At 62.2% G+C, this 53860-nt stretch carries 59 protein-coding genes and 2 pseudogenes (1 of these 61 only partly in view); 28 read left to right on the forward strand and 33 right to left on the reverse strand.

Annotated features, from left to right (window positions below; all coding sequences use genetic code 11):
- From EFD55_RS25820 to EFD55_RS25835, 4 genes are all read right to left on the reverse strand, one after another.
- Positions 1-715 carry the 5' end (the start) of a hypothetical protein gene (locus tag EFD55_RS25820; protein ID WP_312860848.1) on the reverse strand. It extends 1307 nt beyond the left edge of the window, so 715 of the gene's 2022 nt are visible here — the first part of the coding sequence; it begins with the start codon at positions 713-715; its stop codon lies off the left edge, out of view.
- Positions 716-1037: 322 nt separating this feature from the next.
- A complete protein-coding gene (locus EFD55_RS25825; RefSeq protein WP_125848779.1) occupies positions 1038-1469 on the reverse strand; it encodes a hypothetical protein in 432 nt (143 codons plus the stop codon).
- Positions 1470-1474: 5 nt separating this feature from the next.
- On the reverse strand, positions 1475-1879 hold the full coding sequence (locus tag EFD55_RS25830) for a Bbp16 family capsid cement protein (protein ID WP_125848781.1): 405 nt from the start codon (positions 1877-1879) through the stop codon (positions 1475-1477).
- A 77-nt stretch (positions 1880-1956) separates the two neighbouring features.
- Positions 1957-2439, reverse strand: coding sequence for a major capsid protein (locus EFD55_RS25835; protein ID WP_245438550.1), 483 nt, complete (start codon positions 2437-2439; stop codon positions 1957-1959).
- Here EFD55_RS25835 and EFD55_RS25840 point away from each other — a divergent pair.
- Both EFD55_RS25840 and EFD55_RS25845 read left to right on the forward strand, forming a co-directional pair.
- On the forward strand, positions 2438-2725 hold the full coding sequence (locus tag EFD55_RS25840; RefSeq protein WP_245438551.1) for an acyltransferase family protein: 288 nt from the start codon (positions 2438-2440) through the stop codon (positions 2723-2725). The genes EFD55_RS25835 and EFD55_RS25840 overlap by 2 nt on opposite strands.
- A gap of 143 nt (positions 2726-2868) precedes the next feature.
- A complete protein-coding gene (locus EFD55_RS25845) occupies positions 2869-3420 on the forward strand; it encodes a BA14K family protein (RefSeq protein ID WP_125848783.1) in 552 nt (183 codons plus the stop codon).
- Positions 3421-3472: 52 nt separating this feature from the next.
- On the opposite strand, the gene EFD55_RS25850 is transcribed toward EFD55_RS25845, so the two are convergent.
- The 4 genes from EFD55_RS25850 to EFD55_RS25865 form a co-directional block, all read right to left on the reverse strand.
- A complete protein-coding gene (locus tag EFD55_RS25850; RefSeq protein ID WP_125848892.1) occupies positions 3473-4411 on the reverse strand; it encodes a sialate O-acetylesterase in 939 nt (312 codons plus the stop codon).
- Between the two features lie 404 nt (positions 4412-4815).
- Positions 4816-5691 carry a DUF3313 domain-containing protein gene (locus tag EFD55_RS25855; protein WP_125848785.1) on the reverse strand — a complete coding sequence of 292 codons (876 nt, stop codon included), beginning with the start codon at positions 5689-5691 and terminating at the stop codon, positions 4816-4818.
- Positions 5692-5795: 104 nt separating this feature from the next.
- Entirely contained in the window at positions 5796-7145 is a 1350-nt protein-coding gene (locus EFD55_RS25860; protein WP_125848787.1) for a sensor histidine kinase, read from the reverse strand.
- Complete coding sequence (locus EFD55_RS25865; protein WP_125848789.1) at positions 7142-7813, reverse strand: response regulator transcription factor; 672 nt, start codon at positions 7811-7813, stop codon at positions 7142-7144. The genes EFD55_RS25860 and EFD55_RS25865 overlap by 4 nt, the downstream gene beginning before the upstream one ends.
- A 740-nt stretch (positions 7814-8553) precedes the next feature.
- Here EFD55_RS25865 and EFD55_RS25875 point away from each other — a divergent pair.
- Positions 8554-10260 carry an adenylate/guanylate cyclase domain-containing protein gene (locus EFD55_RS25875; RefSeq protein WP_125848793.1) on the forward strand — a complete coding sequence of 569 codons (1707 nt, stop codon included), beginning with the start codon at positions 8554-8556 and terminating at the stop codon, positions 10258-10260.
- A gap of 36 nt (positions 10261-10296) precedes the next feature.
- On the opposite strand, the gene EFD55_RS25880 is transcribed toward EFD55_RS25875, so the two are convergent.
- Both EFD55_RS25880 and EFD55_RS25885 read right to left on the reverse strand, forming a co-directional pair.
- Positions 10297-10947 (reverse strand): pyridoxamine 5'-phosphate oxidase family protein, encoded by a 651-nt coding sequence (locus EFD55_RS25880; protein ID WP_125848795.1) that lies wholly within the window; start codon positions 10945-10947, stop codon positions 10297-10299.
- 137 nt (positions 10948-11084) lie between these two features.
- Positions 11085-11606, reverse strand: coding sequence for a winged helix-turn-helix transcriptional regulator (locus EFD55_RS25885; RefSeq protein ID WP_125848797.1), 522 nt, complete (start codon positions 11604-11606; stop codon positions 11085-11087).
- Positions 11607-11695: 89 nt separating this feature from the next.
- Between EFD55_RS25885 and EFD55_RS25890 the strand changes: the two genes are divergently transcribed.
- Positions 11696-12337 carry a dihydrofolate reductase family protein gene (locus EFD55_RS25890; protein ID WP_125848799.1) on the forward strand — a complete coding sequence of 214 codons (642 nt, stop codon included), beginning with the start codon at positions 11696-11698 and terminating at the stop codon, positions 12335-12337.
- 223 nt (positions 12338-12560) lie between these two features.
- Entirely contained in the window at positions 12561-12764 is a 204-nt protein-coding gene (locus EFD55_RS25895) for a hypothetical protein (RefSeq protein WP_125848801.1), read from the forward strand.
- A gap of 203 nt (positions 12765-12967) precedes the next feature.
- Here EFD55_RS25895 and EFD55_RS25900 read toward each other — a convergent pair whose 3' ends face one another.
- A complete protein-coding gene (locus tag EFD55_RS25900) occupies positions 12968-13612 on the reverse strand; it encodes a TetR/AcrR family transcriptional regulator (RefSeq protein ID WP_125848804.1) in 645 nt (214 codons plus the stop codon).
- Positions 13613-13705: 93 nt separating this feature from the next.
- On the opposite strand from EFD55_RS25900, the gene EFD55_RS25905 reads away from it, so the two are divergent.
- Positions 13706-14359 (forward strand): O-methyltransferase, encoded by a 654-nt coding sequence (locus tag EFD55_RS25905; RefSeq protein ID WP_125848806.1) that lies wholly within the window; start codon positions 13706-13708, stop codon positions 14357-14359.
- Between the two features lie 65 nt (positions 14360-14424).
- On the opposite strand, the gene EFD55_RS25910 is transcribed toward EFD55_RS25905, so the two are convergent.
- Positions 14425-15297: a bifunctional helix-turn-helix transcriptional regulator/GNAT family N-acetyltransferase gene (locus tag EFD55_RS25910; RefSeq protein WP_125848808.1), complete on the reverse strand. Its 873-nt coding sequence runs from the start codon at positions 15295-15297 to the stop codon at positions 14425-14427.
- 174 nt (positions 15298-15471) lie between these two features.
- Here EFD55_RS25910 and EFD55_RS25915 point away from each other — a divergent pair, with 174 nt between their 5' ends.
- Positions 15472-16314: a hypothetical protein gene (locus tag EFD55_RS25915; protein WP_125848810.1), complete on the forward strand. Its 843-nt coding sequence runs from the start codon at positions 15472-15474 to the stop codon at positions 16312-16314.
- Positions 16315-16880: 566 nt separating this feature from the next.
- Here the strand turns inward: EFD55_RS25915 and EFD55_RS25920 are convergent.
- Positions 16881-17258: a winged helix-turn-helix transcriptional regulator gene (locus EFD55_RS25920; protein WP_183736850.1), complete on the reverse strand. Its 378-nt coding sequence runs from the start codon at positions 17256-17258 to the stop codon at positions 16881-16883.
- A 133-nt stretch (positions 17259-17391) separates the two neighbouring features.
- Between EFD55_RS25920 and EFD55_RS25925 the strand changes: the two genes are divergently transcribed.
- Positions 17392-18231, forward strand: a complete 840-nt coding sequence (locus EFD55_RS25925) for an SDR family oxidoreductase (RefSeq protein ID WP_125848812.1) — start codon at positions 17392-17394, stop codon at positions 18229-18231.
- Between the two features lie 129 nt (positions 18232-18360).
- Here the strand turns inward: EFD55_RS25925 and EFD55_RS25930 are convergent, their stop codons facing one another.
- Complete coding sequence (locus EFD55_RS25930) at positions 18361-18900, reverse strand: hypothetical protein (protein ID WP_125848814.1); 540 nt, start codon at positions 18898-18900, stop codon at positions 18361-18363.
- A gap of 341 nt (positions 18901-19241) precedes the next feature.
- Between EFD55_RS25930 and EFD55_RS25935 the strand changes: the two genes are divergently transcribed.
- On the forward strand, positions 19242-20702 hold the full coding sequence (locus EFD55_RS25935) for a DUF1963 domain-containing protein (RefSeq protein WP_245438552.1): 1461 nt from the start codon (positions 19242-19244) through the stop codon (positions 20700-20702).
- A 61-nt stretch (positions 20703-20763) separates the two neighbouring features.
- Here EFD55_RS25935 and EFD55_RS25940 read toward each other — a convergent pair whose 3' ends face one another.
- Together EFD55_RS25940 and EFD55_RS25945 are read right to left on the reverse strand one after the other, a co-directional pair.
- Positions 20764-21030: a hypothetical protein gene (locus EFD55_RS25940; protein WP_125848816.1), complete on the reverse strand. Its 267-nt coding sequence runs from the start codon at positions 21028-21030 to the stop codon at positions 20764-20766.
- Positions 21031-21166: 136 nt separating this feature from the next.
- Entirely contained in the window at positions 21167-21634 is a 468-nt protein-coding gene (locus EFD55_RS25945) for an Lrp/AsnC family transcriptional regulator (RefSeq protein ID WP_125848819.1), read from the reverse strand.
- A 124-nt stretch (positions 21635-21758) separates the two neighbouring features.
- Between EFD55_RS25945 and EFD55_RS25950 the strand changes: the two genes are divergently transcribed.
- The 3 genes and pseudogenes from EFD55_RS25950 to EFD55_RS34350 form a co-directional block, all read left to right on the forward strand.
- Positions 21759-22973 carry an argininosuccinate synthase gene (locus EFD55_RS25950; RefSeq protein WP_125848821.1) on the forward strand — a complete coding sequence of 405 codons (1215 nt, stop codon included), beginning with the start codon at positions 21759-21761 and terminating at the stop codon, positions 22971-22973.
- Positions 22974-23354: 381 nt separating this feature from the next.
- A complete protein-coding gene (locus tag EFD55_RS33310) occupies positions 23355-23528 on the forward strand; it encodes a hypothetical protein (protein WP_164737596.1) in 174 nt (57 codons plus the stop codon).
- A 27-nt stretch (positions 23529-23555) separates the two neighbouring features.
- Positions 23556-23775: pseudogene (locus tag EFD55_RS34350) on the forward strand (hypothetical protein); the annotation flags it as partial.
- 147 nt (positions 23776-23922) lie between these two features.
- On the opposite strand, the gene EFD55_RS25960 reads toward EFD55_RS34350, so the two are convergent.
- Both EFD55_RS25960 and EFD55_RS25965 read right to left on the reverse strand, forming a co-directional pair.
- On the reverse strand, positions 23923-25296 hold the full coding sequence (locus tag EFD55_RS25960; RefSeq protein ID WP_125848823.1) for a TIGR02594 family protein: 1374 nt from the start codon (positions 25294-25296) through the stop codon (positions 23923-23925).
- 118 nt (positions 25297-25414) lie between these two features.
- Positions 25415-25999 carry a TetR/AcrR family transcriptional regulator gene (locus EFD55_RS25965; protein WP_125848900.1) on the reverse strand — a complete coding sequence of 195 codons (585 nt, stop codon included), beginning with the start codon at positions 25997-25999 and terminating at the stop codon, positions 25415-25417.
- A 116-nt stretch (positions 26000-26115) separates the two neighbouring features.
- On the opposite strand from EFD55_RS25965, the gene EFD55_RS25970 reads away from it, so the two are divergent.
- Complete coding sequence (locus EFD55_RS25970; RefSeq protein ID WP_125848825.1) at positions 26116-26949, forward strand: class I SAM-dependent methyltransferase; 834 nt, start codon at positions 26116-26118, stop codon at positions 26947-26949.
- A gap of 51 nt (positions 26950-27000) precedes the next feature.
- Here the strand turns inward: EFD55_RS25970 and EFD55_RS25975 are convergent, their stop codons facing one another.
- Positions 27001-27384 (reverse strand): VOC family protein, encoded by a 384-nt coding sequence (locus EFD55_RS25975; RefSeq protein WP_125848827.1) that lies wholly within the window; start codon positions 27382-27384, stop codon positions 27001-27003.
- A 337-nt stretch (positions 27385-27721) separates the two neighbouring features.
- Here EFD55_RS25975 and EFD55_RS25980 point away from each other — a divergent pair, with 337 nt between their 5' ends.
- Entirely contained in the window at positions 27722-28495 is a 774-nt protein-coding gene (locus EFD55_RS25980) for a phosphodiester glycosidase family protein (RefSeq protein WP_183736854.1), read from the forward strand.
- 20 nt (positions 28496-28515) lie between these two features.
- Here the strand turns inward: EFD55_RS25980 and EFD55_RS25985 are convergent, their stop codons facing one another.
- On the reverse strand, positions 28516-28866 hold the full coding sequence (locus EFD55_RS25985; RefSeq protein WP_125848831.1) for a DUF2200 domain-containing protein: 351 nt from the start codon (positions 28864-28866) through the stop codon (positions 28516-28518).
- A gap of 207 nt (positions 28867-29073) precedes the next feature.
- Between EFD55_RS25985 and EFD55_RS25990 the strand changes: the two genes are divergently transcribed.
- Together EFD55_RS25990 and EFD55_RS25995 are read left to right on the forward strand one after the other, a co-directional pair.
- Positions 29074-29913 carry an SDR family NAD(P)-dependent oxidoreductase gene (locus EFD55_RS25990; RefSeq protein ID WP_125848833.1) on the forward strand — a complete coding sequence of 280 codons (840 nt, stop codon included), beginning with the start codon at positions 29074-29076 and terminating at the stop codon, positions 29911-29913.
- Between the two features lie 236 nt (positions 29914-30149).
- Positions 30150-30707 carry a DUF2087 domain-containing protein gene (locus tag EFD55_RS25995; protein WP_125848835.1) on the forward strand — a complete coding sequence of 186 codons (558 nt, stop codon included), beginning with the start codon at positions 30150-30152 and terminating at the stop codon, positions 30705-30707.
- 465 nt (positions 30708-31172) lie between these two features.
- Here EFD55_RS25995 and EFD55_RS26005 read toward each other — a convergent pair whose 3' ends face one another.
- The gene (locus EFD55_RS26005) at positions 31173-31373 is read right to left on the reverse strand and encodes a hypothetical protein (protein ID WP_125848837.1); all 201 of its coding nucleotides are present in this window, start codon (positions 31371-31373) and stop codon (positions 31173-31175) included.
- Positions 31374-31428: 55 nt separating this feature from the next.
- Between EFD55_RS26005 and EFD55_RS26010 the strand changes: the two genes are divergently transcribed.
- Positions 31429-32922, forward strand: coding sequence for an FAD-dependent monooxygenase (locus tag EFD55_RS26010; RefSeq protein ID WP_125848838.1), 1494 nt, complete (start codon positions 31429-31431; stop codon positions 32920-32922).
- A gap of 55 nt (positions 32923-32977) precedes the next feature.
- Here the strand turns inward: EFD55_RS26010 and EFD55_RS26015 are convergent, their stop codons facing one another.
- Entirely contained in the window at positions 32978-33397 is a 420-nt protein-coding gene (locus EFD55_RS26015; protein ID WP_245438554.1) for a hypothetical protein, read from the reverse strand.
- A 196-nt stretch (positions 33398-33593) separates the two neighbouring features.
- Here EFD55_RS26015 and EFD55_RS26020 point away from each other — a divergent pair, with 196 nt between their 5' ends.
- The 4 genes from EFD55_RS26020 to EFD55_RS26035 are packed head-to-tail and all read left to right on the forward strand — an operon-like array spanning position 33594 to position 37075.
- Positions 33594-34595: an ABC transporter ATP-binding protein gene (locus tag EFD55_RS26020; RefSeq protein WP_125848839.1), complete on the forward strand. Its 1002-nt coding sequence runs from the start codon at positions 33594-33596 to the stop codon at positions 34593-34595.
- A 43-nt stretch (positions 34596-34638) separates the two neighbouring features.
- Positions 34639-35439 carry an ABC transporter permease gene (locus EFD55_RS26025; protein ID WP_125848841.1) on the forward strand — a complete coding sequence of 267 codons (801 nt, stop codon included), beginning with the start codon at positions 34639-34641 and terminating at the stop codon, positions 35437-35439.
- Positions 35440-35442: 3 nt separating this feature from the next.
- Positions 35443-36246 (forward strand): ABC transporter permease, encoded by an 804-nt coding sequence (locus tag EFD55_RS26030; protein ID WP_125848843.1) that lies wholly within the window; start codon positions 35443-35445, stop codon positions 36244-36246.
- Between the two features lie 19 nt (positions 36247-36265).
- Positions 36266-37075, forward strand: coding sequence for a DUF1963 domain-containing protein (locus EFD55_RS26035; RefSeq protein WP_125848845.1), 810 nt, complete (start codon positions 36266-36268; stop codon positions 37073-37075).
- Between the two features lie 87 nt (positions 37076-37162).
- Here EFD55_RS26035 and EFD55_RS26040 read toward each other — a convergent pair whose 3' ends face one another.
- Positions 37163-37567: a VOC family protein gene (locus EFD55_RS26040; RefSeq protein WP_125848847.1), complete on the reverse strand. Its 405-nt coding sequence runs from the start codon at positions 37565-37567 to the stop codon at positions 37163-37165.
- 108 nt (positions 37568-37675) lie between these two features.
- Here EFD55_RS26040 and EFD55_RS26045 point away from each other — a divergent pair, with 108 nt between their 5' ends.
- Positions 37676-38158 (forward strand): MarR family winged helix-turn-helix transcriptional regulator, encoded by a 483-nt coding sequence (locus EFD55_RS26045; protein ID WP_205909819.1) that lies wholly within the window; start codon positions 37676-37678, stop codon positions 38156-38158.
- 648 nt (positions 38159-38806) lie between these two features.
- Here EFD55_RS26045 and EFD55_RS26050 read toward each other — a convergent pair.
- Positions 38807-39340: a DUF805 domain-containing protein gene (locus EFD55_RS26050; RefSeq protein ID WP_125848849.1), complete on the reverse strand. Its 534-nt coding sequence runs from the start codon at positions 39338-39340 to the stop codon at positions 38807-38809.
- Between the two features lie 119 nt (positions 39341-39459).
- Here EFD55_RS26050 and EFD55_RS26055 point away from each other — a divergent pair, with 119 nt between their 5' ends.
- A complete protein-coding gene (locus tag EFD55_RS26055; RefSeq protein WP_125848851.1) occupies positions 39460-40311 on the forward strand; it encodes a hypothetical protein in 852 nt (283 codons plus the stop codon).
- Positions 40312-40395: 84 nt separating this feature from the next.
- On the opposite strand, the gene EFD55_RS26060 is transcribed toward EFD55_RS26055, so the two are convergent.
- From EFD55_RS26060 to EFD55_RS26070, 3 genes are all read right to left on the reverse strand, one after another.
- The gene (locus EFD55_RS26060; protein WP_125848853.1) at positions 40396-41046 is read right to left on the reverse strand and encodes a glutathione S-transferase family protein; all 651 of its coding nucleotides are present in this window, start codon (positions 41044-41046) and stop codon (positions 40396-40398) included.
- Positions 41047-41171: 125 nt separating this feature from the next.
- Entirely contained in the window at positions 41172-41528 is a 357-nt protein-coding gene (locus EFD55_RS26065) for a DUF6896 domain-containing protein (RefSeq protein WP_245438555.1), read from the reverse strand.
- A gap of 187 nt (positions 41529-41715) precedes the next feature.
- Complete coding sequence (locus EFD55_RS26070) at positions 41716-42354, reverse strand: demethoxyubiquinone hydroxylase family protein (protein ID WP_125848855.1); 639 nt, start codon at positions 42352-42354, stop codon at positions 41716-41718.
- A 298-nt stretch (positions 42355-42652) separates the two neighbouring features.
- Here EFD55_RS26070 and EFD55_RS26075 point away from each other — a divergent pair, with 298 nt between their 5' ends.
- A complete protein-coding gene (locus EFD55_RS26075; protein WP_125848857.1) occupies positions 42653-43357 on the forward strand; it encodes a hypothetical protein in 705 nt (234 codons plus the stop codon).
- Between the two features lie 434 nt (positions 43358-43791).
- Here EFD55_RS26075 and EFD55_RS26085 read toward each other — a convergent pair whose 3' ends face one another.
- The 3 genes from EFD55_RS26085 to EFD55_RS26095 form a co-directional block, all read right to left on the reverse strand.
- Positions 43792-45798 carry an ABC transporter ATP-binding protein/permease gene (locus EFD55_RS26085; protein WP_125848859.1) on the reverse strand — a complete coding sequence of 669 codons (2007 nt, stop codon included), beginning with the start codon at positions 45796-45798 and terminating at the stop codon, positions 43792-43794.
- A 371-nt stretch (positions 45799-46169) separates the two neighbouring features.
- Entirely contained in the window at positions 46170-47318 is a 1149-nt protein-coding gene (locus tag EFD55_RS26090; protein ID WP_125848861.1) for an alpha-hydroxy acid oxidase, read from the reverse strand.
- 77 nt (positions 47319-47395) lie between these two features.
- Positions 47396-48349, reverse strand: a complete 954-nt coding sequence (locus EFD55_RS26095) for an acyl-CoA desaturase (protein WP_125848863.1) — start codon at positions 48347-48349, stop codon at positions 47396-47398.
- A 169-nt stretch (positions 48350-48518) separates the two neighbouring features.
- Between EFD55_RS26095 and EFD55_RS26100 the strand changes: the two genes are divergently transcribed.
- Positions 48519-48875 carry a metalloregulator ArsR/SmtB family transcription factor gene (locus EFD55_RS26100; protein ID WP_125848865.1) on the forward strand — a complete coding sequence of 119 codons (357 nt, stop codon included), beginning with the start codon at positions 48519-48521 and terminating at the stop codon, positions 48873-48875.
- A 274-nt stretch (positions 48876-49149) separates the two neighbouring features.
- Here the strand turns inward: EFD55_RS26100 and EFD55_RS26105 are convergent, their stop codons facing one another.
- On the reverse strand, positions 49150-50157 hold the full coding sequence (locus EFD55_RS26105) for a carbon-nitrogen hydrolase family protein (protein ID WP_125848867.1): 1008 nt from the start codon (positions 50155-50157) through the stop codon (positions 49150-49152).
- Between the two features lie 642 nt (positions 50158-50799).
- On the opposite strand from EFD55_RS26105, the gene EFD55_RS26110 reads away from it, so the two are divergent.
- From EFD55_RS26110 to dapB, 3 genes are all read left to right on the forward strand, one after another.
- Positions 50800-51015 (forward strand): hypothetical protein, encoded by a 216-nt coding sequence (locus EFD55_RS26110; RefSeq protein ID WP_125848869.1) that lies wholly within the window; start codon positions 50800-50802, stop codon positions 51013-51015.
- Between the two features lie 20 nt (positions 51016-51035).
- Positions 51036-51398, forward strand: a complete 363-nt coding sequence (locus tag EFD55_RS26115; RefSeq protein WP_245438557.1) for a hypothetical protein — start codon at positions 51036-51038, stop codon at positions 51396-51398.
- 118 nt (positions 51399-51516) lie between these two features.
- Positions 51517-52311 carry a 4-hydroxy-tetrahydrodipicolinate reductase gene (gene dapB / locus EFD55_RS26120; protein WP_125848871.1) on the forward strand — a complete coding sequence of 265 codons (795 nt, stop codon included), beginning with the start codon at positions 51517-51519 and terminating at the stop codon, positions 52309-52311.
- 35 nt (positions 52312-52346) lie between these two features.
- Here dapB and EFD55_RS26125 read toward each other — a convergent pair whose 3' ends face one another.
- Together EFD55_RS26125 and EFD55_RS26130 are read right to left on the reverse strand one after the other, a co-directional pair.
- Positions 52347-53276, reverse strand: coding sequence for an ornithine cyclodeaminase family protein (locus tag EFD55_RS26125; RefSeq protein WP_183736848.1), 930 nt, complete (start codon positions 53274-53276; stop codon positions 52347-52349).
- A 383-nt stretch (positions 53277-53659) separates the two neighbouring features.
- Positions 53660-53860, reverse strand: a pseudogene (locus tag EFD55_RS26130) (IS110 family transposase); the annotation flags it as partial.

Raw genomic sequence — 53860 nt, forward strand, 5'->3', positions numbered from 1 at the left:
CGCGATGCTTCTGGATGCGGTAGACCGGCAACTGCATCTGCCCGGCATCGGTGTGGTAGAACAGCCAGATCTCGATCTCAGTCTCGGCGGCCACGGCATCGGCAAGCGTCAACGGATCGCTCCAGGTGCCCTGCGATTGATCGGGGATCGTAACGCCTGCCGTCCCGGCAAAGCTGCAGGGATGGAACACGCCGCCGATTCGGATCAAAAGCCCGTCGATGACGGTCGCATTGCCGGCATAGACGGTTTCCTGCGGACTGTTGCCGCCCTCGGTCGAGGCAAAACCGGAGAAATGAAAGCGGAAGGTATTTGTCCGGTAGGAGGGCGACGAGACGACGATCTTCGAGCAGACATAGTTGGTCCCAGCCGCCGCCGTGACCAGCGCGCCTGAGGGCATGCGGTTGCGCGTCGCAAAGAACATGTAGCGATCGGGATCGGCGGGCGCGGCGCCGCTGCCGCTGACCGGCACCACGGGCATTCCGTTATAGAGCGTGCGGTCGTCCCGGATGATCACCGCGCCGACCACGACCTGCTCGTTATAGATCACTTCGCTGCCCGAAAGCACGCTGACGCCGAGAACGCGCCGGCCGCCGGTAAACAGCACGCCGCTCTCGGCTTCACGAATGCCCACCACGCGCTGCCCATTGTGCAGCACCGTCCCGTCCGGAACGATATGCACGCCGATCACACGCTGCTCATTGAAAATCTCAGCCATAAGGATGCTTCTTCCAGGGAAAGTGGGGGAAGAGAGGGCGATATACCCTCCCCGGTTTATCACTTACTCGACGTCATCCTCGGGCTTGTCCGGAGGATTTGCTGCGCATCGATGCGTGGAGCAACCCCACGACTGCCTGTTCGTGACGATGGCTGCCCCTCATCCGGCTGCCGCCACCTTCTCCCCGCACGCGGGGAGAAGGGAATATGCCGCACCCGCTTGCCCAAAACTCGACGTCGCGTTTGCCACGTCCCCTCGCCCCGTTTACGGGGAGAGGGTGAGGGTGAGGGGCAGGCACCAGGCGACGCCCCTCCCCATCAACCTACGGTGCGGCCGGAGCAACCCAATCAGGCGGCTGCACGCCGAGCGCCTCCTGCAGGCCATTCCCCGACACGCGCGTCGGCGCGTTGTCGCCCGAGCCGGCCTCAGCCGCGCGCCGCTCGATCTCGGCGGCGATCACCAGATACGCCTCGCGGACATTCGGAGCCGGCTCGCCGGAGATCGCCTTGGCGAGCGCCTTGCGTTCGGCCGCCGTCAGGTTCTGCCAGTCATCGGGAATCTCGGCAGCACCATCCGTCTCGCCGGTTTTCGGCCTGACGATCCTGGCAACGCCTGCGCCCCCACGGGAAAGGCTAGCCCATTTCGGCCGCCTCTCCTCGTCGTTCCAGAGGGCATCGGGCACAACGAAGGAAGCGCCGATCTCGCGCAGCTCGCCGTCGAAATAGCCCCTTTCGTTTGCGGTCACCGTCACCATGGCGGCTACTCCGTTGCCGCGACCACGCCGGCGGTGATCTTGCCTGATGTCGGCGCCGTTCCCGTCACGTCGTAAAAGAGACGGAAGAAGCGCTCGTCGGCGTCGCGCGGCACGCTGTCGATGTTGATCTTCTTGCCGAGCGCAAGGTCGGCAAGAACAAGCAAGCCCGTCGTGCCGATCTGCTTCGGCGAGGCGAAGGCCTCGTTGTCGTCGACCTGCACCTTGATCTCGAGCGAGGTCAGGTTGTTGAACGCCTCGACCACCTGGATCGAAAGCGGGATCTTCTTGCCCTTGCCGATGTTGCGCACCGTGCCGGTGGCGATCGGGCCGAGGTTGATCACATTGGTGCTGGCCGCATCCGCGGTGATGGCCTGCGCATCGGAAAGCAGGCTCTGCTTGTCGAAAATCATCTGAGATGCCTCTCGGGTCTGGATGTCTTGGGAGATTTGCCCGCCGCAATTGGCGACGGGCTCTAGCCGATCAGCCGTCAGGGCGCAGCCGGTACCGCAGCCTCGGTATTCAGGATCGCGTCGGTCTCACGGATCGGAATGCCGCGATAGGCGCGGACTTCCTTGCCCTCGACGGTCATGTGCGTGAGGCCGGTATAGTTCGGGTTGGCCGCCAGCAGGCTTCGGTCGCTCGACTGCACGTCGAGGATTTCGAGCACGTCGCGGTTCATGTAGATCGCGATGCGGCTCGCAACGCCGTCGCGCCGGCGAGACTGCAGGCGGTAATAGGCCTTGCGCATCAGCGCCCAGAGATCCACGCTGCCGGCGAGCATGTTCGACACGTCGATATTGGCGATGCGGGCATTGTAGCGCCAGTCCTTCACGAACATGCCGACATGCCAGCACCAGTAGTCTTCCTTGCGGAAATAGGGCTGGCCGCTCTCGTCGAGCACGCGCTGCTCGCCCTTGTCCTCGTGGCTGACACCCGCCTTGGTGCCAGCCCTGCTCTTGCCATTGACCATGATCGTCGCCCTCGCCTCGAAAGGACAGCTTCTCGCGATCCTGGCAAACCCGCTCATCAGCGGCCTCGGCCGGATCAGTTACGGCGCCTATCTCTACCATCTGCCGATCTGGACGGTTTTCCTCAGCCTCAGCACGCGCCTCGGCGTCCTGGACGTTTCGCGCGGCCCTCTGACAATGCTCCTCGTCGGAGCCTCATCCGTGCTCGCCGCTTTCGTGTCTTGGGTGGTCGTGGAGCGTCCGGTCATGGCCTGGTCGAAAAGGCTGACCAGCCGGGTTCCTGCGTAGATCCCATCCCGCCGCAAACGGGCTCACCGGGAACATTCTCACAACGTCCGTTAGCCGATACTGACGTTCCCATTCCAAAATGAAACCAAATCCCTTCCGCTGCGTTACCTCCTCGATACATCCGTTTACCCAAGGTGAGTGAAATGAACAGATTCGCCATCATAGCCCTGTCGATCGCGACGGCCTTCTCCGGAATGCCGGCTTCGGCAGGCCCTGCCTTCGTGCCGAGTCCGGCACAGCAGGCCGAGCAGCCGGCGCTTGGAGGCAGCGATGCCCGGATCATCACGGTCGGCTGCAATAACTTCACCAACTGCCCGGGCCAGTTCGGCAACAATGATGACGACTGGTACCGCAGGCGCCATCACTACCGCGACCGCGACAACTACGGCAACCGCGACTACTACGGCAACCGCGACCGCAGCTACTACCGGAACCGCGACTACTACCGGGATGACCGCTATGGCTGGGATCGCCGCTATGGCAGGCGATATCACCACTATGACAATAGCGGCGCCATCATCGGCGGCCTGGCGGCCGGCGCCATCATCGGTGGCCTCATCGCCTCGCAGCCGCGAGCCTATGGCTCCACCGGCTACAGCACGCATGCCGAATATTGCTACTCCCGCTACCGGTCTTATCGCGCTTACGACAATACCTATCAGCCGAATTACGGTCCTCGCCGCCAGTGCCGGTAATATCCAGTCAGCCGACACCGGCAGCCAGCCCCGCATGAAGATGCGGGGCTTTTTATCGCGAGGTTTGCAGGCGGTGATCGCTGCGCAGAAGGTTCAGCCAGGCCCGCGACATTTTCTCCGCGCCTGTGCCGCCGATATGGCAATCGTCATAGCGGTCCTCTCCATCGAGTAACGCGTCGGAATTGACGCCCTCTCGGATACCGTGGCCGCTTTTTGACAGGGCCAGTTGCGCCCGTACTATCGCATTGTCTGGAATATGCTCCTTGAAGCCGCCGTTGCTCGGTTCGAGGCATTTCGATGCGATCGAAATGTAAACGGGTGCTTCGACGCCGTGCTGACGCAATGTGTCAACCATCGACATGAAATGTTCCTGATAGGCCTGCGCAGTGGTGCCGAGAACGAGGTCCTTCTCTCCTTGCACCCAGAGGACGCTCGTTATCCGATAACCGGAATCCTGAAGCTGTTTCACGGTATCGACCAGCACAGGATTGAGGTCACCGCCTTTCGCCCATCGTGCGACCTCAGATCCGGAATATGCGAGAGGTGCGAGGATGACGCTGTCATTTTGTCCCGATGCGATCAAATTGTTCGCAAGAAGCGTCCAGTACTCTCCCTTGGTATCGGTCGATCCAAGAAGTGGCGAAGCGGCGATGAAGCACCGTTTGTCAAAGGCGTTTACAACGCGAGCGCCATAATTTGACCTGTGCCGCTGTCCACCGTCGTTGGCCGCGTTCGATTGGCCAAGAATGAGTAAGACAGCAGTCCGGTCAGTTTGCGTCGGGCAGGTCACAAGCGTTTTTGATTCATCCCCGATGAGTCGTTCCTTGTCGTCGAAAGCATAACGGCTTGGAGCCGCCGCCTTCTCCGCGCCAACCATTGTCCTCAGCTCGGAAAGTTGTGGCCAAGGAAAGATCTCATGTCTCGCGCTCATGCCGCCGAGAAAGTAGATGGCGATCAAGGCGGCAAGGCCGACTGCCATTGTTTTGCGCATGCCGTTGACTTTCAAACGTCATCCGACGACATGGAGCCTACTCGGACCGATCAAGGCCGCTTCAGCCATGAAGGTCCCCTTGCACCGCCACATCTGCTTGCTTCGGGCATGATCTTTAAAATAGAATTCGTCGCGAAGATCGAGCCCAATCCACGACTGTTTCGCGTGGAATCGCCGGAAACTGCTCTAACTATAGACCGAACCAGTGATTTCAATAATCCGTTCGGATGAGAGATCGTGCCTGCTGTGCAGCGTGCAGTTCCATGGAGAAGACTCCCGTTAGGGCTATACCCCAGGCTGCCCGACACCCTGAAATATCCGGCCGTAAAAGACGAACGGAGCAAGGCTTGCCGTCCCTGCTCCGCCCATCCCGTCAGCCCCGGGGGTACGGGCTGAGCGCTCGATTAATAAGCCGCGGCTGCCGGCTTCGGCTTCTTCTCGGTCCATTGCGGCGGCGCGCCGTATTTGGCGGCGACCGCGCCGACCAGCCCGGGCTCGCGGCCGAAGGCGTCGCAGGCGGCGTATTTCGGTTTTCCCCCGAGCCAGGATTTCATCCGCTGGCCGGAGGGAAGCGAAAGGTCGAGGCCCTTCGGCTCCTGGCGGGCGATCAGCATCCGGGAAAATTCGCCGCTGAATTTCGATGCCAGGCTATAGGCGTCGCCCACCTCGGAAACGCGCGGCTTGTTCTGCAGCGAGTTTGCGCCCCGCGCCCAGACCATCGCCGCCCGCTGCACGCCCGCGCCGTCGATCGCCTCGGCTTCCACCGCCAGTCCGCCGAGGCCGACCGGCAGGCGCGGCACGCCGACGGGAAGCGCGAAGCCGGAGCCGACGCTCACCACCGTGGAAACGCCTGCCATCGCCTTGTTGGTCGGCACGATGTCGGTGATGACGGAGCGGATCGTCAGGTCCGCCGGCTCGCCTGGCGCCACCATCCGGTATTTGTCGCTGAGCGAAATGCAGAGCGCCCGGTCGAGCGCGTTCGACACCATCGTCCGGTCATCCGGCGATTTGATGCGGGTGGCGGCGCTGAAGGCGAAGGTCGTCGGCGTGATGGCAGCCGTCTTCGCCGGCGCGAGGCCGACCCCGTCGACATAGACGCGCGATTTCTGGAGCTTCCCCTTGGGCGCGCCGAGATTGGCGTAGGAAGATAGCGTCCCGCCCTCCTTCAGCGGCACCGTGCTGCAGCCGGCGCCGGCCGCGGCAAGCGCCAGCGGCAGGGCGAGAGAAAGGGCGCTCGTTGCCCGTCTTGAAATGGATGAAGAAAATGGATTGCTGCGCACTCTGTCTGGCCTCCGTCGCCGTTGATCTCAAGTGAAGTTGGCGGCCAAGAATTGCCGCAGCATTGCAGCCCCTCCGACGGCATGAGCCGCCGGAGGGGCTTGATCTATCCGAGCCGGATCGTCACCTCGGTGCCGGCAGCACCGCTCTCGATGCTGACCTCGCCGCCATGGTTCAATGCGATCTGCTTGACGAGGCTGAGGCCGAGGCCCGCCCCGCTGCTCCTCGGGGTGATGCGGTAGAAGGGTTCAAATACCTGCTCGCGGTGTTCGGCCGGAATGCCCGGCCCTTCGTCGGCGACGCTGATCTGCCCGCCGCCGGAAGCAGAGACGGAAACGGTGATCATGCCGCTGCCGCCGCCATGGTCGATAGCGTTGCGCACGAGATTGCTGACGGCCCGCGGCAGGGCCGACGGGCTTCCCTTGCGTTTCAAGCTCTCGACCTCGCTCTGAAACGAGATCTGGTAGCCGGCGCCGATCGCGAGCGGCGCAAGATCGGCGACCACGCCTTGGGCGATCCCGACGAGATCGACGGCTTCGTTGAGATCGGCCGCCTGGTCGTTGCGCTCGAAATCGAGCAGTTGCTCGGCCGTCTCGGCCAGACGCGCGACGCCGTCGAGCAATCGCCTGCGCTCCTGCCCCTCGGCTGTTCCATCGATCCGGGTCTGCATGATCGCGATCGGCGTCCTCAGTTCGTGCGCCGCATCGATCAGGAAGTGTTGCCGCTTGCGGTGCTCGTTCTCAAGCCGGTCGAGCGCCTCATTGAAGGCAATCACCAGCGGAGCGACCTCCCTAGGAATCCCGTCCAGCGGCAGGCGCGCATCGTAGCGGCGCGGTTCGATCTCAGACGCCTTGCGGGCAACCTCGCTGACGCTGGCAAGGCCCCGCCTGACGATCCGGGGAACGGCAAGAAAAACCGCAGGCAGGGCGACGGCAAACAGCGGGACGTAGATCGGATAAACCGCGCCCATCAGGGTCAGAACGGGCCAGCCCTTATCGGCGACGCCGCCGAACAGCACCCTGAGCTCACCGATCGGCGTCTCCACGCTTTCGACCGAGGCGATCTCATCCGTGCCGGCCGATCCCCTGATATCGGCCCCTTCGAACAAATGGGTCAGATGCACAAGTTCGCTATAGGCCGCGGGGATGGTTCCGTAGGACACGGAAGAACCGTTCGTCACGGCCGCAACATACCAAAGCCCGTCATACTCCTGCTTGAGCGCATCGAGCTCCGGCGTATCTTTGATTTCGAGCCGCCCTTCGGCATCGAGCGCAACGGCCCGCGCCAGCACGTCGGTGATGTGGTCCTCCAGCGCGACGTTCGGCGAGAGGATCGTGGCACCGTAGAAGCAGAGCCCGATGGTGACAGCCGTCACCACGCCGATAAAGACGAGGCTGAGCTGCCAGCTGAGCCGCCACCAGAGCGACGGATTGGCCTTGCTTCCCCTGCCCCTCATTCTTCCCTCATCAGATATCCGACGCCGCGGATATTGTGGATCGAAACCTCCGCACCCGCTTCGGTCAGCCGCTTGCGCAGCCGCGATATATGCGCATCGAGCGCGTTCGACTGGATTTCCTCTTCGTAATTGTAGACCGCCGCCTCCAGCGTCGAACGCAGCACTGTCTTCTCCTTGCGCTTGGCGAGAGCGGCAAGCACCAGAAGCTCGCGCCGGGGCAGATCGAGCGTGGTATCGCCGACGGTGACGCTCAGATGCAGGGGATCGATCACCAACCGCCCGGCGGTGATCTTGAGCTCGGAAAGATGGGGCGGCCGGCGCAGCACGGCGCGCAACCGCGCCATCAGCTCCTCGACCAGGAATGGCTTGCCGAGATAGTCGTCGGCGCCGAGATCGAGGCCCTCCACCCGCTCCTTCGGCTCGTTCCGCGCCGTCAGCACGATGATCGGCGTATCCCTTCCCGTCCGCCGCAGCTCGGGAATGAAGCGCAACCCCTCGCCATCGGGCAGGCGCCGGTCGAGCAGGATCGCATCGTAAAGGTTCTGCCGCGTCAGCTCCACCGCATCGCCAAGATGCATCGTGTGATCGGTCACGATCCCATGCTTGCCGAGCGCCGCAGACAGCGCCTCGGCCAACTCCCTCTCATCCTCTATCAGCAGAATCCGCATCGCCCACCCAACCTTTGCGCCCCGGTTTCGGCCGCAAGGGTTGCAGCAACATTGCGGAGGTTGAAAGGCAGCCGGTCATGCTGCCGTAATTGTTGCAGCCGAGGATCGGGCATCGCAATTCAGGACATCAAGATGCGCCATCTCAAATCCATCCTCCGCATCCTCGAAACCTACCTCCTCCCCGCCTTCATCCTCGCCAGCCTGCTGGCAGGGCCGCTGGTTATATTGTTCGTGAGGTAGAGTTGCCCGCGACCAACAGGCCCGACCGGACGTTTTCCGTTGATTCAGACGATAAAAGAAGCGTCCTGCCGTGCGGCCCCCTCATCCGCCCTACGGGCACCTTCTCCCCGCTGGGGAGAAGACGGAGATTGCCGCTTCGGCATGGTTCCATGAGGTGGAGTGCCCTTGCACAAGCCTGTTCATCTGGCACCGAGCGAACGCCTTGCGCCCTCTTCTCCCCGGCGGGGGAAGGTGCCCGTAGGGCGGATGAGGGGGCCACACGGCACACCTTTCATTGTCATCCCCAGCTTACACTCTACACAGAGGCAAGCCGCTGCTTGAGTGGTTCGGGCGCGTACCCCGCTTCCATGATGCTAATCGCTTGAGATCACCTTCTCCAACGGAGGAAGGATAACGGCTCGATGGAGGTGGAGATCGCCCGGACGTTACCTCTTACGATTTGTTGACTCATCCGCGGTTGAACAATAACTTGCTAATTTAGTCGTTAGGCTTGTCCTCACATGACGGATCAATCTTTTCAGCGTCGCCTTGCCGCCATCGTCGTTGCCGATGTGGTGGGATATTCACGCTTGATGGAGGCTGATGAAGTCGCAACGCTGGCGAACCTCAGGGAACTCCGTTCTGGCACTATCGAGCCGGCTGTGATGCGCCACAACGGCCGCATCTTCAAGGTCGTGGGCGACGGCTTCCTGATCGAATTCGGTAGCGCGGTGGAAGCGGTCGCAGCAGCGTTGGAAATGCAACGGGCCACCACTGCCGTTGAGGCTTCCGGAGACCGGCACCTACTTTTGCGTGTAGGCGTCAATCTGGGAGATGTCATTGACGACGGTTCAGACGTCCTCGGCGACGGCGTCAATGTCGCGGCGCGCTTGGAGACGCAGGCCGCGCCGGGAGGTATCTGCATTTCAGCCAGCGTTCACGGCGAGATCGTCGGCAAGATTAGCGACCGGTTCTTTGATGCAGGCGAACGCTACCTGAAGAACCTGACTCGCCCAGTCCATGTGTGGCATTGGCCGGATGCGCTGCAGAGCATATTACCGCTGCCCGAAATTCCCTCGATCGCTGTATTGCCGTTCACGAATATGAGTGGGGATGAAGCGGACGCGCCTTTCGTCGACGGCTTGACTGAAGACCTGATCACCGACCTTTCCCGTACGGCTGGCCTGTTCGTCATCGCGCGCAATTCCGTGTACGGCTACAAGGGCAAGCCGGTCAACGTACGGCTGGTCGCCCAGGAACTCGGCGTCCGCTACGTCCTGGAGGGGAGCGCCAGGCGCGCAATGGGCCGTGTCCGCATCAATGCCCAATTGGTCGACGCGCTTGGCGGCCAGCACCTGTGGGCCGAGAGGTTTGACAGGACGATGGAAGATGTTTTCGAATTACAGGATGAAGTTAACGCCAAGATTGTTGAAGCCCTCGTCGGCCGGCTGACCATCCCGACGCCGCGCAATCGGCCGAAGAACTTTGAGGCGTACGACCTGTGTGTGCGCGCCCGCCTCCTGACGGAAGAGTCGCCGCAAACTGAGCGTGAGGCCTATATGCTGCTCCAACGCGCGGTCAAGCTCGAGCCAACATATGCCGAGGCGCTCGGTCTGCTCGCCTATAACCGTTGGCTTGCCTGGACTCATTTCGGCGAGCCCGAAGATCCCAACCGTCGGATGGCGGTCACATCAGCGCAGAAGGCTGTCGATCTCGATCCCAACGATGCCGGCTGCCGTTACGTTCTGGGGACCATTTTGGCTTATGAGCGGCGATGGGAGGAATCGGAGGCGGCCTTCGCCAAGGCCCTGGAGCTGGACCCCAACCACGCCGACACCTGGGCCGCCATGTCGGACGTATCAGTGCTGGACGGCAGGGTTGCCGACGGACTGGCGCAGATCGAAAAAGCTCTGCGGCTCAATCCCTATCCAGCGTGCTGGTATCTTTGCCATCTTGGGCAGGCGCAATACGCCGCGCGTGACTATGAGGCGGCAAGCGCTACACTCCGCAGGGAAGACACGTATCGTACCAACTCACGCAAATTCCTGGCTGCGACGCTTGCGCAGTTGGGCCACCGGGAGGAGGCGCGGCGGGAAGCAGAATTGTTCCTGATCGCCCACCCTCATTTCACGATCGGCCATTGGCTCAGCTCCCAGCCGCTGCGCGATGCATCTGTACGAGACCACTTTGTCGACGGTTTCCGAAAGGCCGGCCTGCCGGAGATGTGACAGCGGGTGGGGACAATCCCCGCCGCTCTCCAGCGACTAGTAAAGCGTCCTCTTGTACTCATCCTCCAAGTCTTCATCTATTTTGCGCATCTCGTTTCCGTCGCTCGGCGCCCCCGTCGTTTCATCGAGAATAATCTTCAGAAGGGATGGCATCGTGGTGCGATCCTGGAAATGATCCGGGCTCCACAAGTGAGAGCGCCGAAACGCCTTGGCGCAGTGCATGAAGACCTCGCTCACTTCGACCACGATGGCGAGTTTGGGAGCGCGATCGTTGACGCTCATGCTCGCCAGAAGGTCGGCGTCCTTCACCAGAGTGGCGCGACCGTTCACCCGCAATGTGTCGTCAAATCCCGGAATGATGAACAACAGCCCAACCGTAGGATTTGCGAGAATATTGACCAACGTGTCGAGACGGTTGTTGCCGGGCCGGTCGGGTATCACAAGCGTGCGCTCGTCGAGGATTTTGACGAAGCCGGCAGGGTCGCCGCGGGGGCTGACATCTGCTTTTCCATTCAGATCCTGCGTGCCGATGCACAGGAATGGAGAGCGCCTTATGAAATCCTGGGCATGCTTGCCGAGGCTGTCCTGACACTTTTGAAGGGCGAGCGCGTGTGTCGCATCGAACAGACTTCGAAGAGATTGTTCGTCTCTGATGACGAATTCCGGATTAAGCTTGAACCCGTTCATTCTATTGCCTCGCGAAGTTCGCTTGATCAGACCCGTCTGATTGTTCCGCAATTTGATGTACGTACCTCAAATTTAATACAGTAAATTCCGGCTGCAATCAAGCCAGCCTGCCGCTTGTCTTTGAAATCAGCGCAGCATCACGACGCCTTCGCCGCCGATCTCGCGCGCACTTCGAGAAACGCCGCCGTCAGCTTCGCCAGCACCGGCGAGGTTACAGTCCCGTTCGCTCCGCCGATCGGATCGACGATGTGGATCTGCCGGAGATCCTGCATGAATTCGTCCCAGAGCGGCTGACCGCCCTCCTCCAGCAACTGGGCGCGAATGCTCAGATCCTCTGTCACCGGCAGGTGACGCCGCCCCCAGGCGCCGATCATGGCAAAGAGCGGAACGAGCTGAATTGCCGGCTCCGTCAGGCTGTAGATCGCCTTCTGGCTGTGGCTTGGATCGTCCCGTTTGCTGATGAAGCGGAGCTTGAGCAGCCGCTTCAGCCGGGCAGCCAGGATATTGGAGGCGATCCCCTCCTGCGAATGGGTCAGGAGTTCGCGGAAATGGCGGCGGTTGCCGAACATGATGTCGCGGATGATAATCAGGCTCCATCGGTCGCCCAGCACTTCCATCGTCAGGTTGATCGGGCAGCCCGACCGCAATTCTATATCCACGAAGCATCTCCAGTAAAAACCAGTTGCATTATAGGATCGCTTATGCGAGAAGACAACTAGTTTCATTTCACAATCAGATGGAGGAATTCATGTCGAAAGTACGCGTCGCAGGGTTTTCCGTTTCCGTGGATGGTTTCGGCGCCGGGCCGGAACAAAGCCTCAACGATCCCTTGGGAAAGCGGGGGCCTGATATGTTCCAATGGTTCTTCCACACCCGCACCTTCCGCGCCATGACGGGCAAGGACGACGGCTCCTCAGGCATCGACGAAGACTATGCGTCGCGCGCCATGGCCAATTTCGGCGCCTTCATCCTCGGCCGCAACATGTTCGGCCCGATCCGCGGCGAGTGGCCGGATGATGCCTGGAAAGGCTGGTGGGGTCCGAACCCGCCTTACCACACGCCGACCTATATCCTGACGCATCACCCGCGCGAGCCGATCGTCATGGAAGGCGGCACCACCTTCTACTTCATTACCGGCGGCATTCATGAGGCGCTCGAAAAGGCCAAGGCTGCGGCCGGCGCCAAGGACGTCAAGATCGGCGGCGGGGTGTCGACCGTGCGCCAATATCTCCAGGCCGGCCTGATCGACGAGTTGCACTTCGCCGTCTCCCCCGTCGTCCTCGGCCAGGGCGAAGCGATGTTTTCAGGCATCGACCTGCCCGCACTGGGCTTCCGCGTCACCGAACATGTCGCAAGCGAACACGCCACGCATATCGTGCTGGCGAAATAGGCCCTCTCGGCACATCCCGCGGTGCACTTGCGGCCTCGATGGCCGCAAGTGCCGGCAGTCGCATCGCCGCTGCAAGCGCCCTCGGAGCATCATCAAATCGTATTAAAATAGCTCTGGATTTGCGGCGCGAGGAGCGTAATGTAGCCGTCATCGGCCCATGGGATCATCGGCGAGACCGCTTGAGAGATCATACGTCTTCTGCCGCTTTCATGGAGGGCGCCAAATGCTGCTGTCACTCATCTCCCTCGACGACTGCGAGATATCGATCGTCACCGATGCCGTTCGGCAATGGTGCAGCGAGAGGAAACTCGACATCGACAGCCCCGAAGGCCGCCGCGCCGTCACCATCGCCGTCGACCTCGTCCAGATGAACACCCCTCACGAGACGTTTTTCGCCGAGCTGTCAGTGCAGATGGCCCGCGACTGATATCTGCCCACTTGATGGATGCAAGGAGCAGCGTCGGAGCGCGTGCTTCGAGGCTCCGCCCTCCCGGGCTGCGCACCTCAGCATGAGGGGCATGGGAGAATGCCGCACCAAGTCCCAGAGCGCACCAAGCCCCAGAGAGAGCCTCATCCTGAGGTGCCCCGAAGGGGCCTCGAAGGACGAGGCGGGCGCACCACCGGGAGATGTCACGCTCCCTGCCCGCCAGCCCCAAGCGCTTCCAGGTAGGCGCAAAACATATCGGCCATGGCATCCGCATAGGCTTCGATCTCGCCAAGGCTTCGCTCAGTCTCCGAAAACTGCTTTCCCACATTGCCGAGCGTCGTCGAGATCAGGTCGCCGGCGAGCGCCCGTGTCGCCTCCGGCGCGCAAGGCAGCGCTTCCAGCATGAACAGCTCGACGATGCGGTCTCCCGATGCCCGCGCCGCCAACGCCTCCGGCGCATCGCGATAAAGCGGCGCGGCATCATGGAGCGCCACGCGCATTGCCGCCTCCTCGCATTCCGAGCGCAGGAATGCGTGGACCAGGCTGCGCAGCCGCGCGAGCGGCGGCTTTTGCGCATCGGCAAGAATGCCGCCGAGCATGTCGGTCGTCTGCCGCCACTCGTCGCTCTGCAGCCGGAAGAGGATCGCCGCCTTGTTGGGGAAATACTGGTAGAGCGATCCGATGCTGACGCCCGCCCTTTCAGCCACCCGCGCCGTGGTGAAGCGCTGTGCGCCTTCCCGCGCCAAAACCTGAGCAGCGGCATCCAGGATCGCCGCCACGAGCTCGCTCGAGCGGGCCTGCTTGGGCTGTTTTCGTGAGGAAATCCGGGCTCTTGGAGGATCGGTCATGGCAAAGCTCCGCAATGCGAATAGCAGATGCGACGAATTACTCGTATTTTCAACTCCAGGCAAGAACCTGCCGATTTCAAGGAGATGACCCCAATGACGACATTGACCACCGCCCCGCTGGCGCCACTGCTCGACCGCCTGTTTGAAGAAGCCGCGGCGGCCCCAGGCCCTTCGACATCTGGCTTGTCGAGCGAGGAGCGGATGCGCCTGATCGGCAGCAAGACCGGATATCTCGAGCTCTACGGGCGCCTGAAGGACCTCTGGCTGCCCGTCTCCAGGGAGGCCGGCGCGCTACTCTACATGCTGGCGCGCAGCAGCCGCGCGCGGGTGATCGTCGAATTCGGCACATCCTTCGGCATCTCGACCCTCCATCTCGCCGCCGCCTTGCGCGACAATGGCGGCGGCCGGCTGATCACCAGCGAGTTCGAGCCATCGAAGCTCGCCCGCGCCCGCGCCAACCTGACGGCCGGCGGCCTCATCGATCTCGTGGAGATCCGCGAAGGCGATGCCCTCCAGACCCTGAGCACGGATCTGCCTGAGACAATCGACCTCTTGTTCCTGGACGGAGCCAAAGCGCTCTATCGCGACATCCTGGAACTGGTGGAAGACCGGCTGAGCCCAGGCGCGCTCATCATCGCCGATAACGCCGACGTCAGCCCTGAATACCTCGCCCGCGTGCGCCAGCCGGCGTCCGGCTATCTGTCGACGCCATTTGCAGAGGATATCGAGCTGTCGATGCGCATGTGATGGCGCCATCACTCAGAGAGAAAGCGCGCCGCATGAATCAAATCATGCGGCGCTGGAGCCACTGCTCAAAGGCGCTTTTCGAAAAACGTGTCCGGATAGGGATCGTCGTTGAAACGGTCGATCTCGTTCCAGCCGCTGCCGCGATAAAGCTGCTGCGCCTCAGGCAGCGCGCTGTTCGTATCCAGACGCAGGAGCTTAACGGAGAGCCCGCGGGCGATCTCCTCGGCCTCGGTCATCAGGCGTTTCGCCAGGCCGAGCCCTCGCGCCGACGGGGCAACCCAGAGCCTCTTGATCTCCGCGATCTCGCCGCCGCCCTTCAGCCCGACACAGCCGATCGGCAGACCGTCCGACATCGCCACCAGGAAGACGCCGCGCGGACGGATCATATCCCCGGCATCGGGATCGCGCGAAAGCGATACGTTGAACCCCTTCTCGAAGCGGCGCGCGAGTTCGGCATAATATTCGCCGAGGCAATAAAGCGCATCTTCATGCCGGGGGTCTTTCTCCTCGATCACGATCTGATCGCGCCGAAGCGAGGCGGCGACAATATCCATGGCGCGCAGGAGCTCTTCCGGATGGCGATGGCGCTTGAGAAACCCTTCCGCCTGCGCATTGGAAAGCGCTTCATAGGCCTCGAATTCGCCACGGCCGGCCTCCGTCAACCCGGCAACGCGCCGCCGCCCATCCCCGGCATTCGCAACCGTCTCGATCAACCCTTCCTCCTCCAGGCTGCGCAGCAGACGGCTCATCAGGCCCGAGTCCAGACCAAGATAATCCCGGATCGCCCCAACATCCGACTGCCCCTTGCCGATCGCATTAAGAACACGAGCCGCCCCCAACGGACGGCCGCGCCCGAGGAAAGACGTATCGAGCGCACCGACCTCGGTGGTGACGGCACGGTTGAAACGGCGGACGCGAGAGACGGGATCGAAAATCATATTATCTGACTTAGGTCAGGTAATTGATGCTGTCAATTCACGACGGCGAGAAGCCAGGCCAGGCGTGCTGAGAGAGTGAGAGAGCCTCATCCTGAAGTGCCCCGAAGGGGCCTCGAAGGACGAGGCGGGCGCGTCGCCCGCATCTTGCGCATCCCCATTCCCTCACCTAAGGCAATGCCACATCCCCTACCGCAAGGCCACCCGGTGCTCCGCTTCGCTTTTCCCCTTCTGATCGTCGTCATCCTGACGCTGCTCACCCAGATCGGCGGCATCGCCTATCTCCTCGCTCTCGCCGCCGCGCGCGCCATTGGCGCACGGCGATTTCCCGCCAAGCTCGCGCTCTTCCTGCTGTGTTATGCCGGCGCGACATTCGCCGCCGGCCTCGCCGCGCCGATGTTCGGCCGGGTTCCCCTCTCCTGCCTGTCAGGCACGGGAGATCATCTCGTGGTCCGCTCCCCGATCTACTGCGCGCTCAACCGCAACTATGTCACACCTGGCATGCGCGATCTGGCACAGGCGCTCGCCACCCATATGGACCAGGAATTCCCCGGAACCGTCACCGTGGCGCTGGACGCGAATTTCCCCTTCATGAACGGCTTTCCGCTCCTGCCGCATCTGTCGCATGCCGACGGCAGGAAGCTCGATTTCGCCTATTATTACCAGGATGCCGACGGCAATTTCCTCAATGGCGTCACCCGCTCCCCGATCGGCTATTTCGCCTTCGAAGAACCCGCCCCCGGCGACGAACTGCCCTGCGCAGGCCGCAGCGACTGGCTCACCACCCGCTGGGATTTCGATGCACTCCAGCCTCTCTTTCCGGCCTATGGACTCGAGAAACAGCGTATGTCGGCCATGATCGCCTGGCTGACGACGGAAGGCGTAACCCGCTTCCACCTTGAGAAGATCTTCATCGAGCCGCATCTGAAAAACGCGCTCGGGATTACCGACACCCACGTCCGCTTCCAAGGCTGCCGCGCCGCCCGCCACGACGACCATATCCATATCCAGGTCGAGTGAGTTTTCGCTCGGCTTGGCAATGCCGACAGTCCGTTGCGTCCGATGCAAAGACGCAGTCTGACGGGTCAGATTCTTCGCCAGGAAGCAGTCTTGCTGCGAATGCGCCCAAGCAGAGCCAATAGGCTGAGACCTGTCCACATCAGACTGAAGCCGAGAAGAAAAAGGATCAGAGGATAGAACAGCAACGGTTCATCGGCAGCCGTGATCATTGATGTTTTACCAGGCAGCTCGCCCTGAACCAGACACACCATATGGTAGCTCAGCAGGACGGGCCCAAACAGCGTGAAACCGACAAAGAGCGACCAGGAGCGAAACCGATTTATCATGCGAAAGATGATCTCTCAAATCGACGGTGCTGGTCCAGCGCTGTCATAACAACTGCCCTCGTTATCAGCAGTATGCCACCTGTTTACGTGCAATCGATAAATGGAATCCGCACAACTCGATCGAATAACCGCTTCGGCCCGATGGCGAAAAGCGGTAGCTTCCGAACTCCCATATTTTTCAGAGAACAGGCCGTTGCCTCGCCCGCGTGTCATAGTCTTCCAAGGCAGCACACGACACCCTCACCCCGGATGCGCCTCATCATAAGCGCGCTGCGCCACAAAGATCGCGTCCATGTTCTTCTCCGCCCAATGGGCAAGGGCAGAAACCGTATCCGTCAGGGTGGATCCGAGCGGCGTCAGAGCGTATTCCACGGTCACCGGCACGGTCGGGAAGATCGTGCGCGAGATCAGCCCGTTGCGCTCCAGCTTCCGTAGCGTCTGAGCAAGAACTTTCTGCGATATGCCCTTGATATCGCGGCGGATATGGTTGAAACGCACCGGCCCGTCTTGCAGCCGGTCGAGAATGAGCACCGCCCATTTGTCCGCAAGCCGGTCCAGCACCAGCCGCGTCGGGCAGCGGTCCTCATAGACGTCATAGGCCTGTTGCATCGGCGTCATCTGCTCTCCCCTTTCCCGGGTCCGGTTTCCCTGACGAAACCATGTTACGAAAAAGTGCTCTCTTTTCCAATCCTGAATTACCTGTATCTATCCGATCGGAAGATAGTTTCCAATAGATACCAAGGAGATTGGCATGAGCAACAAGATTCTGGTCCTCGGCGCGACGGGCACCGTCGGCAGGCACGTGGTGGATGGGCTTCTGGCGAAGGGCGAGACCGTCCGGGCGGCGTCGCGCTCCGGCAAGCCGATCGCGGGTGCCGAAGGCGTCGTCTTCGAATATGGCCGGCCGGAAACCTACGGCCCGGCCTTCGAAGGCGTCGACCGCGCCCATGTGCTGCTGGCCTCCGGCTATGTCGATGCCAAGGGCCTGCTGCTACCCATCATCGAAGCGGCCGCCGAGCGCAAGGCGAAGGTCATCTTCCAGAGCGTCTTCGGCGTCGATGCCGACGATTCCATTCCCTATCGCCAGGTGGAGATCGCGCTGGAAAAGTCAGGCACGCCTTACGTCATCCTGCGCCCGAACTGGTTCGCCGATAATTTTCACAACTTCTGGAAAGCCGGCATCGAGCATGGCCAGATCGCGGTTCCCGCCGCCGACGGCAAATCGAGCTTCATCGACGCCCGCGATATTGCGGCAAGTTCCGTCGCCGCGCTCACCTCCTCGGCCTTCGACGGCAAGGCGTTCAACCTGACCGGCCCGCAAGCCCTGTCCTATGAGGAAGCCGCAGCAATCCTCTCCGAGGCAACAGGCAAGCCGATCGCCTATGACGCCATATCAGACGAGGCCTTCATCGGCATCCTCACCGGCGCCGGTGTGCCGGCCGATTACGCAAGCTTCCTCGCCTCGATCTTCTACCCTGTCCGCCAAGGCTGGACCGCCGTCGTCACCAACGATGTCGAGACGCTGACCGGCAAGGCTCCGCGTTCACTGAAGACCTATGCGGCCGATTATGCCGCGGCGCTGAAGGCGTAATCGCCAGAACAAGCAGCAGACGGCGCATCTGCGCCGTCTACACGGCGGCATGCATCCGCAGTGGGGAGATAAACCGATCCGAACTACGGCAAGCGGTAAAGACGGAAGTGGCGCGACGGCCGCCTTTCGTTACATCTCATTCGCCACAAAATGCAGATCTTCCGTCTTCTTCTGCGTCGTTGATGCCGGACACAAGACCAGCGGTCCCATTTTTCCGGCCTCTTCGATACCCTCTCTGAACTGAATGCCAGCTGCCGTGGCCCATTGCTCAGGAGTCGGCTCCGGCTCGCGCGCAATGCTTTCGATGATCGCAACGGTGTCGTCATGCTTGATCAAGTACGTCGTAACCAGATTGCCTGAGCCGACCGGGGAGGACATGGAGAGGCGATCCGGTCCGATAGCCGTTATTGTAATGTTCTTCAAAAGAGTTTTGTATTTCGTTCCGTCAAAGAGGATGTAGTTACCGTCGCGCACCGCGAAATAAGGGCCCTCGCAGAAAGATCCCAAGAAATGAAGCTCGCTGGCCTCAAACTTGTCTGCGATCGTGCTTTCATCTGCATTTGAACAGGCAGTCAGGCCCGCCGTGGACAATAGTATCAGCGCAAGAAAATGCCGCGAGCGCTTTCGCAGCCTCCTTACTTCAAGCGTTCTTTCGGCAGTCTCGTTCATTGGGAACTCGCACGGAAACACAACTTCGCCCTGAATAACGCGCGGCGGACTACAACCCATTAATGACTTAAGTCAATTTCAACCGGATTCCCTGATTTCCAGACGGGCGCTCACCCTACCTGATCCGAACGACCGCTCTCGGCCATGATCCGGTCTCGAAACGCCTTGACCTTGCGCTGCTGGATCGCCCGAAGCGTCCTTGTGCCGCACCCGATGGTGGCCAAAGGAGCAAACGACTTTACGATTTTTTGGTGTACCCGCGAGATAGTGCGGAGCCCTCAGGCGGAGCTGATTCCGAGGGTCAGCACCGCCAGCTATTTGTAGACCTGGAAGAACACGAGATGATCAATCAGACGCCGTCGCCCGTCACCCTGGAGGAAGCGACCGCGCTGATGCGCCCTCACCGCTCCAAAAGCATTAGATTGGATCGGATCTGGCCGCCGGATCAAACCACGCGGCTCCTGTCACAGATAGGAGGAAAACCTAACCTTCCTCCGACCCTGGATTGGCCCACGATTGATTTCGAGGATGGCGCAACGGCATCGTTGGATTTCCTGGCGCAAATCAATCTCGAGGAGCTCCCGAGGATCGAGGCGCGCGACGCGCTTCCAAAGTCCGGCATGCTGTATTTCTTCGCATTGTCGCAATCAAATGAACCGCTCCAATCCTACGATTCAGTCGCCTGGCGCGTCCTCTATTATCCCGGCAATGCCGCGGATTTACCCGGCCGCGCGGCTCCGGAAGACGCCGGCTGGATGATCGACAACCTGGGTTACAGTCAAACACCGGCAAGCCAATATCGAAATCCGGACGCCCCCACAGGCGAGCTTTTTCCGAAATGCACCATTCGCTTCACCGTCATTGACGTGTGGGACATGCCGCAATTTTCAGGCCCGGATGATCCTCGACTTCGACCTTTCGAGGATGCTCTTGTCGAGGAGCCAGCTGAGCCCGAACGCTCACATGGCATTGCCGATGTCATTCGAGATTTATGGAAAGAGATAAATCCGTTCGAACCAAAAACAGAGAAGGTTCCGGAGACTGTACGAAGCCGAGCTCCACAAAACAGAGCGGATATCGAACTGTCCGACGTCAACGAGCTGGCACACGAGTGCCTCTCGATGTTGCGCGCCGAGGAGCAGGAAAACTGGTATCGATCCAGAGTCAAGTTGAAGCCGGAGAGCTTGCCGTACCATGTAGAAGACGCCGTCATGCTCTTGAACGAAGCGAGAAACGGTTGGTTCGAGAATATATTGCCAATCGAAACCGTTCTCGCCAGCCACGGCAAATATTCCGACGCTTTGCTGCAACCTTACAACGACTGGAAGGCAAAAGCGGTCGCTCTCACTCAAGACCTCATTGCCATGGGCAGACAAACCAGGCTTTCACCTGAAGTTCGAAGAGAAGTCCTGGATATCTTGGAGCAGAATCGCCTGCTCGAAAAGGAAGCGGGAGCCTGGGGTTCGCACCCTGATGTCGAATCTGCCTTACGCGCATCTTTGACGACCCTGCTTTCCGATTTTCCTGGCATCGCCGAAAAGGAACCGGAACTGCTCGCCGCCGGCGACCCTGCCAATGAGCTTAGGCTGAGGGGATACTTGTCACACCGAATGTTCGGGAGTGGCGACGGCATACAATCCGACATCGAAGATGATGACGTTCTGCTGCTGCAGCTCTGCAGCGATTGTGATGGCCCGCGCTTCATGTGGTGGGACCTCGGGCTCATACAATTCCGCATAAAGCGGGAAGCACTTCAAGCCGGCCGGTTTGATCTGGCCGTGGCTGAGATCGAAGGCCACTGAGAGCAACGCCGCCAATCGGCCATTGCCCGTCGCTCAAATCGACGGATGTCAAGGGCCGCCCCTAAGGTGTGATCTTGAGTCGCGCTTTGGCCGGTCCGGCGTTCACCTTGTCACCAGCGAGAGCCCGGAAAAACCGCCAGCCCCAGCCTGCCAGTCTGCATAGAGCGCGAGATATGAAGATGATGGCCAGGATAAGCAAGAGCGCGCCCGTCACCAGAAGGGCGAATTCCCCGTCGATTTCCCACGCCCCTTCAAAAACAGCTTCCACCAACGAATTGAAACCATCATGGCCCCCCCGATTGCCCGCCTTCGGGTCTTGATCACCCATGTCGCTCCCTCGCTCCATCTGGTGGATACGTAGGAATGCCGCGAAAACGTTGCAACTGCCCATGGAGCGTTAGCGAAGAGCAACAGAAGTTGGGCGCATACTCCATCGGCATGCTACGCCTCGGCCGAACACCCACCTATCGCAACGGCAGCTCGTAGCTGCGCTTCAGCGTCTCCATCGGCACGTCGGTCTTGACGCTGAGCACGCTCGGAATGCGGGTCAGGTGGTCGGCCTGGAAGCGCCAGTAGCTGTGCAGGTCGGCGGTGACGATCCGAAGCACGGCGTCGCATTCGCCCGTCGTCAGGTAGCATTCCATCACCTCGGGAAATCGCCTGACGGCCTCGCCGAAGCGCAGCGTCACCTCGGCATCCTGCGTCTTGAACCACACGCGGGCGAAGACCGTCAGTCCCGCTCCGACCTTGGCCGGATCCAACACCGCGACGTAGCGATCGATGATCCCGGCCTCCTCGAGCAGCCGTATGCGGCGCAGGCACGGCGAAGGCGAGAGCCCTACCTCCTTCGCCAGCTCGACGTTGGAAATGCGCCCGTCGCGCTGAAGGACCCGCAGGATATGGCGATCGATCGCATCCAGAGTGGCAAGCATTTTATAGCTCCCTTGAGCATAGCATTGGCATGATATGCCAAACTTTCGCAATTTCCCGGACGCTTCGCAAGCTCATTGCGCCAGATTTGACCTATCGTTCCATGCATCTGTTGGGAGATATCAGATGGCAAGAAAGATAGGAAAACTCGTCCTCGCTTATTCGGGAGGGCTGGATACGTCGATCATCCTCAAATGGCTGCAGGAGACTTATGGCTGCGAGATCGTCACCTTCACCGCCGATCTCGGCCAGGGTGAAGAGCTCGAGCCGGCGCGGGCGAAAGCGGCCTTGCTCGGTGTCAGGGACATCCGCGTCGTCGATCTGCGCGAGGAGTTCGTCCGCGATTTCGTCTTTCCGATGCTGCGGGCCAACGCGCTTTATGAGGGGCAGTATCTTCTCGGCAGTTCCATCGCCCGGCCGCTGATATCAAAACATCTCGTCGCCATCGCCCGGGAAGTCGGCGCTGATGCCGTCGCCCATGGCTCGACCGGCAAGGGCAACGACCAGGTCCGGTTCGAACTCGCCGTCAATGCGCTGGCCCCGTCGCTCGCGGTCATCGCCCCTTGGCGCCAGTGGAACATCCGCTCCCGCACCGAGCTTCTGGACTATGCGGAAAAACATCGAATTCCGGTGCCGAGCGACAAGCGCGGCGAAGCGCCGTTTTCGATCGACGCCAATCTGCTGCACACCTCGACCGAGGGCAAGATCCTCGAAAATCCGGCGGAGATCGCGCCGGATTACATCTATCAGCGCACCGTCGACCCCGTGGACGCGCCCGATGCCCCCGAAACCGTCACCATCGGCTTCGAAAGCGGCGACCCGGTTTCCGTCAACGGCAGGCCCATGACGCCGGCCGCCGTGCTGACCGAGCTCAACCGGCTTGGCGGCCGCCATGGCGTCGGCCGGCTCGATCTCGTCGAAAACCGTTTCATCGGCATGAAATCGCGCGGCGTCTATGAAACGCCGGGAGGCACGATCCTGCTTGCGGCCCATCGCGGCATTGAATCCATCACGCTCGATCGCGCCGCCGCCCACCTGAAGGACGAGATCATGCCCCGCTACGCCGAGCTGATCTATAACGGCTTCTGGTTCGCGCCCGAGCGGGAGATGCTGCAGGCCCTGATCGACCACAGCCAGGCCTTCGTCACCGGCGAGGTGACAGTCAGGCTCTACAAGGGAAGCGCCTCGGTCATCGCCCGCACCTCCCCCGCGTCCCTCTACTCCGCCGACCTCGTCACCTTCGAGGAAAGCGCCATCGCCTACGACCACCACCACGCCGAAGGCTTCATCCGCCTGAACGGCCTGCGGCTCCGCAGCTGGGCAGCCCGCAACGGAAATTGACTACCTCCCCTGACGCACCGCGCCTCCAGCCTCATCCCGAGGTGCCCCGAAGGGGCCTCGAAGGACGAGGCGGGTGCGCCAGCGATTAATGCCTGCAGGGGGCAGCGTTGGAGCGCGTGCTTCGAGGCTCCGCCCTCTCGGGCTGCGCACCTCAGCATGAGGGATGCTGGAGAATACCGCGCCCACCAATAGCGGGCGTCAGAGAATGCCCCGTGCCAAGGCTCAGAGAATCTTCCCCTCCACCATTTAAAACGATTTTAAAAATACCGACCCATAAATTAATCGATTTTAATTTTATCGTTAAAATTTTCTTGTTGCAGCGCAGCAGAAACTAGATTTTAATTTTTCACAGATGCTCAGTTGTTTCGTTGGAGGACTCGCATGACTGTGACATTTCCGCTTACCGAGAAGCGCGACGCGGAAGCATTGCTCAAGCATTTGACGCTGCACAAACTTACCTTCCCGGGAAACTGCGCCGTCTCGCTCAAGCCTGAGGTTGCCCTCGTCTCCTCCCCTCACACGACAGCGCTCGGCGCCGCCCGCACCGCCTGGTAGGGATTGAATGTCCCGGGCTTTCTCGGGATGTTTCGCCTTCGCTTGCGCTCGGCTCATTCGCGGCTTTTGCCGCTCACCCCCTCATCCGACCCTTCGGGCCACCTTCTCCCCGCTGGGGAGAAGAGGGAGCGAGACGCTTGCCTTCGTTTCCACAAGAGGGGCTTTCAAGAAGGGCGAGATGTAGCCACGATTCCGCTTCTCCCCAGCGGGGAGAAGATGCCGGCAGGCAGATGAGGGGGTGAGCGGCAACAAGCCGCGAATGAGCTGAGCGCAAGCGAGGTCAAAAATCCGGCCCCGTCGCCCTCATCCGACACTCCGGGAGACCCAACAGCCGGTCGCGGCAGCCCGTCACGCAGGGGCTGCCGCGACCGGCGCCTTGCCCGGCAGATCCGCTTTAGCCCCTGCGGATGCCGAGAAGCCGGTAGCGCGTGCTGCCGAGATTTCCGTCCTTGGGATAGGTCTGGTAGCAGACGCGGTTGCTCTGGTTGCCGCCGAGGATCTTCACCGTCGGTCCGCCCTCGTCGGCGACGAGGAAGCCCACATGCCCGTCCGAGCCGTTCATCGGGCCGCGGGCGAAGACGGCGATATCGCCTTCCCTCGCGTTTTCGGTCACATCGTCGCCCCAGTCCTTCCAGCTTCGGGCATCCTGCCGGTCGGTGCCGATCATGCCCGCCTGCTCGACGCAGAAATTGACGAAGGAAGAACACCAGGCGACGCTGTCGTCGGTTCCCGACCAGTGATTGGTGGATTTGTGATACATGACGATGCGCGGATTGTTGCCGCTGCCGGAAACCTCGGCGATGCCCCGTTCCAGTTCCGCCCTGGCGACGTCGTAAGGCGTCCTGCCGATCGCCTCCTCGATCGGGAAGCCGCCAGCCATCACCTTCAGGAAGCTCGCATGCATATAGCCGTCGGCCGTGCCGTCGCCGTCGAGATCGACCTTTGCCCAGTCGCCGTTGCGCTCCAGAATGGTCGCCGGCGTGCCGAGCGGCAGCGCCCTTTCCACCGCGAAGCTCTCGCCCGGCCCCCGGCGCAGGTTGAGCCCGCCGGTGGCGCTGACCTCGGCGAGTTCCGAATGCCTCTCGATCGCAGCCGCGAGCCCCCTCGAGGCGCCGAGCGCGATGGCGCCTTCGTGATCGGCGCGGAACTGACCGAAATCCTTCCATCTGCCGCCGACGATGTTGCCGTCATAGCTAACGCCTTGAAAGGCGAGCGGCGGGACCACCTGGTAGAGCGCCCATTGGTCGGTGTTGAGCATGTCCCTGGTACCAGACCAGCCGGTCGCCGCCGCCAGCCAGATGAAGTCGACGAAACCCGGGTCGCGAACCGCCCTGCCCACCGCGCCGGAACCATAGACGCCGACACGATACTTGCCTCTCAGCGCGCTTGAAACCGCCCCGAAATAAGCTTTGATCGAGGCAAGATCCGCCGCCTTGTAGTAATCGTGATCGACGGCGAAGTAGATCGCCGAACTCTCCGGCTGCCCATAGGTCTCGGCAAGAGCAAGAGCGCGGTCGCTGTCCCGCGCGCCGGACTCGGCATCGAGATCACCGATATTGCCGCCGGCGCCGCCCCGCTGCTGAAAAACCACCGCCAGTGAGAGCCCCGCCTCCAGAATATCGTCATATTCGGCCTTCTCGATCCGCTTTTGCGGCAATCGGGTCGAATTGCTGTGGTTGTAGTAACGGATGACCGTTTCGACGCCGGCCGCTTTCAGCGCATTGGCGCAATGGCCGAGTTCCCATGGGCTGTCGATGACCTTATGCATGGCTGGCCCCTCAAATTATTCAGCAATACATCAACACCAAAGTAAAAATTACCATCTACACTTTAAAGCTGCAATAATCACTATTGAGTAACCTGTCATTGTTTCCGTCCTCGCCACGTCATTTCGCGGCCGGCAGCCCCAGGCCGGCAAGCTTCAGCACCTCCTCGGCCTTCGCATCGGGATCGACGCCCGGTTCGATCTGGCCGTCGATCATCAGCAAGGCGAGGCCATGCGTCAGCGACCAGAGAAAGAGCGCGGCATTCGCCACCGCCTCCGGCGCCAGCCGCCTTTCCAGATCGTCCTTCATCTGGCGGTAGACCCGCATCCGCGAGGCGCCGATCGCCTCATTCCCCTTGGCATAGGCTTGGAAACCCTCCCCGAACATCAGCCGGTAGAGGCCGGGATTGGCGCGTGCGAAGGCCACATAGGCGATGCCGCCGGCGAGCAGATGTCGCCGGGGGCCGGCGAGTGCGGCGTCGATCCTTTCGCTAAGCTCGGCAAATCCCTGCTCGGCAAGGGCTGCCGCGAGCGCGTCCAGACTGCTGAAATAGTGATAGGCCGCCGGCGCCGAGACGCCGGCCCGCCGGCCGATCTCCCGCAGGCTGAGCGCCTCCGGCCCGCCCTCCTCCAGCAGCGCCCGCGCGACGGAGAGCAGCGTCGGGCGCAGATTGCCGTGATGATAGCGTCCCCTGTCTGTCGTCATGTCTGTCGTCATGCCTCGATCCAATCTTTACACTGTAAAAATCATGGTCTAGTCTGCCCGCGATGACAAGGGGCGCTGACGACAAGGTTCATAACGAAGCTTTACAGGAGACCGTCATGCAGGCATCCGAACCCAGCCGCACAGCAATGGCCGCCGCCGCCCACAGGGCGGCACATCAGAGCGTCGATGGCGGCGCCATCTTTTCCGATCCCTACGCCCGCCGCATCCTCGGCGAGGAGGCGGCTGCCGAAGCCGACCGGAAAGCGCAGGATCCCGCCACGCGCTCCTTCCGCCTCGTGATGGCGGCCAGAAGCCGATATGCCGAGGATTGCCTGGCGCGCTCGCTGGCAAGGGGTGTCGCCCAGGCCGTCATCCTCGGCGCCGGGCTCGACACTTTTGCGCTGCGCAATCCCCACCCCGGCCTGACGGTCTTCGAAGTCGACCATCCCGCCACGCAAGGCTGGAAGCAGATGAGGCTGCGCGAGGAAGGGCTGAAGCACAGCCTGCCGATCTTCGTTCCCGTCGATTTCGAGCGCGAGGATCTTAAGACACGCCTCGTCGCTTCCGGCTTCAAGCCCGAAGCGCCGGCCTTCTTCATCTGGCTCGGCGTCGTGCCCTATCTCCGGGAGGCCTCTGTCTTTGCGCTGCTTGGTTTCGTCGCCGACCTGCCGGGCGCCTCTATCGTCTTCGACTATGGCGAACCGCTGGAAAACTATCCGCCCGAACGCCGCGCCCGCGCCGCCGAAATGGGAGCGCGCACGGCCGCTGCTGGCGAGCCCTGGCTGACGCGCTTCGATCCGGCCGAGCTTGCCGGGCGCCTGCGCGCCCTCGGCTTCACCTCCCTGGAGGATCTCGGCCCCACCGAAATGGCCAAACGCTTCTTCGGCCTGCCCCAGAACGCACCGGACCGGGGCGCGGGTCCGCATGTCATCTGCGCCGGAAACTTCTGATTCCCGGCTGGCCGACATGGCGCGGTCGTTAGCCATCGGGAGAGGAGCGGCTCACCCGTTATAAACAATCGCAATCTTGTTCCCGGCCGGGTCGCGCATATAGGCAGAGTACCAATCCGGCCCGTATTGCGGGCGCGGGTCGGGGCCGCCCTCATCCGTTCCGCCGTTGGCGATCGCGGCTTCGTAGAAAGCATGCACCGCGGCACTAGATTTGGCCATGAAACCGATCATCGCACCGTTGCCGGCGCTTGCCGCCTCGCCGTTGAACGGCTCGCAGACCCAGAGAACGAAACCCTCGCCCTTGCCCCCTTCGGAATAGGCGCGCCAGCCGGGAAACTCCTTGTATTTGCTCCAGCCGATCGTTGCCAGCACCACATCGTAAAAGGCGCTCGATCGATCCAGATCGAGCGCACCGACGGTTGCGTAAACACTCATGATCTTTTCTCTCCCAGTTGCGGAACACGAGAGAATTCATAGCTTATGATCATGAACATAACAAGAACATCAACGGGACTTTACGGAGGGTAAATTCCCCTCCCCAACCCCTCCCCACAAGGGGGGGCTAAATCGTAGTACCGCCTCGCAACCAACGGGCCAACCGCATGCTCGGCGCTGGAACCTGAATGCGGTGAGAGCCGCGGGGTTAGTCCCTCCCCCTTGTGGGGAGGGGTTGGGGAGGGGTCTGAAACCTTTCCCCCCGCAATCCGGTCATTGCCCCTGCCCCGCCGACCGCATATTGCAGTCTCACCGATCCGAGAGAAAGCGCATGCCGATCACACCCCTCAAACACGTCCTCCTCGCCGCCGCTACCTTGCTCGCGGCAGCAGTCGCCTCTCGGCAACAAGCGCAGGCCGAGCCCTGTGCGCCGCAGACATTCGAAGGGTCTGATTATATCGTCTGTACGGTGGATGCGGGAAAAGCCGATCTGCGGCTGTTCTGGAAGAACGAGAATGGCGAGCCTCACCGCTATTTCTCCAGCGTCGCCGGAGCCGTCGAGGCCGACGGGGGACATCTGGTCTTCGCGCTCAACGCCGGCATGTACCGGCAGGATTTCTCGCCGATGGGGCTCTATGTCGAGAACGGCAAGGAATTGCGGCCGGCCAACAGGGCGAAGGCCAACGGCGCCGCCGGGTCGCTGCCGAATTTCTACAAGAAGCCGAACGGCGTGTTCTTTCTCGATGGAGAGGGCGCAAAGATCCTGCCGACCGATGACTTCCTGGACAGGCGCCCGGTCGCGCGCTTCGCCACCCAGTCCGGGCCGATGCTCGTCATATCGAGCGCGTTGAACCAGATCTTCATCCCCGGCTCGACGGACCGGACCCGACGCGGCGGCGTCGGCATCTGCGGCGGCTCCGTCCGTTTCGCGATCAGCGAAGGCGACGTGAACTTCCACGATTTCGCCCGCCTCTTCCGCGACCAGCTGCAATGCCAGGATGCGCTTTTCCTCGATGGCGGCCACGGCGTCGGGCTCTACGATCCGGCGCTTGGGCGCGACGACCGCTCCTGGCACGGCGGCTACGGCCCGATCCTCGGCCTCGTCGAATAGCGGCAGCACGGCGCGAGCCGCTATTGCCGCATGATTTTCTCCATCGCCTTCCCCTTGGCGAGTTCGTCGACCAGTTTGTCGAGGTAGCGGATTTCCCGCATGGTGGTGTCTTCGATGTCTTCCACGCGCACGCCGCAGATCATGCCCGTAATCAACGATCGGGCGGGGTTCATCCCGGGCGCCTGCGCAAAAAAATCCTCGAAACTGGTTTTCTCAGCCAACTGTTCGGCGAAAGTCGCCGGGCTGTGTCCCGTCAGCCAGCAGATGATCTCATCGACCTCCGCCTTCGTGCGTCCCTTTTTCTCCACCTTCGCGATATAGTGGGGATAGACGCTCGCGACGCTGACTGAGTAGATGCGATGCTTCGTCATGCCGTCTCCTGTGCAATGGCGAATTTACCAACCTGCCGGCCGGAGGCCAGCCACATCAGAGGCGCATTTTAGCGCCAACGCCGTCAGGATTATAGTTGAGCGCGAGAGATCCTTCTCGAAAAAGCCGTCGCGCCGGACAGGCCGCAGTGCCAATATGACGCCCCAGCTGCTTCGATCGACAGCCCATCATCCAGGAGGCCGGCCATCATGAAAGATGTCGTCACTTTGGTAACCGGTGGAAGTCGCGGCATAGGCCGCGGCATTGCGCTTGCCCTGCTTGCGGAAGGAGCCACGGTCCATGTCACCGGCAGGACCCGTTTCGAGGCGGATGCGAACGTGCCCGAACGCACGGGTTCCCTCGAAGGGCTCGAGCATGAAGCCGCAACGCTGCCGGGACGCCTTTTCGTCCATCGATGCGACCACGGCAGGGATGCCGACACCGAGCGCGTGGCCGAAGAGATCCGCGCCGGCGCCAAGCTTGATATTCTGGTGAACAACGCCTGGCCCGGCTACGAAAACATGGTCGAAGACGGGCATTTCACCTGGCCCCAGCCCTTCTGGGAGCAGCCCGACTGGCGCTGGGACGCCATGATCGGAACCGCTCTGAGGGGCGCCTTCATGATGTCGCGCGCCGTCGCGCCGCTGATGATTTCGGCAAGGCGCGGCCTGATCGTCAACATTTCCTTCTGGGCGGCCCAGCTCTACGAGGGCAATGCGATCTACGGCGTGGCCAAGGCCGCCGCCGACAAGATGGCTGCCGACTTCGCCCATGAGCTCAGCCCGCACAATGTCGCCGCAGCCGCCCTTTATCCCGGACTGGTGCGCACCGAGGCGGTGCTGCGCAATGCCGATTATTTCGACATGTCCAATTCCGAGTCACCCCAGTTCATCGGCCATGTCATTGCGGGGCTCTGGCGCGACCCCAAGCTGATGTCGAAGACCGGACGCGTCCTGGTCGCGGCGGAGCTGGCGCGGGAATACGGCATAGCGGATGTCGGCGGCTACAGACCCATTCCCCTCACCGCCGCGGATTTTGTCCGGGACTGATGTCCCTGCGACGATGCAACCGTCAGGCGCTGAAAAGCCCGCCGAGCTTGAAAACGGTTGAAATATCGCAGTTGAGATGGTAGTCGCTGCATCGGGTCTGCAGTTCACCCAGGCATCGCCGTTCTCCGGAACACGCTAAACCTGACAATCACGAAGATATGGACACCGATCCCGTGCCATGTCGGAAGGGCGATCACCGATCATCCGTTTGGAACGGCACGACCGAAGGATAGGTCATGTCCAGAAAACTCATTCCGCTCACTGTGAGCGACACGTCTTCATTTGCCAAATCGCTCCGCATGCAGCTCTCGGGGCATGATGGGCTTCCCTCTCACCTCCAGTTCCTGAACATGCTGGCGAGGGCTGCCGGTCACGGCAGTTTCCAGAGCCTGCGCGCCAGGGCAGAACCATCGGGCAGTGTGGAAGCCCCCGCCGCACCGGCGCCCGGTGTCGAGGACGAGATCGATCGAAAATTGGTCAACCGCGTCCAACGCAGCTTCGATGACGACCTTCGCCTGATGCGCTGGCCCGCAAGACGCATGGATCAGATAGCGGCGCTTTGGGTTCTCTGGTCCCAAATTCCCGCGGCCAGGGAGATGTCCGAAAAGGAGGTCAGCGCCCTTCTGCGCGACAGGCACCTGTTCGGAGATCACGCCCTGCTGCGGCGTGAACTCTACGAACTCGGCCTGATGACCCGCACGCGCGACGGCAGCATCTACAGGCGCGTAGAGCGGCCGATGCCGGCAAACGCGGCGACGATCCTGCGTCAGCGTTCCCGAAACCGGGGAAGCTGACGTTTCTTGGGTTTTCAGGCAGGAGCAGAATTCAATGCTATGCGACATCAGAACAGCGTGCTTCAGGGGATTTCGCCGGATACGTCTGTCATCCGTCAGGCGGCCCGAAGGGAACGGACAAGCTGGCTTTTTGGCTCCCTCATTCCTGTGCCTGTCACAGGAATCCAGTGCGCCCAAGTCCTTGGGCGCGAAAGACTCTTTCTTTCGAACTATTGATTCATTCACGGCGCGGACGCGCCGTGGCTGGATTCCTGTGACGAGCACAGGAATGAGGGAGCTTGGGGAAACGTTCCCGCTAAATTTTCTGCTGGCATTGCCATCGACGTGAACCGGACGGCAATGGCCCCGTGCCCAGGATCTGCGGCCCTATCGACCGGTTGCAGATGCTTGGGGCACAAACCCGAGCCTGACGGAAGAGGAGTTTGCCGACATGGTCGCTCCCCTGGAACCGACAGGAATGCCACTTCATTCTTCCTTCCCATCGGCCTCGTCGCTCGGAGCCTGCCGCTTGCGGCGCGAACGGAGATTGTCGAAGCCCATGTAATGGTCGACATCGGAGGTGTTCCATCGGCCGCCGACAAAGATGATGGCAATAGCCGCAGCGAAAATGAGCAGGACGTAGATCTTATCCATATCGCCGATATAGGGCGCGCGGAGATCGGGCAAAGGCGGCGCCGGCTGCCGCAACCGGCCAATCGCAACCAGCAGGAGGAATTTGCCGATGACGGAACATGCAGTCGTGATTTCAGGAGCAGGTCCCACAGGCCTCACCTTGGCGGGCGAGCTGGCGCTGGCCGGCATCGACGTCGCCATCGTCGAACGCCGCCCCGACCAGGCGCTTTTCGGCACGCGGGCCGGCGGTCTCAGCGCCCGCACGCTGGAGGTTTTCGATCAGCGCGGCATCGTCGACCGCTTCCTTGCGGCAGGGCAGATCGCCCAGGTCACGGGATTTGCGGTCACGCGCCTTGATATCAGCGATACCCCGACCCGGCACAATTATGGTCTGGCGCTGCGGCAGAAGCATATCGAGCGCATTCTCGCCGGCTGGGTCGGCGAACTCTCGGTGCCGATCTATCGCGGCCGTGATGTGACCTCTTTTGCCGAGGACGGCGCGGGCGTCACCGTCGAACTCTCCGACGGCGCCTCGCTCAGGGCGCGCTACCTCGTCGGCTGCGATGGCGGCCGCAGCCTGATCCGCAAGGCGGCCGGCATTGCCTTTGACGGATGGGACGCGACATCAGGCAATATTCTCGCCGAGGTGGAGATGGCAGAGGAGCCGTCATTGGGCGTCCATCGCACCGCGCTTGGCATCTACGCCTTCGGCCGGGACGAATATGAAATCCGCGACGGCAAGGTCATCTTTGCCAGTGAAGGCCCGATCGGCGTGATGGTGCCTGACAAAAATCCGGGCGCCACTGCCGAGCCAACACTCGACGACCTCAAGCAGGCGCTCATCGCCGCATTCGGAACGGATTACGGCATCCATGGCCTGAAGTGGATCTCCAGGTTCACCGACATGTCGCGCCAGGCGGCGGCCTATCGCAAGGGCCGGATCTTCCTCGCCGGCGATGCCGCCCATGTGCATTCTCCGGTCGGCGGGCAAGGCCTCAACACCGGTGTGCAGGATGCCGTCAATCTCGGCTGGAAGCTCGCCAGGGTGCTGAAAGGACAATCGCCCGACGCCCTGCTCGACACCTATCACGCCGAGCGGCATCCGGTCGGCGCCCGCGTGCTGCGCACGACGATGGCGCAGGTCGCCTTGCAGCGGGCCGATGACCGCACCGAAGCCCTGCGTGATATCATGATGGAACTGCTGGGCATGGACGAGCCCCGCAAACGCATTGCCGCCGAAATGTCCGGCCTTGCCATCCATTACGACCTCGGCCAAGGCCACCCCCTCCTCGGCCGCCGCATGCCCGATCTCGATCTCACCTCATCGGATGGCCCCACCCGCGTCTTCACGCTCCTCCATGACGCGCGGCCGGTGCTCCTCGTTCTCGACGACGCCGGCAGCTTCGACATCACGCCGTGGTCGGACGACGTCACCCTGGTTCACGCCAGATATGCGGGACCATGGGAACTCCCGGCGCTAGGCCCGGTCTCCGCTCCGTCAGCCGTGCTGATCCGGCCCGACGGATATGTCGCCTGGGTCGGCGACGGGACGCAGGATGGTCTTGAAGACGCGATGAAGACTTGGTTCGGACTGCAGGTGTGATTGCCCCAAAAGCAGCTTCCGCCTGAACGAATCTCACATCGTGCTGGTCGTGGCGTCAAACGCTTCCCGCAGCGACGGTTTTCGCCCGATAGCCCTGAATTGCTTCCGCCAAGGCTTTCTCCCTGGCTCTCGCCGCCGTGGACCGACCAAACATCAGACTGGCCGCAATTCCGTACCATCCAAAAAACCATGGTGCGACGAGCACCAGCACCAAAAGAGCCGGCATTGCTAAAATAGCCAAGACTATTCCGCCAAATTGGCCAAGATTCTCGAGCAGCAGAATAATCGGCAGAACAACAGGCAGCGGGGCAATGCACCACCAGAAAATCACTATGAATGCGATCGGAAGCATCGCCAAAAACGGCACCTGCATCGCCAGGCGCAGTGCCCAAAGCTCGCTGCGATGACGGTAGCATGTGATCAGCTGCCAAAATTTAACCAAGTCATTCAACCCAAGATCGCGTCGCGCGGACATCCGAAAATCCATGCTGATTTACGACAGCAAGGAGCAAGATGGAAGGAGCAACATTGCCTCAGCATCACGAGTGACTACGGTCGATGTGATCGCCCAAACCTCAACTTACCCTTGCACGAATCCCACATCGCGCTAGCCTGCACTCTCCACCCCTGTCGCCGCCGAGTCGGCTGAATTATCCTCTGGGGAAATAGACATGACGGCTTTGATCGAGGCCCGGGGCGTCAGCAAGCGCTTCCGGCAGCACAGGCGATTTCCCGGCCTCCTCGGCGCCTTCAGGACGCTGGTGACAAGCGAATATACCGAGGTCACCGCCGTTTCCGATATCGGCTTCGATATCGAGGCCGGCGAGGCTGTCGGCTATCTCGGGCCCAACGGCGCCGGCAAATCCACCATGATCAAGATGATGACCGGCATTCTGGTGCCGAGCGACGGCACGGTTTCCGTGCTCGGCCGCACGCCGCATCTCTCCCGCATGGCCAATGCCCGCGAGATCGGCGTCGTCTTCGGCCAGCGAAGCCAGCTCTGGTGGGATCTGCCGCTGATCGACAGTTTCACCCTGCACCAGCGCATCTATGATATCCCGGTCGCCCGCTATGCCGACAATCTCCGCCACTTCAGCGAGCTGCTCGATCTCACGCCCTTCCTCGATCGCGCCGTGCGTCAGCTGAGCCTCGGCCAGCGCATGCGCGCCGAGATCGTCATGTCGCTGCTGCATGATCCGAAGATCCTCTTCCTGGACGAGCCGACGATCGGCCTCGACGTCGTCGCCAAGGATGCCGTGCGGCGCTTCCTCGCCGAGATCAACCGCGAGCGCGGCGTCACCATCATCCTCACCACCCATGACCTGCAGGATATCGAGACCATCTGCCCGCGGCTGATCATGGTCGATCACGCCAGGCTGATCTTCGATGGCGAATTGAAGAGCCTGCGCGCCGCCCTCGGCTCGGCCCGGCGGTTGACGCTGGAATTTTCAACCGACCCCGGCCCGCTGCCGCTCCACACCGCTTCGCTCGTCAGCGACGAAGGCCTGCGCAAGAATTACCTGATCGAGCGGGAAGACGTGTCCCTGGTGAAAATCTTCTCCGAGGTGGGCAGCAATCGCGGCCTGAAGGACGTGGCACTGCACGAGCCCGATATCGAAGAGGTCATCCGCACCTTCTACCAGCGCCGCAATGCGAGAGCCCGGGCATCATGAGCGCCTATCTCGCCTTTGCACGCAACGCCCAGGCGCCGACACCATGAGCGCTTACCTTGCTTTCGCACGCAGCGCCTTTCACGCGCAACTCGCCTACCGCAACGAAGTCTGGGCCAATATCTTCGGCAAGCTGGTGCAGGTCTTCGCCCGCGTCGCCATATGGCTTGCCGCCTTTGCCGGCATCGGCGGCGCCGTGGTCGAAGGCGTCTCCCTGCAGCAGATGGTGACCTATGCGCTGCTCGGCGGCGCGGTCATGGGCGCGACCCGCCCCGAAAGGATCATCAGAGAGATCGGCCAGGCGCTGAAGTCAGGCGATATCGCAGTCTGGCTGCTGAAACCCATCTCCTATCCGGTCTATGTCTTCGCCAATGAATGCGGCAGCTTCGGCTATCGGCTGATGACCCAGGTCGTCCCGACCGTCGCTATCACAGCGCTGTTTTACGGCATGCTGCCGCCGGCAAGTGCGTTCGATGGCGTCATGTTCGTCGCCTTCTGGGTGCTCTCCTTCGTCCTGCTGTCGCTTATGTCGGCATTCTGCGGTTTCATCGCCTTCTGGCTGATGACGAGCTTCTCGCTGGACTGGATCCTCGGCGCCCTGCTGCAACTCTTCTCCGGCCTGCTGGTGCCCTTCTGGTTCTTCCCCGAACCGCTCGCCACCGTCGCCCGCCACCTGCCCTTCGCCTGGGTGGTCTATTATCCCAATGCCGTCTATCTCGGCAGGCTTTCAACGGCCGAGGTCTGGCTCCATTTCGGCCTTGGTCTCGCCTGGGCGGCCGTGTTCCTCGCCGGCGTCTTCTGGCTCTGGCGCTGCGCCTCCACCCGCATCACCGTGCAGGGAGGCTGACTGATGCTCATCCATCACCTTCGCGTCCTTCCCCTGCTGGTGCGCATGCATGTCCGCTCGCAGCTGGAATATCGCGGCGCCTTCTGGCTCGATCGCCTGGCGCAGATCCTCTCCTATGGCAGCGTCTTAGCCACCATCGGCATCCTGCTCTCGCGCTTCGATACGTTGGGGGGCTGGCGCTGGCCGGAGCTCGCGCTGCTTTTCAGCTTCCAGCTGCTCGCCTATTCGCTGGGCGCGGCGATGAGCTTCACGCAGCTGCGCGACCTCGAGGAGCTGGTGCGTCTCGGCACTTACGATACGCTGCTGGTCAAGCCCTTCAGCCCCTGGGCCTATCTGATCTTTTCCGGCCTCAACATCGGTTATACCGGCCACATCCTCCTGGCAGTGCCGCTGATGGGCTGGGCCGTCCTCTCCGTCGATGTCGCCTGGACGGTTCCCTCGGCGCTGTTCTTCATCGCCGCAATCATCAGCGCCACGCTGCTGACCGCCGCCATCATCACCATGATCGGCGCCACGGCGCTGATCTGGGTGCGCTCCAACCACCTCTTCTCGATCTTCTTCGGCTTCTGGGAGCTGACGCGCTACCCCCTGAACATCTTCCCCGGCGGCATCCAGCTCGTCCTCATCACCGCCGTACCGCTCGCCCTCACCAGCTCCGTCCCCGTCGGCGCCCTCCTCGGCAAACCCATCCCGATCCTCGGAGACTGGGCAGGCGCCGTGGCGCTGGTGGCCGGTCCGCTCTGGGTGCTGATAGCGATGGCCTATTGGCGCTATGCCAACAGCAGGTATCAGGGCGCGGGTGGGTGATGGCGAAGGGAGCCGTGGAATGAATTTGCTGGAATTGCTGAAATCGATGATCGGCATTCGCAAGCGGCAGGACGAGCCCAATGGCGCGCCCAAAGATGGCGCGTCGAGCCAAGCGGCGATGGAATCGGCACTTCTCATGCTGCAGCAGATGCTCCGACCCGCCGTCTTCGGCGAAATCGGCGGTGAGAGGCCTGAGAAAGACAACCGGGCCAGAAGCTGGTGGGGCGGAAACTTCCTTGGCGCGGAGGGCGAGGCTGTGCCTGTCTGCGAGGCCTCCGGCCGGCCGATGCATCCGCTCCTTCAGATCCGGCTGGATGAACTTGCCGAGGCCCTTCCTGCCTTTTCCGGCATTGCCTTCATCACCATCTGGATGGACCTCGAAGACGTCCCGCTTGACGATGCCGAGAATGGCAAGGGCTTTGCCGTCCGCACCTATCCGGCGATCGCCGGCCTCGTGCCGATCGGTCCCGGCTACAGGGAAAGCGACGCACTTCCGACTTTCCCGGTTCTATGGCGCGCAAGCGCCCCGGAACAGCCAAGCTGGGACGATATCGCCTTCGAACTCCCGGACCGCGTCGCGCAATCCAACGATAGTGATTGGTTCTTCAAAAGCCGCTACGCCACAGAGGCCAATCAGCACCGCCGCACATGTCCCGTGAAACTCGGCGGCTGGCCGACCTGGATCCAAGGCGATAACTGGCCCGAGGACGGCGAGTTCTGCCTTCAGATCGACAGCAACGACAAAGGTCGCCTCTATGTCGGAGATGCCGGATCGATCTATCTCTTCCGAACGCCCGGCGGCTGGGTGATCAGGTCGGACTTCTACTGACGCAGGCCTGTTGCGGAACCAGAGCGAAAAGCGGCAAAAGCGCCGGCCAGCGACCTGCCGCGCGGCGCTCATTGCGTAGCTTTACGTTCAGGCGTTCGCCGCCGGGTTCATCCATACAATTTCCCAAACATAGCCATCCGGGTCCTCAATGTGGCGGTTGTACATGAAGCCAAGATCCTGTGCCGGGTTGGGATCGGCGCGACCGCCCGCCGCAACCGCGCTGTTCACTGTCGCATCGACGGCGTCGCGGTCATCGACAGTGAGGACGATCATTGCCTGACTGTCGCGCCGTGCGTCGCCGATCGGGCGTGTGGTGAATTCGCGGTAGTGGTCATGGGTCAGCAACATCACCCCGATCGTGTCCGAGAACATGAGCGAGGTGGATTTCTCGCCCGAAAAATGCGGGTTCACAGTGCCGCCGAGCGCCACGTAGAACGCCGTCGACGCCGAGAGGTCACGGACAGGCAGGTTCACGAAAATCATTTTGGGCATGAATTTCTCCTTCTCCAGGGCTGCACCCCGCGTTATTGTCTTGCTACAATGTTAGTAGATGTAATGTATCTTAATAGCAAGATACATTTTACCGAGGGAATATTTGCCATGGATCGTGCCGAGGCCGCAGCTAAGGAATGGGCTCGCGAGCGCCCCGAGCTTCCAATGTTGCCTGTTGAAACGGTAGGTCGCCTGCTTGATGCCGCCGCGCGCGTGATCCGCGATCACATGAACCCGTTGCTCAAGGAAGCCGGCCTGAACGTAGGTGAATTTGATGTGCTCACACCGCTCAGACGCGCCGGTGAACCCCATATGCTTTCACCTACGCAGCTCTACGAATCCGCAATGATCACCTCGGGCGGCATGACGAGCCGCCTGGACCGGCTCGAGCGCGCTGGGCTGGTTGAACGACGCCCCGATCCCAACGACCGGCGCGGCAAGCAAATTGCGCTAACGACCGGCGGCAAGCGCGCGATAGACGATTTGATTGGTCCGATGGTGGCGCTGGAAGAGCGATTAATCTCCGTGCTAACGCCGGCCGAGCAGGAAACTCTGAACGCTCTACTGAAGAAATTGCTCACCGGCCTCTAGGTCGTTGTCCACGTCAGCACTCACCTCTCCCTCTGAATCAATGGATCCCGACCCTGGATAAACAGCGTCTTCCGTGCCCAAGGACTTGGGCGCACCGGTTGCCTGTGACGTCCCTCGAGTTAGACCCGAGGAAGGGAACGAGGGCCGAGAGGTTGGGAACCAGGGCGCCGCAGCAAGCCTACCGGCCAAAACGATTCAAAGCGACGTCTGCCCCAAAAACTCCGCCTTGGGACCTTGGTCCAACTAGTTCCAATTGCGGAATGATCTAAGATCGGAGCCGTCCTGCACAGAGGACCCGAGGGAAGCCTGGCACTTGAGATTGTGCCTCTGCGTAAGCCAGGCTTCCTCCCGACCTCGCCGCACTTCTACTGAAGCCAATTCAGCCCTTGGGCTCGCCTTCACCATTCTTGGATGCGGACGAGCCCCTTTTATCGGGCCAGGTGTATCGCAGCTCCTTCCAGAATTGCCGCATTTGCCGAATCAGGCCGGGGCGCAGAAACGCATCCAGCTCTTCAGAGCCTCGCCGTATTCTTTCCTGTTCATCTTCCACCGCGAACTCCAGTTCCGCGGTCGAAGACAACACGCGCGCCGCGGCAGTTCACACTATCCAATCCGGAATGAAAGATCGACAAGACGACGCACCGAGGCTTACAGCCCCCTGCGGCCGAAGGTGGCTCCGTTGCGGCCCGGCAGACGCTGCGCCGGAGAAGCTTCCACCCTGGCCGAACGCATCGGAGTGGGCGGCGTATCGAAGGTCGGATCGGCCGGGACGTGATAGTTGCTCGGCAACAAGAGCAGGCCGAGGCCGTAGGCAATGTTCGCGCCCTTTACCAGCTTCGAGATAAGCTCGGTCATCGGCCATTCCCGCATCAGCAGCGCGATAAGAAATGCAACGACGTTGACCGCCAGGGCTGCCGTCATCACGATGCGCGGGTCCCAGCCTATATCTCGTATTCGCGCGGCCTGGATGCTGAGACTCATCCAGACGGAAGGCAAAGCGGCGATCGCCAGGATAAGAAGCACCGCGCCCGCCCCCATGCCCGGCCTGCTCATGGCCTGCGGCTTCGCGATCCAGAAGCCGACGGCAACGATACAGACGATGATGAGCGACGTGACCATGCACGCGACCCGATATTGCCACCTCGTCAAACGCCCGCGAAAGGCGAATAATACATCCAGCATTGCAACCCCCTGCCTCAAGTGCAACACATCACACAACTTCTTCAAAGCTTTGAATCAGATCGCTAAAATGCGAGACAATCACGCGCCTCCCGCCACCGGCGGCAACACGGATCGAACACATGCGCTTCTATCGCCCGACATTCGAACTCGCCGCCTTGCAACAGCCGCAGGATCGTCTTGTCTCCAAGCTCGGCGGCCGGCCGTGGGGCTTTCCGCAGGCCCGCTGGCCCGTCTGCCCCGACTGCTTCTATCCCATGAGCATGGTCGCGCAGCTCGAGCATGATCCGCCGGCGATCGATCTCGGTTCGGCGGGCGGCGTGCTGCATCTCTTCTTCTGCGCCAATCTCCTCTGCCTCAGCTACGGCGCCGGCGGATGCGAAGCCGTGATCTTGAGATGCGAGGAAATCGGACACGGCCTGACGGAACAGCCGCCGGATGAGGATGGCAACCAGAGCATCAATGGCGAAGTCTGGATCTCCGGCTGGGAACCGCATGACGATCCCGTGCCGCCGGAGCAGGTCTCCTCCTTTTACGACGATGGCGATCACATGAACCTGCCCGACGACATTGCCCAGCCCTTCGGCTTCGACAGCCGCTGGAACACCAAGGCTGGCGGAGTGCCTTACTGGACCGGCAATGGCGTGACGCTCGACCCATCCAGCATTACCTGCCCGCCTTTCGAGTTCCTCCTGCAGATCCATCAGATGGTCTATATCGACGGTGCTGCGCCTCCAGCCGACGTCGTCGGCTGCACCGTCAGCATCTACAAGGAAATCGCAGGCGAGACCGAATGGGAACACCACGCTCCCACCAAACCGCCTGCCGCCTCATCCCCGATGTCGGTCATCGCAGAACACGGCGCCCAGTCCTATGGCGTCGATTTCGTGAATTTCGGCTCCGACGGCACCGCCTTCGTCTTCATCGACCGCCACTCCACCCCGCCGATCGTGCGATGGCACTGGAGCCGCTGAGGGTGAGATGACACGCATAAAAACAAAGACTTAATCGGATCGCATGAATCAGATTCTCCGCGACGCGAAAACGGCCAACCCTCGTCACTCAGCCGATGCGGCTTTAAACACCGCCAACTGAGCGGCAAAGGCACGCTGATAAGCAGGCCGCGCTTCGCCGCGGGCGAGATAGGCCGAAAGGTTCGGATGTTCCGCCAAGAGCTCCGATCCCTTCAGCCGCAGCAGCACCGAGATGATCTCCAGGTCTCCCGCGCTGAAGGCGCCGTCGAGCCAGTCGGCGTCGCCGAGGTGGGCGGAAAGTTCGCTCAGCCGCGTGCGGATGCGTTTTTCGAGGAGAGGAAGCCGCGCGTCGTGCCAGCTCTCGCCGCGCTCGAAAATCCTTGCCATCTCGCGTTCGATGACAACAGGCTCCATCGTGGCGACCGCGGCAAAGATCCATGCGATCGCCCGCGCCCGGCCGTTGGTATCGCTCGGCAGCAGGCCCGGATAGCGCTCCGCGATATGCAGCACGATCGCCCCGGACTCGAACAAGGCGAGATCGCCTTCCTCATATGTCGGAATCTGCCCGAAAGGTTGCAGCGCCAGATGCGCAGGCGTCTTCATCGCCTGGAAGGAGAGAAGACGAACCTCGTAAGGCTCGCCCACTTCTTCGAGCGCCCAGCGAACCCGCATGTCGCGCGCGAGCCCCCTGCCGCGATCCGGCGACCGTTCAAAGGCGGTAATGGTAATGGTCATTGTCATTCTCCATAGCTGGTCCCCCTTGAAGACGGCCGGCCAGACGGAATTCCGACACCCATGCCCAATATAGTGCCGGCGGCGGGATCCAGATGGCTCTAAGCGCACATGGCTGCCGGACCGACCTATTGGGTTCTGCGATTGTGCTCCAATACGGCTCGTTCCGCATCCGCCCGTTGGGTTGCAATGCCCATCGATTCCAGAAACAGCGTGAGCCTCCACCAATCCACTTTCGCGCAATCTCCAAATTGATCATGCATTTCCACAACCAGATGTGGAACAGGTTCCTCTCTCTCGAACCTCAAGCCCACGCCGTGTTTCGCAAACTTCCACCGCTGCCCGTCAACGACGAGCATTCCCGATCGAGGGAAATTGAGCAGATGCGTAAAGTCATTCGCCTGCGGGTAGCTCTGGCTGAATGCCGAAAGCAGTTGATGCTGAAAGTTCAAGAGTTCATGAATTTTCGACGAGTAAAACGACAATTGCATCTCCAAAGAGGATTTGCAGCTCGCGTCCGACCCGGTCGACGAATTGACGGTGTCTCCGCCCAAATCCACTGCGCGAAGTAGGCAGAACTAACGCGGCCACCGTCAAGGGCACACTCGAGAACTCGTCCTTCTTGAAGACGGCCGGCCAGACGGGATTCCGACACCCATGCCCAAATGGGCGTTATATCTCGCGCGCAATTTCGGCGCGCATCCAGCTCGAATCTCCCCAGGTGGAGAGCCAGATCATCAGGTCGGTCAGGGCGCCGACGACGGGCAGGAACAATGCGCGGCCCAGCCCCCGGCCTTTCTGATTATCTTCGGCTTTTCTCAGATGCGCCAGTTCCTCCTCCTGGATCGAGGCGATCAGGGCATGGAGATCGCGATCGCGCGTCAGAAGGAAAGCCAGCTGGTCCTCCAGATGGCGGTGGACGGTGCCCTCGACGGCTTCGGTGCAGATCCAGATCATGTTGCGCCCGCAAAGCGCGGTCAGGAAACCGAGCACGGCGCCGCCGAGGCTCCAGAACGCCATTACGCGGCAGGCCTTGGCGAGCCTTGCCGGCATCGCCTCGTAAAACAGCCGGCAATGCTCGATCTCGTCTTCGCGCATCTCTTCCAGCGCCGGCACCATCTCCGGAAACAGCCGCCGCGCCACCGCAATCTGGGCACCGTAGATCCTGATCGCACCGAACTCGCCGGCATGGTTGACCTTGAGAATGCGGCGGATGGTGATGGAGGGATCACGCGCCAGCTGCCTGTTCTCTGGCCTGTTCTCAGGCCTCTTCTCCGGCCTGCCTGACGGTTCTCTTGACGGATTGTCCATGCCCCTGCCCCCGTTGCCTCAGTGAAGTAGGCAGGATTGCCGCCGCTCCCGTCAAGGGGTGCCGCGGCTCCGGATTTTCCGCCCGACCAGCTTGCGCCGTCGGCCAACGGCCCGCCGGCGAAAAAATCGTTAAGCATTCGGCCACGTCTAGGACCATAGACCCAGCGGCTCCGGACCATCGCCCGATGTGCGACTCGCGATCTCCATCTAATCTTCGTCTGCTTGAGCGAATGCGGCCCGCGCCGCGCCTGGCGAGCCTCGATTATCGAGATTTCATGCTCTGGTTCGGAGAAAAACGATGCGCATAGCAATTCTGGCACCCCTCTTTGCCGCGTCTCTGGCTCTTGCCGCAAGCCCGGTAACGATTATCGGGCTCGATGCGGCCGCCCTGGCAAAGGACGGCGGCAATGGTGGCGGAAACGGCGGCGGCAATGGCGGTGGCAACGGCGGCGGTAATGGTGGCGGCAACGGCGGCGGTCACAGCGAAAACCATGGCGGCGGCAACGGAAACGGCAACGACGACCAGGACAGCGGCTCCACCCATGGCAGCCTCAAATCCCAGGGCGGCGAACACGGCAAATCCGGCGAGGCCCATGACAAGTCCGAAAACAAGTCCGGCAAGTCCGAAAACACCAAGTCAGGCAAGACTGTCACCACCAAGGAGAAGAACGTCTCCGCCCAGCTTGCCGGCCTGAATTCGCTGCATCGCAATTACAGGGCGCTGATGCACACCTCGGATCCGCGCATGACGGCGATCTCAGCCTATGCGGTGGCCTATGCCCGATACGAGATCGCCAACGGAACCGAGCCTTCGCCCGACGATCCGCTGCTCGGAGACGAGGCCCTGGAAGACGCATTGGCCTCCGCCACCAAGTCAGGCGAAATCAGCCCCGCTGCCTTCGACCGTGCCAAGACCATTCTCGGCGTCGGCGATGCAAACGGCAAGATCGACCAGATCCGCGAGTCGCTCGAGAATTCCGCCTCGACGACGACGCAAGAATAGCCGCCCGGCGAAAGCCACCCACGGCATCGTCCTCCCGCGCCTGTGACCCCAAGGCGCGGGACCCTCTTGCGCTTCTCATCCCGGGGCGCGCAGGCCAAGGCCGGAGCCTCGAAGGACACGCCGCAACGCTGCGCCTAGCATCCACCCCAGCGCCGGCACCCTTCGAGGCCCCTGCAAGGCATTTCAAGACGTTGTGCCGTGTGGCACCCCCCTCTGCCCTGCCGGGCATCTCCCCCACAAGGGTGGAGATCGGCAGGAGGCTTGACCATCGCTCCCTCTCTAACGGCATCGACAATCACAATGCCTGAGTTTGGGCTTGAATTGTTTGGGGAAGCCATCTCGCCCAGCCGATCTCCACCCTTGTGGGGGAGATGCCCGGCAGGGCAGAGGGGGGTAGCCCCACGGCACACCCTTTCCTCATCGTCAACCCGACCTCAATTCCCGTTCCGCGGCCCCTCCACCTTGCTCAACCGCGTCTTGCCCCTCGGAAGCGCGCGCCCATCCTCCAGCAGGCGCAGGAGCACGTTGCGTTTTCTTGCGCGTGGGACGAGATCGATATCGCTGACGAGCTTTGCGCCGCCTTCGCGCCGCTCCAGGGTGATCTTGCGGCTGTGGAAGGCTTCGAGTTCGGCGCGGTGGGCGACGCTGACGATGGTGACCTTCGGCAATTGCTCGATCACCATCTCCATCATTTTGTCCTGGCTCTTCTCGTCGAGCGCCGAGGTCGCTTCATCGAGCACGATGATATCGGGATTGTGCAGGAGTAGGCGCGCAAAGGCGAGCCGCTGCTTTTCGCCGCCGGACAAGGTCTGATCCCACGGCGCTTCCTCCTCGAGCTTGTCCTTCAGGTAGTCGAGCCCGACCTTGTCGAGCGCCGCCTTGATCTCCTCCAGCGGCCAGCCGTCGGCGGCATTGGGATAGGCGACGGCGCGGCGCAGCGTGCCGGCGGGGATATAGGGCCGCTGCGGCAGCATGAACAATCGCCTGTCGGCGTGGAAATCGACGCTGCCGTGGCCCCAGGGCCAGAGGCCAGCGATGGCGCGCACCAGCGTGCTCTTGCCCGAGCCGGATTCGCCCGCGACCAGCACACGCTCGCCCGGCTCGATCTCGACCTGCGTCTCCTTGACCACAGCGGTGCCGTCATCCAGCGACACGGCGAGATCGTTGAGGCTCAGCATCGCCTCGCCTTCCGTTTCGCCATGCCGGATGCGCCCGAGCGCGTCGCTCTGTTCGGCGCGCTCCAGCCCGTCGAGCGACATCATCAAGGAGGCGACGCGCCGCGCGCAGGCGTTCCAGTCGGCAAGGCGCGGGTAATTATCAACAAGCCATCCGAAGGCGCTTTGCACGATGGCGAAGGCGGAGGCCGCCTGCATGACCTCACCCAGCGACATGCTGCCTTCGAGAAATTTCGGCGCGCAGAGCAGCACCGGCACGACGGGCGCAATCAGCATCGAGCCGTGCGAGACGAAGGTCGTGCGCATATGCTGGTGCGCAAGCTGCGCCCATTGCTTCAGCACGTTGGAGAATGTCTTGTCGAGGTCGCTGCGCTCCTCCTCCTCGCCGCCGAGTAGCGCGATGCTCTCGCCGTTTTCCCGCACATGCGTCAGCGTATAGCGAAACTCGGCCTCCACCTGGTTCTTGACCTCGGAGACCCGCACGAAATGCCGCCCGATGACGGCGATCGTCGTCGAGGTGATGATGGCGTAAAGCACCGCCGTGACGACGAGAAAGCCGGGAATGGTGACGGACGCCCCGGCGATCGGCAGGGTCAAAGCCCCGCCGATCGTCCAGAGCACGACGATGAAGGTCGAGGCCGAGAGAAAGGCGGAGATGACGCCGGCGATGAAATCGACGGGCGCCTCGGTGGCGATCCTCAGATCCTCGGAGATACGCGCCTCCGGGTTCTTGTGATCGCCGCCGATGAGGTTCAGCTGATAATATCGGCCGTTTGCGAGCCACCGGGCGATCAATGCAGTCGCCAGCCACTTGCGCCAGCGCCGCTGGATCATCATGCGGACATAGACCTGGAAGGTGACGAGCGCCACGCTGCCGAGCACGAGCGGCGGGAACACGGCGCCGAAGAAATAGACGGTGCCGGCATCGTGTCGCTCGATGGCGTCGAAAATCCCGCGGTTCCAGAGATTGATGCCATACTGGAAGCCGACATTCATACCGATCATGACCAGCAGCCCGATGGAGCACGGCCAGGCGAAGCCGTCACCGCCGCGTCCCCAGTAACCGCGCGCGCTAATCCAGAACCGCTTCAGCAAATATTTCCGGCGCGCCTGCTCGGCCTCCTCGGGCGTCAGGTCCTTGTCGGGTTCGATGGCATCCGGCGGCGGCCCGGCCTCAACAGTCGATGCCTTCGCTTGGCGCGACTTCTCGGCACCTTGCGCATCGGCGCCGTCGACCGATTCCAATTTCGATGTTACGTCGGCCATGTGAGCGACAACGGCTCAGAAATCGAAAGGTTTCACGATGCCGGTGCGGAAGATCGCTTTGGGAGGCTGGTCGGGAAAATAAGGCAGCCGCCGCCCTGCATTCATCGCCCGCCAGCGCGTCATCTGCCTTTCGCTTGCCGCTCAAGGCGTTCGTCGCTCGCGCTTCTCACCCCCCTCATCTGCCCTGCGGGCATCTTCTCCCCGCTGGGACGAAGAGGGAGCAAGCCGCGAGCTTCCTGCCACACCGATGCTTTCAACTAGGGCGAGACGCTGCCACGAGTCCGCTTCTCCCCAGCGGGGAGAAGATGCCGGCAGGCAGATGAGGGGGCTGAGCGGCAAAACCGCGAACGCGCGAAGCGCAAGCAAACCCCTCAGCCGCGAAACCGCAAATTCCGCCGCGTCAGCTGGCTGACCGAGGTACACCCCATCAGCTTCATGCCGCGCTCGATCTCGGTGCGCATCGTCTCCAGCGCGCGCTCGACGCCAGGCTGTCCGGCCGCGGCCAGCGGGAAGAGATAGTAGCGGCCGAGCCCGACGGCTTTTGCTCCCAGCGACAAAGCCTTCAGAACATGCGTTCCCCGCTGCACGCCGCCGTCCATCATCACGTCGATCCGGTCGCCCACCGCATCGACAATCTCGGCGAGCTGGTCGAAAGCGCTGCGCGAGCCGTCGAGCTGCCGCCCGCCGTGGTTGGAAAGCACGATGCCGGTGCAGCCGATCTCGACCGCGCGCTTGGCGTCCTCCACCGACATGATGCCCTTCAGGCAGAATTGCCCGCCCCAGGCCTGCACCATCTCGGCGACATCGTTCCACGACATCGAGGGGTCGAGCATCTCGGTGAAGTACCGGCTGATCGACAGCGAGCCGCCGTCCATCTTGACGTGGTTTTCGAGCTGCGGCAGGGCGAAGCGCTCATGCGTCAGCCAGCCGATCGCCCAGGAAGGCTTGATCGCGAATTGCGTCATGCCGGCGAGATTGAGCTTGAAGGGAATGGAAAAGCCGGTGCGCTTGTCGCGCTCGCGGTTGCCGCCGGTGATGCTGTCCACCGTCAGCATCATTGCCTGCACACCTGCGGTCTTCGCCCGCGCCATCATCTCGCGGTTCAGCCCGCGGTCCTTGTGGAAATAGAACTGGTAGACCTGCGGCCCGCTGCTGATCTGCCGCGCCTCCTCCAGGCTGATCGTGCCGAGCGAGGAAACGCCGAACATCGTGCCGTATTTTGCCGCCGCCGCCGCCACCGCCCGCTCCCCCTGATGGTGGAAAAGCCGCTGCAGCGCCGTCGGCGAGCAATAGACCGGCATGGCAAGCTTCTGCCCCATGACCGTCACCGACATATCGACATCGGCCACCCCACGCAAAACGTCGGGCACCAGATCGCAATTCTCGAAGGCCGCCGTGTTGCGCCGATACGTCACCTCGTCATCGGCCGCCCCATCGATATAGTCGAAGATCGGCCCGGGAAGCCGCCGTTTGGCCATGCGCCGAAAATCGTGAAAATTATAGCAGTCCGTAAGGCGCATCTTTGCTCGACCCGTTTTAGTTTCGGGCCGCAACCTAAAGCACGATTCGAAACCTTGCCAAGGCCGGATCGCGCGATTTACGGCCTGTCGGGGAGGATATCGCCTCTTGGATAACCGTCAGCGGCGGTTTCCGATGCTATGACGCGCCTCAGCCCCTCCCTCGGTACGATCATGTGCGGGAGCTTGATCGCCGAAGCCAGGCCCAGGCCTGCCAGCAACCGGATGAAATGCCAGCCGAGATCCAGCTGCCCCGGCTCGATGCCGAGCCTGGCCGATTCGGGAAAGGCGTGATGGTTGCCGTGGAAACTCTCGCCGAAGGTCACCAGCCCGAAACGCGGCAGGTTATAGCCCTGCACCGCGACGTTATCGACGCGCCAGTCCTGATCGCCGCCGCGATGGGCGAAATGACCGACCAGCCAATGCCCGGTCAGCGACACCGATATCCGCACGGCAATTCCCCACACGGCCCAAGACAAACCGCCGAGGGCCAGCAGCAGGAGCGCGACCGGAATCTGCTGCACCATCCATGTCGCCTCGAGGAAACGATAGAAGCGGTCGCGCCGCACGCGCTCCTCGATGACGAAACGTGGCGGACGATCCAGCACGACGGCGCAATGCATCTGCCAGAAAGCGTCGATGAAGAAAGACCGCCGATGCGCATAAAGATCATGGCAGTCCCGCTGCCGTTGCGCCCAGTCGCGAATGTCGTGCGCGTAGATCATGCCGAAAGGGCCGGCCATGCCGACCAGCGTCCCGAGATAGACGAGAAGGTGCTCGATCCAGAGGGGAGTGCGGAACGAGCGGTGGATCAGTAGCCGGTGCATGCCGACGGAATGGCCGAGGCAGATCGTGACGGCGGTCAGGAGAATGAAGACGGCAAAGGCGCCGGGGGTGAAGGTCAGCGGCCCGCCGATGACGGCAATCACCGTCATCGCAATGATCCAGATCGACTTTGCGGGCACCCAGGCCACACGGCCTCTCAGCGGATCGCTGTCGTTGTCGATCATGCGCCCGGTCGAAATGCTGCTCATGGCAAACTCCTTCCCCTCGGGCGCATTCTCCGCTTGAACGCCGCCCACCAATTCAGTATTTAAGGAATTACCTAATTACTTTGCATCAGCGAAAACAATTAAGCAATACATTAACTGCTTAATTCCTTACGCGATCGATGCGACGATGCCGCAGGCACGGAGACCGGATTTGGAAGACGAGGCTTTTGACGACATGATGGAAGGCAGTTCCACCAGTGCTGCCCAGCGGGTATTCCACGCGCTATCAAGCGCGCCGCGGCGCAAGATCCTCGCCTATCTCTCGGCATCGGGGCTGACCGCCGGCGAAATCGCCGACCGCTTCAGCATGTCCAAGCCCGCCGTTTCGCAGCATCTCTCGGTCCTCGAAACCGCGGGCCTGATCAAGCGTGAGAAACAAGGCCAGTTCGTCCACTATTCCCTGATCGAGAACAATCTCGTCAACGTGCTCAACGGCTTCGTGCAAGAAGTCTGCCCGGTCGGCCGACCGATCAAGAAGGAAAGCCAGGCGCGCGCCCGCACGAAGTGAGAAGGCACCACCAGCGCACCCGCCCCGCCCTTCGAGGCCCCTGCGGGGCACCTCAGGGTGAGGCTCTCTTGGACGCTGGCGCGATATTCCCCCGCGCCCTTCACCGGCGCGATAGTCTCCAGCGCGCCTTGTGGGCGCGGCATCCTCTAACGCTCCCTATCGGCGCGGCACCCACCAACGCTCCTCATCCTGAGGTGCGCAGGCCAAAGGCCGGAGCCTCAAAGGACACGCCGCAGCGTTGCTCCTTGCATTGGTCCGCCGCCGGCCCACCCACCTAGAACATATCCCGCCCGTCGCTGCGCGGGTCGCCTTCCACCCGGTGCGGATCGTAGAGACCGGACCGGGCCTTGCGCCGCCACGGCCGGGAGAGATCGTCGGGATTGTCGTCGATATCGGCAAGCGATATCGCGGGCACTCCATCCGCCGGGCATTGCGCCATCCATCGGCCGCCGGGGGCGACGATGCCGGAAGAGGCGGGCTGACCTTCCAATCCGGGATAGGTCAGCATCGAGAAACTGACCCAGTAGCTGTTGGTCGCCGCATGTCCTTGTGCCTCGGCACCGAAGGACGGCTCGTTGGGCGGCGACCCGCCTGTGGTCGAGAACAGCACGCAATGGACATCGAGCCGCTCATATTCGCTGAAGATCTCGGGATAATGGCACTCCATGCCGAGCGAGCAACCGAAGCGGATGCCGTCGATCTCGAAGGTGACGGGGATAGAACCCGGCGTGTACATGAAAGAGATCTTGGTGTTGGAAAGCAGCCGTTCGTCGTAGCGTGTCACCAGCGCGCCGCGATCGGAGACGACATAGAGGCTGTTGTGCGGCCGGTGCGGCTCGGTCAGCCGGTGCACTGATCCGAACACCACCCACAGCCCGAGTTCGCGCGCGAGGCTGCGCGTCTGATCGAGCTCCTCGCGCAGCACGGCCCATTCGAACCGGCGCCAGTCGGAAGGCCCGATTTCCCCAGGGCCGATCGCCGACATGATGCGTTTGTTCGGTGCGCAGGTCGCCCCTTCGGGAAAATGCAGGAGCCGGGCGCCCGCCTCCCGCGCCTGCCGCATCAGCCCGCGCATCTCCCGCCCGCTTTCGCGAAGCCCGGCAATATCGCGGGGGTCGTCGTAACATCTGGTCTGCGCAACAGCCAGACGCAGCCGTTTGATCTCAGGACCTTCGTCTTTGGTGAAAGCTCGGCGCATCTGCATGAGAGCGGTCGTGTAGGACTCGCCCGTCTTGGCAGCGCGGGCGCGCACGCGGCGTTTGAAGTTTCCGTTTTCGGTCATGTCTCGGTCTTTCCTGTCTCGGACGGCATTCCCCGGCAAGCACGTCCCAGACATCAGGACCAAGGTTGACGACCCGAGACGAAAAAGTCCCTTTGCCTCCTGATGAAGACCCTGCCGGGGAGGATAAAAGGAGGTTCGGCGGAAGGTCGCGCCAGACAAAAACATGCCGCCACGACCCCGATTCGTCAATTCCCGGAGACGGCTGACTGGCGCCGCCTCCAGTGATCTACGGCAGCGCCGGAGCACCCGCCCCGCCCCGCCCTTCGAGGCTCCTGCGGAGTCATCATCGCGCATATCGCAAAAAGCAATATCCCGCAGCCCCTCATCCGGCTGCCGCCACCTTCTCCCCGCCCGCGGGGAGAAGGGAATGTGCCGCAACCTCTCCATCCACCTCCAACCTTTCGCATGGCACGTCCCCTCTCCCCGCGCGCGGGGAGAGGGTTAGGGTGAGGGGCAATCGCGACATCCTCCAACGCTCCCGCAGCGCCGCTCCTTGCATTCGTCCGCCGCCGGCGCGCGCGCCCCGCCCTTCTAGTCTCCCTAGACCACGGCATCTGAGCGCCGGCAGCGAAATTGAGTGTCCTCCGGCAAAAACTCGTGCGAAACTGCACCTGCCCGCCACGATCAGGAAAGCCGGACGCCATGCACAAGTTCACCGTTTCGATCACCCGGGAGATCGAGGCCGACACCGCCGAGGAGGCCGCCCTGCTCATGTATCAGGAGCTTGCCACAGGCCAGGTTCCCGATCGCTATGCGGTCACCGACGAGGCGAAGGTGACGACGGACGTGAAGCTCGACCGGAACAAGGCGGACGAATTCGCCAGCATCGACCACACCGCCGACCCCGGCAATTGGTAGGACCGGGCGAGCTGAAGAGCATGCTGGAATACGACCCGTACTACCCGACGATCCTGCCGCCAGGCATCGCGCTCGCGCTTGTCTTCGCGATGAACATCCTGGCTACTCTCTTGGCCATTTTCGTTGCGCGCAAGATGAAGCGGCGCAAGTGGCTGCCGCATGCAGTCGCATTCCTGTGGGTACTCTTCTCGACATTTATTCTGTGCGAACTGGCGCTGCCGACCATGGCGCCGGGCGAAGAGGCCGGACCTGGCGAGGGGCTCATTCTGCTTCCCATCCTGGAGCAAACACCGATCGTGCTCTTTGTTTACGCGCTCGTTTTGCTGTTCCTGCGCTTGAACCGTTCAGCAGCCGGGCAAGACAGATCCGAGCTATTTCGATGAGCGGCGTTCTGCTGCGGCAACGCGGGCAGCAATCCGGCTTTGCACCGGCCCCGAACTGCGGTAGTCGCCTCGTCCCATCCTCCTCGCAGCAACCGCCGAGCCACCACAAGGACAGACCGTGACCTCACCTCTCAAAATAGCCGTCGCCGGCGCGAACGGCCGCATGGGTCGCGCCATCCAGTCCTTGCTGGGGGCCGATCCCGGTTTTGCGTTCGTCGGCGGCATCGGGCGTCCCGGCTCGGCGGGTGCGGGGCTGATCGATCGTTCGGCCGCGATCGGGGTGGCTGATGTGATCCTGGATTTCACCACGGGCAGTGCCGCGGCCGAACTGGCGGGCCTCTGCGCAGCAGCCGGCGGACCGGCGCTGGTGATCGGGGCGACCGGTTTCGAGCCGGATGAGCTGGAACTGATCGCGGAGGCCGCCGGCAGCATTCCCATCCTGCGCTCCGGCAATTTTTCGATCGGCCTCAACATGCTGATGGGCCTCGTCGCGCAAGCCGCGCGCGCCCTTCCCGCTGAGGGTTGGGACATCGAAATCCTCGAAGCCCATCACAACAGGAAGATCGACGCGCCATCCGGCACGGCGCTGATGCTGGGGGAAGCCGCCGCTAGCGGCCGCGGCGTTTCGCTCGCCTCCGTCGAGCGGCGCGCCCGGGACGGCATCACCGGCGAGCGCCCGCAAGGCGAAATCGGCTTCGCCGTCCTGCGCGCCGGCGGCATCGTCGGAGAGCACAGCGTCCTCTTCGCCGCCGCCGAGGAGGTCATCACGCTCTCCCACTCCGCCCTCGACCGCGCCATGTTCGCCCGCGGCGCGCTTGCCGCCGCCCGCTGGCTCGCCGGCCGCGCCCCCGGCGAATACAGCATGCGGGATGTGCTGGGTCTGGCGCCGGGCGCCGGCGGACAAGCCGGGTGAATACAGCGGCTTGAAGCGCGTCCTTGAATCAATTTCTACGCAGGTGCGCCCAGGACATCGAGAATGGCCGAGGCAACGACGACTTCGGTTCCGGCAAGGCCGACGGAGCAGAACAGCGTCGTATCCTCCGGCGATCCCCGCCCGCCTGCACGGCCTGCCATGATATCGGCGAGATCGGCCATGCGGTGCTCATGGCCGGAGCCTGCGAGGAAAAACGGCGAGGCGTAGGCGCGGGTCTGTTCCGGGGAGTCCGTCGCGATCACGTCGGCCGCATCGGCGATATCGAGTCCGAGTTCGTGTCCGTCGCACGTCTTCGGCCCGACGGTATTGATATGAACGCCGGGCTTCAAATCCGCCGCATGGATGACGGGCGCTCGGCTCGCCGTCGCTGCGATGACGATGTCGGCGTCGTCAACGGCCTCGCGCGCGCTGCCGACAGGCACCACCTCCAGCCCGAGTGCACGCTCCATCTCGTCGGCAAAGGCGGCACGGCGTTTCTCGTCAGGGCTGAAGACGCGGGCGCGCTCCAGTTTTCGAACGGCAGCGGCTGCCGCAAGCTGGGTCCTCGCCTGCGCTCCGCTGCCGAGGATGCCGACGCTCCTTGCATCGGGCGCGCTCAGATGCCGGATGGCGACGCCGCCGATCGCGCCGGTCCTCAGGCTGCCGAGCCGCTCGCCGAGCACGATCCCCTTGAGCCTGGCGTCGTCAACAGACCAGACCGCGACGATCTGGCAATGCTCCGCCCCGCCGAATGTCTCATAGACCCGAAAACCCGCAAGCGGCGCCTCGCCGAGGATGCCGCCGATGGTAAAGACCAGATCGCCCCGATCGCCAAAGGAAACATGATGCCGGGGCGGAGAGATCAGCCGATCGCCCGCCCGGGCCAGAAAAGCCGCCTCGAGCGCATCGATCGCAACAGCCATCAACCCGCCATCGTTTAGATCTTCGTCCCCCAGGATTTTCATCACGGCAATCTCCAGTTCAGGTGGCAACCTGCAACCCCAACCCAGCTTGAGGTCAAGAGACCGGACGCTTTGCACGTGCTGCGAGTGGCGGGAATGATGCAAGGAGCGGCGCTGCGCCGCATGCTTCGAAGCTCCACCCTTGGGGCTGCGCACCCGTGTGGCACCCCCCGCTGCCCTGCCGGGCCCGGGGTCGAGCCACGGGTCTCGACCCGTCCTTCGGACCCCCCACAAGGGTGGAGATTGGCTGGGCGCACCGGTTTCCCCAAACAACTCAAGCCTTGTGGTCGTCGGTGCCGTTTGAGAGGGAGCGATGGTCAAGCCTCTTGCCGATCTCCCCACCTGTGGGGGAGATGCCCGGCAGGGCAGAGCGACTGTCTTGGAAGTCAAGCGTTTTGCCATGCTTTCTGGTCCCGAATGATGGCGTTGAGGATGGTGAGCAGTTTGCGCATGGCAGCCACGGTTGCGACGATCTTCGACTTGCCTGAAGCGACCAGGCGATCGCGGAAGGCTTTTAGAACCGGGTTATGGCGGCAGGCCACCAACGTGGCCATGAACAGCACGGCGCGCACCGTTGCCCGACCGCC

This window comes from Rhizobium pisi (assembly GCF_003938655.1).
GTDB lineage: Bacteria > Pseudomonadota > Alphaproteobacteria > Rhizobiales > Rhizobiaceae > Rhizobium > Rhizobium pisi.

What these genes read in the sequence shown, in the direction of transcription:
- EFD55_RS25935 (WP_245438552.1), top strand. Translation starts at nt 19,242, where the DNA reads ATGATCAATCAGACGCCGTCGCCCGTCACCCTGGAGGAAGCGACCGCG.
- EFD55_RS25880 (WP_125848795.1), bottom strand. Translation starts at nt 10,947, where the DNA reads ATGAACGGGTTCAAGCTTAATCCGGAATTCGTCATCAGAGACGAACAA.
- EFD55_RS25925 (WP_125848812.1), top strand. Translation starts at nt 17,392, where the DNA reads ATGAGCAACAAGATTCTGGTCCTCGGCGCGACGGGCACCGTCGGCAGG.
- EFD55_RS26110 (WP_125848869.1), top strand. Translation starts at nt 50,800, where the DNA reads ATGCACAAGTTCACCGTTTCGATCACCCGGGAGATCGAGGCCGACACC.
- EFD55_RS26030 (WP_125848843.1), top strand. Translation starts at nt 35,443, where the DNA reads ATGCTCATCCATCACCTTCGCGTCCTTCCCCTGCTGGTGCGCATGCAT.
- EFD55_RS26115 (WP_245438557.1), top strand. Translation starts at nt 51,036, where the DNA reads ATGCTGGAATACGACCCGTACTACCCGACGATCCTGCCGCCAGGCATC.
- EFD55_RS26045 (WP_205909819.1), top strand. Translation starts at nt 37,676, where the DNA reads ATGGATCGTGCCGAGGCCGCAGCTAAGGAATGGGCTCGCGAGCGCCCC.
- EFD55_RS26020 (WP_125848839.1), top strand. Translation starts at nt 33,594, where the DNA reads ATGACGGCTTTGATCGAGGCCCGGGGCGTCAGCAAGCGCTTCCGGCAG.
- EFD55_RS25930 (WP_125848814.1), bottom strand. Translation starts at nt 18,900, where the DNA reads ATGAACGAGACTGCCGAAAGAACGCTTGAAGTAAGGAGGCTGCGAAAG.
- EFD55_RS25915 (WP_125848810.1), top strand. Translation starts at nt 15,472, where the DNA reads ATGCCACATCCCCTACCGCAAGGCCACCCGGTGCTCCGCTTCGCTTTT.
- EFD55_RS25950 (WP_125848821.1), top strand. Translation starts at nt 21,759, where the DNA reads ATGGCAAGAAAGATAGGAAAACTCGTCCTCGCTTATTCGGGAGGGCTG.
- EFD55_RS25840 (WP_245438551.1), top strand. Translation starts at nt 2,438, where the DNA reads ATGATCGTCGCCCTCGCCTCGAAAGGACAGCTTCTCGCGATCCTGGCA.
- EFD55_RS25865 (WP_125848789.1), bottom strand. Translation starts at nt 7,813, where the DNA reads ATGCGGATTCTGCTGATAGAGGATGAGAGGGAGTTGGCCGAGGCGCTG.
- EFD55_RS25995 (WP_125848835.1), top strand. Translation starts at nt 30,150, where the DNA reads ATGTCCAGAAAACTCATTCCGCTCACTGTGAGCGACACGTCTTCATTT.
- EFD55_RS26040 (WP_125848847.1), bottom strand. Translation starts at nt 37,567, where the DNA reads ATGCCCAAAATGATTTTCGTGAACCTGCCTGTCCGTGACCTCTCGGCG.
- EFD55_RS26025 (WP_125848841.1), top strand. Translation starts at nt 34,639, where the DNA reads ATGAGCGCTTACCTTGCTTTCGCACGCAGCGCCTTTCACGCGCAACTC.
- EFD55_RS26050 (WP_125848849.1), bottom strand. Translation starts at nt 39,340, where the DNA reads ATGCTGGATGTATTATTCGCCTTTCGCGGGCGTTTGACGAGGTGGCAA.
- EFD55_RS25910 (WP_125848808.1), bottom strand. Translation starts at nt 15,297, where the DNA reads ATGATTTTCGATCCCGTCTCTCGCGTCCGCCGTTTCAACCGTGCCGTC.
- EFD55_RS26070 (WP_125848855.1), bottom strand. Translation starts at nt 42,354, where the DNA reads ATGGACAATCCGTCAAGAGAACCGTCAGGCAGGCCGGAGAAGAGGCCT.
- EFD55_RS25920 (WP_183736850.1), bottom strand. Translation starts at nt 17,258, where the DNA reads ATGACGCCGATGCAACAGGCCTATGACGTCTATGAGGACCGCTGCCCG.
- EFD55_RS26055 (WP_125848851.1), top strand. Translation starts at nt 39,460, where the DNA reads ATGCGCTTCTATCGCCCGACATTCGAACTCGCCGCCTTGCAACAGCCG.
- EFD55_RS25895 (WP_125848801.1), top strand. Translation starts at nt 12,561, where the DNA reads ATGCTGCTGTCACTCATCTCCCTCGACGACTGCGAGATATCGATCGTC.
- EFD55_RS25970 (WP_125848825.1), top strand. Translation starts at nt 26,116, where the DNA reads ATGCAGGCATCCGAACCCAGCCGCACAGCAATGGCCGCCGCCGCCCAC.
- EFD55_RS25960 (WP_125848823.1), bottom strand. Translation starts at nt 25,296, where the DNA reads ATGCATAAGGTCATCGACAGCCCATGGGAACTCGGCCATTGCGCCAAT.
- EFD55_RS26015 (WP_245438554.1), bottom strand. Translation starts at nt 33,397, where the DNA reads ATGTCCGCGCGACGCGATCTTGGGTTGAATGACTTGGTTAAATTTTGG.
- EFD55_RS25835 (WP_245438550.1), bottom strand. Translation starts at nt 2,439, where the DNA reads ATGGTCAATGGCAAGAGCAGGGCTGGCACCAAGGCGGGTGTCAGCCAC.
- EFD55_RS26105 (WP_125848867.1), bottom strand. Translation starts at nt 50,157, where the DNA reads ATGACCGAAAACGGAAACTTCAAACGCCGCGTGCGCGCCCGCGCTGCC.
- EFD55_RS25890 (WP_125848799.1), top strand. Translation starts at nt 11,696, where the DNA reads ATGTCGAAAGTACGCGTCGCAGGGTTTTCCGTTTCCGTGGATGGTTTC.
- EFD55_RS25850 (WP_125848892.1), bottom strand. Translation starts at nt 4,411, where the DNA reads ATGCGCAAAACAATGGCAGTCGGCCTTGCCGCCTTGATCGCCATCTAC.
- EFD55_RS25860 (WP_125848787.1), bottom strand. Translation starts at nt 7,145, where the DNA reads ATGAGGGGCAGGGGAAGCAAGGCCAATCCGTCGCTCTGGTGGCGGCTC.
- EFD55_RS26010 (WP_125848838.1), top strand. Translation starts at nt 31,429, where the DNA reads ATGACGGAACATGCAGTCGTGATTTCAGGAGCAGGTCCCACAGGCCTC.
- EFD55_RS26060 (WP_125848853.1), bottom strand. Translation starts at nt 41,046, where the DNA reads ATGACCATTACCATTACCGCCTTTGAACGGTCGCCGGATCGCGGCAGG.
- EFD55_RS25905 (WP_125848806.1), top strand. Translation starts at nt 13,706, where the DNA reads ATGACGACATTGACCACCGCCCCGCTGGCGCCACTGCTCGACCGCCTG.
- EFD55_RS25940 (WP_125848816.1), bottom strand. Translation starts at nt 21,030, where the DNA reads ATGGGTGATCAAGACCCGAAGGCGGGCAATCGGGGGGGCCATGATGGT.
- EFD55_RS26075 (WP_125848857.1), top strand. Translation starts at nt 42,653, where the DNA reads ATGCGCATAGCAATTCTGGCACCCCTCTTTGCCGCGTCTCTGGCTCTT.
- EFD55_RS25830 (WP_125848781.1), bottom strand. Translation starts at nt 1,879, where the DNA reads ATGATTTTCGACAAGCAGAGCCTGCTTTCCGATGCGCAGGCCATCACC.
- EFD55_RS25945 (WP_125848819.1), bottom strand. Translation starts at nt 21,634, where the DNA reads ATGCTTGCCACTCTGGATGCGATCGATCGCCATATCCTGCGGGTCCTT.
- EFD55_RS25975 (WP_125848827.1), bottom strand. Translation starts at nt 27,384, where the DNA reads ATGAGTGTTTACGCAACCGTCGGTGCGCTCGATCTGGATCGATCGAGC.
- EFD55_RS25990 (WP_125848833.1), top strand. Translation starts at nt 29,074, where the DNA reads ATGAAAGATGTCGTCACTTTGGTAACCGGTGGAAGTCGCGGCATAGGC.
- EFD55_RS26095 (WP_125848863.1), bottom strand. Translation starts at nt 48,349, where the DNA reads ATGAGCAGCATTTCGACCGGGCGCATGATCGACAACGACAGCGATCCG.
- EFD55_RS26085 (WP_125848859.1), bottom strand. Translation starts at nt 45,798, where the DNA reads ATGGCCGACGTAACATCGAAATTGGAATCGGTCGACGGCGCCGATGCG.
- EFD55_RS25900 (WP_125848804.1), bottom strand. Translation starts at nt 13,612, where the DNA reads ATGACCGATCCTCCAAGAGCCCGGATTTCCTCACGAAAACAGCCCAAG.
- EFD55_RS25845 (WP_125848783.1), top strand. Translation starts at nt 2,869, where the DNA reads ATGAACAGATTCGCCATCATAGCCCTGTCGATCGCGACGGCCTTCTCC.
- EFD55_RS25985 (WP_125848831.1), bottom strand. Translation starts at nt 28,866, where the DNA reads ATGACGAAGCATCGCATCTACTCAGTCAGCGTCGCGAGCGTCTATCCC.
- EFD55_RS26090 (WP_125848861.1), bottom strand. Translation starts at nt 47,318, where the DNA reads ATGCGCCTTACGGACTGCTATAATTTTCACGATTTTCGGCGCATGGCC.
- EFD55_RS26125 (WP_183736848.1), bottom strand. Translation starts at nt 53,276, where the DNA reads ATGAAAATCCTGGGGGACGAAGATCTAAACGATGGCGGGTTGATGGCT.
- EFD55_RS25965 (WP_125848900.1), bottom strand. Translation starts at nt 25,999, where the DNA reads ATGACGACAGACAGGGGACGCTATCATCACGGCAATCTGCGCCCGACG.
- EFD55_RS26035 (WP_125848845.1), top strand. Translation starts at nt 36,266, where the DNA reads ATGAATTTGCTGGAATTGCTGAAATCGATGATCGGCATTCGCAAGCGG.
- EFD55_RS25825 (WP_125848779.1), bottom strand. Translation starts at nt 1,469, where the DNA reads ATGGTGACGGTGACCGCAAACGAAAGGGGCTATTTCGACGGCGAGCTG.
- EFD55_RS25875 (WP_125848793.1), top strand. Translation starts at nt 8,554, where the DNA reads ATGACGGATCAATCTTTTCAGCGTCGCCTTGCCGCCATCGTCGTTGCC.
- EFD55_RS33310 (WP_164737596.1), top strand. Translation starts at nt 23,355, where the DNA reads ATGACTGTGACATTTCCGCTTACCGAGAAGCGCGACGCGGAAGCATTG.